The 55,762-nt window shown below is 44.8% G+C and carries 53 protein-coding genes and 2 other annotated features; of the genes, 8 read left to right on the top strand and 45 right to left on the bottom strand.

Going from position 1 to position 55,762, the window contains the following annotated elements; translation table 11 throughout:
* The 4 genes from safA to nadB all read right to left on the bottom strand — a co-directional run.
* Window positions 1-1,379, bottom strand: a 1,379-nt coding sequence (safA, locus tag FS736_RS24325) for a SafA/ExsA family spore coat assembly protein (protein WP_186326770.1), incomplete at its 3' end; no start/stop codon positions are given.
* Between the two features lie 166 nt (window positions 1,380-1,545).
* On the bottom strand, window positions 1,546-2,652 hold the full coding sequence (nadA, locus tag FS736_RS12610; RefSeq protein WP_144477751.1) for a quinolinate synthase NadA: 1,107 nt from the start codon (window positions 2,650-2,652) through the stop codon (window positions 1,546-1,548).
* The gene (nadC, locus tag FS736_RS12605; RefSeq protein WP_144477749.1) at window positions 2,624-3,505 is read right to left on the bottom strand and encodes a carboxylating nicotinate-nucleotide diphosphorylase; all 882 of its coding nucleotides are present in this window, start codon (window positions 3,503-3,505) and stop codon (window positions 2,624-2,626) included. The genes nadA and nadC overlap by 29 nt, the downstream gene beginning before the upstream one ends.
* On the bottom strand, window positions 3,474-5,057 hold the full coding sequence (gene nadB / locus FS736_RS12600) for an L-aspartate oxidase (RefSeq protein ID WP_144477747.1): 1,584 nt from the start codon (window positions 5,055-5,057) through the stop codon (window positions 3,474-3,476). Before nadB ends, nadC begins: the two co-directional genes overlap by 32 nt.
* Window positions 5,058-5,607: 550 nt before the next feature.
* Here nadB and FS736_RS12595 point away from each other — a divergent pair.
* Together FS736_RS12595 and FS736_RS12590 are read left to right on the top strand one after the other, a co-directional pair.
* Window positions 5,608-6,747, top strand: coding sequence for an IscS subfamily cysteine desulfurase (locus FS736_RS12595; protein ID WP_144477745.1), 1,140 nt, complete (start codon window positions 5,608-5,610; stop codon window positions 6,745-6,747).
* 57 nt (window positions 6,748-6,804) lie between these two features.
* On the top strand, window positions 6,805-7,347 hold the full coding sequence (locus FS736_RS12590; protein WP_144477743.1) for a transcription repressor NadR: 543 nt from the start codon (window positions 6,805-6,807) through the stop codon (window positions 7,345-7,347).
* A 36-nt stretch (window positions 7,348-7,383) separates the two neighbouring features.
* Here FS736_RS12590 and pheA read toward each other — a convergent pair whose 3' ends face one another.
* From pheA to FS736_RS12455, 27 genes are all read right to left on the bottom strand, one after another.
* Complete coding sequence (pheA, locus tag FS736_RS12585) at window positions 7,384-8,229, bottom strand: prephenate dehydratase (protein ID WP_144477812.1); 846 nt, start codon at window positions 8,227-8,229, stop codon at window positions 7,384-7,386.
* A 26-nt stretch (window positions 8,230-8,255) separates the two neighbouring features.
* On the bottom strand, window positions 8,256-8,708 hold the full coding sequence (locus tag FS736_RS12580; protein ID WP_144477741.1) for an ACT domain-containing protein: 453 nt from the start codon (window positions 8,706-8,708) through the stop codon (window positions 8,256-8,258).
* Window positions 8,709-8,797: 89 nt separating this feature from the next.
* Window positions 8,798-10,090 carry a GTPase ObgE gene (gene obgE / locus FS736_RS12575; RefSeq protein ID WP_144477739.1) on the bottom strand — a complete coding sequence of 431 codons (1,293 nt, stop codon included), beginning with the start codon at window positions 10,088-10,090 and terminating at the stop codon, window positions 8,798-8,800.
* Window positions 10,091-10,139: 49 nt separating this feature from the next.
* Window positions 10,140-10,679, bottom strand: coding sequence for a Spo0B C-terminal domain-containing protein (locus FS736_RS12570; RefSeq protein WP_144477737.1), 540 nt, complete (start codon window positions 10,677-10,679; stop codon window positions 10,140-10,142).
* 168 nt (window positions 10,680-10,847) lie between these two features.
* Window positions 10,848-11,138: a 50S ribosomal protein L27 gene (rpmA, locus tag FS736_RS12565; protein WP_079509900.1), complete on the bottom strand. Its 291-nt coding sequence runs from the start codon at window positions 11,136-11,138 to the stop codon at window positions 10,848-10,850.
* A 12-nt stretch (window positions 11,139-11,150) separates the two neighbouring features.
* Window positions 11,151-11,483, bottom strand: a complete 333-nt coding sequence (locus tag FS736_RS12560) for a ribosomal-processing cysteine protease Prp (RefSeq protein WP_144477735.1) — start codon at window positions 11,481-11,483, stop codon at window positions 11,151-11,153.
* A 16-nt stretch (window positions 11,484-11,499) separates the two neighbouring features.
* Complete coding sequence (gene rplU / locus FS736_RS12555; protein WP_144477733.1) at window positions 11,500-11,808, bottom strand: 50S ribosomal protein L21; 309 nt, start codon at window positions 11,806-11,808, stop codon at window positions 11,500-11,502.
* Window positions 11,809-11,823: 15 nt separating this feature from the next.
* Window positions 11,824-11,903, bottom strand: a sequence feature (ribosomal protein L21 leader region).
* 70 nt (window positions 11,904-11,973) lie between these two features.
* Window positions 11,974-13,446: an Rne/Rng family ribonuclease gene (locus tag FS736_RS12550; protein ID WP_144477731.1), complete on the bottom strand. Its 1,473-nt coding sequence runs from the start codon at window positions 13,444-13,446 to the stop codon at window positions 11,974-11,976.
* 64 nt (window positions 13,447-13,510) lie between these two features.
* Window positions 13,511-14,377 carry a M50 family metallopeptidase gene (locus FS736_RS12545; RefSeq protein WP_144477729.1) on the bottom strand — a complete coding sequence of 289 codons (867 nt, stop codon included), beginning with the start codon at window positions 14,375-14,377 and terminating at the stop codon, window positions 13,511-13,513.
* Entirely contained in the window at window positions 14,370-15,146 is a 777-nt protein-coding gene (locus tag FS736_RS12540; RefSeq protein ID WP_144477727.1) for a M23 family metallopeptidase, read from the bottom strand. The genes FS736_RS12545 and FS736_RS12540 overlap by 8 nt, the downstream gene beginning before the upstream one ends.
* 637 nt (window positions 15,147-15,783) lie before the next feature.
* The gene (minD, locus tag FS736_RS12535) at window positions 15,784-16,587 is read right to left on the bottom strand and encodes a septum site-determining protein MinD (RefSeq protein WP_144477725.1); all 804 of its coding nucleotides are present in this window, start codon (window positions 16,585-16,587) and stop codon (window positions 15,784-15,786) included.
* A 2-nt stretch (window positions 16,588-16,589) separates the two neighbouring features.
* On the bottom strand, window positions 16,590-17,270 hold the full coding sequence (gene minC / locus FS736_RS12530; RefSeq protein WP_144477723.1) for a septum site-determining protein MinC: 681 nt from the start codon (window positions 17,268-17,270) through the stop codon (window positions 16,590-16,592).
* Between the two features lie 330 nt (window positions 17,271-17,600).
* Window positions 17,601-18,119: a rod shape-determining protein MreD gene (gene mreD / locus FS736_RS12525; RefSeq protein WP_144477721.1), complete on the bottom strand. Its 519-nt coding sequence runs from the start codon at window positions 18,117-18,119 to the stop codon at window positions 17,601-17,603.
* Window positions 18,116-19,006, bottom strand: a complete 891-nt coding sequence (mreC, locus tag FS736_RS12520) for a rod shape-determining protein MreC (protein WP_144477719.1) — start codon at window positions 19,004-19,006, stop codon at window positions 18,116-18,118. The genes mreD and mreC overlap by 4 nt, the downstream gene beginning before the upstream one ends.
* A gap of 76 nt (window positions 19,007-19,082) precedes the next feature.
* Complete coding sequence (locus FS736_RS12515; protein ID WP_144477717.1) at window positions 19,083-20,105, bottom strand: rod shape-determining protein; 1,023 nt, start codon at window positions 20,103-20,105, stop codon at window positions 19,083-19,085.
* Window positions 20,106-20,266: 161 nt separating this feature from the next.
* The gene (radC, locus tag FS736_RS12510; protein WP_186326775.1) at window positions 20,267-20,938 is read right to left on the bottom strand and encodes a RadC family protein; all 672 of its coding nucleotides are present in this window, start codon (window positions 20,936-20,938) and stop codon (window positions 20,267-20,269) included.
* Window positions 20,939-21,020: 82 nt separating this feature from the next.
* Window positions 21,021-21,593: a Maf family protein gene (locus FS736_RS12505; protein ID WP_144477713.1), complete on the bottom strand. Its 573-nt coding sequence runs from the start codon at window positions 21,591-21,593 to the stop codon at window positions 21,021-21,023.
* Between the two features lie 191 nt (window positions 21,594-21,784).
* On the bottom strand, window positions 21,785-22,906 hold the full coding sequence (locus tag FS736_RS12500; RefSeq protein WP_186326769.1) for an SPOR domain-containing protein: 1,122 nt from the start codon (window positions 22,904-22,906) through the stop codon (window positions 21,785-21,787).
* Window positions 22,907-23,023: 117 nt separating this feature from the next.
* Entirely contained in the window at window positions 23,024-23,845 is an 822-nt protein-coding gene (locus FS736_RS12495) for a hypothetical protein (RefSeq protein ID WP_144477709.1), read from the bottom strand.
* Window positions 23,842-24,483: a PilN domain-containing protein gene (locus FS736_RS12490; RefSeq protein ID WP_144477707.1), complete on the bottom strand. Its 642-nt coding sequence runs from the start codon at window positions 24,481-24,483 to the stop codon at window positions 23,842-23,844. The genes FS736_RS12495 and FS736_RS12490 overlap by 4 nt, the downstream gene beginning before the upstream one ends.
* Window positions 24,480-25,475, bottom strand: a complete 996-nt coding sequence (gene pilM, locus FS736_RS12485) for a type IV pilus biogenesis protein PilM (RefSeq protein ID WP_144477705.1) — start codon at window positions 25,473-25,475, stop codon at window positions 24,480-24,482. Before pilM ends, FS736_RS12490 begins: the two co-directional genes overlap by 4 nt.
* A 16-nt stretch (window positions 25,476-25,491) precedes the next feature.
* Complete coding sequence (locus FS736_RS12480; protein ID WP_144477810.1) at window positions 25,492-26,244, bottom strand: prepilin peptidase; 753 nt, start codon at window positions 26,242-26,244, stop codon at window positions 25,492-25,494.
* Window positions 26,245-26,248: 4 nt separating this feature from the next.
* Entirely contained in the window at window positions 26,249-26,713 is a 465-nt protein-coding gene (locus FS736_RS12475) for a type II secretion system protein (RefSeq protein WP_144477703.1), read from the bottom strand.
* A gap of 126 nt (window positions 26,714-26,839) precedes the next feature.
* A complete protein-coding gene (locus FS736_RS12470) occupies window positions 26,840-28,045 on the bottom strand; it encodes a type II secretion system F family protein (protein WP_144477701.1) in 1,206 nt (401 codons plus the stop codon).
* Between the two features lie 2 nt (window positions 28,046-28,047).
* Window positions 28,048-29,088, bottom strand: a complete 1,041-nt coding sequence (locus FS736_RS12465) for a type IV pilus twitching motility protein PilT (RefSeq protein ID WP_144477699.1) — start codon at window positions 29,086-29,088, stop codon at window positions 28,048-28,050.
* Window positions 29,089-29,101: 13 nt separating this feature from the next.
* Window positions 29,102-30,763, bottom strand: a complete 1,662-nt coding sequence (locus FS736_RS12460) for a GspE/PulE family protein (RefSeq protein WP_144477697.1) — start codon at window positions 30,761-30,763, stop codon at window positions 29,102-29,104.
* 25 nt (window positions 30,764-30,788) lie between these two features.
* Window positions 30,789-32,141 carry a VanW family protein gene (locus tag FS736_RS12455; protein ID WP_144477695.1) on the bottom strand — a complete coding sequence of 451 codons (1,353 nt, stop codon included), beginning with the start codon at window positions 32,139-32,141 and terminating at the stop codon, window positions 30,789-30,791.
* 329 nt (window positions 32,142-32,470) lie between these two features.
* Here FS736_RS12455 and FS736_RS12450 point away from each other — a divergent pair, with 329 nt between their 5' ends.
* The 3 genes from FS736_RS12450 to FS736_RS12440 are packed head-to-tail and all read left to right on the top strand — an operon-like array spanning window position 32,471 to window position 34,307.
* Window positions 32,471-32,887, top strand: a complete 417-nt coding sequence (locus tag FS736_RS12450) for a PulJ/GspJ family protein (RefSeq protein WP_186326767.1) — start codon at window positions 32,471-32,473, stop codon at window positions 32,885-32,887.
* Between the two features lie 4 nt (window positions 32,888-32,891).
* Window positions 32,892-33,320 (top strand): PilW family protein, encoded by a 429-nt coding sequence (locus FS736_RS12445; protein ID WP_144477691.1) that lies wholly within the window; start codon window positions 32,892-32,894, stop codon window positions 33,318-33,320.
* Window positions 33,321-33,332: 12 nt separating this feature from the next.
* On the top strand, window positions 33,333-34,307 hold the full coding sequence (locus FS736_RS12440; RefSeq protein WP_144477689.1) for a hypothetical protein: 975 nt from the start codon (window positions 33,333-33,335) through the stop codon (window positions 34,305-34,307).
* A gap of 29 nt (window positions 34,308-34,336) precedes the next feature.
* Here the strand turns inward: FS736_RS12440 and FS736_RS12435 are convergent, their stop codons facing one another.
* The 3 genes from FS736_RS12435 to FS736_RS12425 form a co-directional block, all read right to left on the bottom strand.
* Window positions 34,337-36,055: a sensor domain-containing diguanylate cyclase gene (locus FS736_RS12435; RefSeq protein ID WP_144477687.1), complete on the bottom strand. Its 1,719-nt coding sequence runs from the start codon at window positions 36,053-36,055 to the stop codon at window positions 34,337-34,339.
* An 82-nt stretch (window positions 36,056-36,137) separates the two neighbouring features.
* Window positions 36,138-37,448 carry a bifunctional folylpolyglutamate synthase/dihydrofolate synthase gene (locus FS736_RS12430; protein ID WP_144477685.1) on the bottom strand — a complete coding sequence of 437 codons (1,311 nt, stop codon included), beginning with the start codon at window positions 37,446-37,448 and terminating at the stop codon, window positions 36,138-36,140.
* Window positions 37,449-37,511: 63 nt separating this feature from the next.
* Complete coding sequence (locus FS736_RS12425) at window positions 37,512-40,154, bottom strand: valine--tRNA ligase (protein WP_144477683.1); 2,643 nt, start codon at window positions 40,152-40,154, stop codon at window positions 37,512-37,514.
* Between the two features lie 54 nt (window positions 40,155-40,208).
* Window positions 40,209-40,454: a binding site (T-box leader), on the bottom strand.
* A 180-nt stretch (window positions 40,455-40,634) separates the two neighbouring features.
* Here FS736_RS12425 and FS736_RS12420 point away from each other — a divergent pair.
* A complete protein-coding gene (locus FS736_RS12420) occupies window positions 40,635-40,829 on the top strand; it encodes a hypothetical protein (protein WP_144477681.1) in 195 nt (64 codons plus the stop codon).
* Window positions 40,830-40,847: 18 nt separating this feature from the next.
* On the opposite strand, the gene ysxE is transcribed toward FS736_RS12420, so the two are convergent.
* Complete coding sequence (gene ysxE / locus FS736_RS12415; RefSeq protein WP_144477679.1) at window positions 40,848-41,885, bottom strand: spore coat protein YsxE; 1,038 nt, start codon at window positions 41,883-41,885, stop codon at window positions 40,848-40,850.
* A gap of 34 nt (window positions 41,886-41,919) precedes the next feature.
* Here ysxE and FS736_RS24320 point away from each other — a divergent pair, with 34 nt between their 5' ends.
* Window positions 41,920-42,060, top strand: a complete 141-nt coding sequence (locus tag FS736_RS24320) for a hypothetical protein (RefSeq protein ID WP_186326766.1) — start codon at window positions 41,920-41,922, stop codon at window positions 42,058-42,060.
* Here FS736_RS24320 and spoVID read toward each other — a convergent pair.
* The 7 genes from spoVID to hemA all read right to left on the bottom strand — a co-directional run bounded on the left by spoVID (window position 42,048) and on the right by hemA (window position 49,826).
* Window positions 42,048-43,217, bottom strand: coding sequence for a stage VI sporulation protein D (gene spoVID / locus FS736_RS12410; RefSeq protein ID WP_144477677.1), 1,170 nt, complete (start codon window positions 43,215-43,217; stop codon window positions 42,048-42,050). The two genes, FS736_RS24320 and spoVID, sit on opposite strands and share 13 nt — an antisense overlap.
* Before the next feature lie 337 nt (window positions 43,218-43,554).
* On the bottom strand, window positions 43,555-44,847 hold the full coding sequence (gene hemL / locus FS736_RS12405; RefSeq protein ID WP_144477675.1) for a glutamate-1-semialdehyde 2,1-aminomutase: 1,293 nt from the start codon (window positions 44,845-44,847) through the stop codon (window positions 43,555-43,557).
* A gap of 78 nt (window positions 44,848-44,925) precedes the next feature.
* Window positions 44,926-45,906 (bottom strand): porphobilinogen synthase, encoded by a 981-nt coding sequence (hemB, locus tag FS736_RS12400; protein ID WP_144477807.1) that lies wholly within the window; start codon window positions 45,904-45,906, stop codon window positions 44,926-44,928.
* A gap of 3 nt (window positions 45,907-45,909) precedes the next feature.
* Entirely contained in the window at window positions 45,910-46,650 is a 741-nt protein-coding gene (locus FS736_RS12395; protein ID WP_313959721.1) for a uroporphyrinogen-III synthase, read from the bottom strand.
* Between the two features lie 32 nt (window positions 46,651-46,682).
* Window positions 46,683-47,618 carry a hydroxymethylbilane synthase gene (gene hemC / locus FS736_RS12390; RefSeq protein WP_144477671.1) on the bottom strand — a complete coding sequence of 312 codons (936 nt, stop codon included), beginning with the start codon at window positions 47,616-47,618 and terminating at the stop codon, window positions 46,683-46,685.
* A 13-nt stretch (window positions 47,619-47,631) separates the two neighbouring features.
* Window positions 47,632-48,465 (bottom strand): cytochrome C assembly family protein, encoded by an 834-nt coding sequence (locus tag FS736_RS12385; RefSeq protein ID WP_144477669.1) that lies wholly within the window; start codon window positions 48,463-48,465, stop codon window positions 47,632-47,634.
* A 14-nt stretch (window positions 48,466-48,479) separates the two neighbouring features.
* Window positions 48,480-49,826 (bottom strand): glutamyl-tRNA reductase, encoded by a 1,347-nt coding sequence (hemA, locus tag FS736_RS12380; protein WP_144477667.1) that lies wholly within the window; start codon window positions 49,824-49,826, stop codon window positions 48,480-48,482.
* A 258-nt stretch (window positions 49,827-50,084) separates the two neighbouring features.
* Between hemA and FS736_RS12375 the strand changes: the two genes are divergently transcribed.
* Window positions 50,085-50,570: a LiaI-LiaF-like domain-containing protein gene (locus tag FS736_RS12375; RefSeq protein WP_144477665.1), complete on the top strand. Its 486-nt coding sequence runs from the start codon at window positions 50,085-50,087 to the stop codon at window positions 50,568-50,570.
* A gap of 57 nt (window positions 50,571-50,627) precedes the next feature.
* Here the strand turns inward: FS736_RS12375 and yihA are convergent, their stop codons facing one another.
* From yihA to lonB, 3 genes are all read right to left on the bottom strand, one after another.
* Window positions 50,628-51,212: a ribosome biogenesis GTP-binding protein YihA/YsxC gene (yihA, locus tag FS736_RS12370; RefSeq protein WP_144477663.1), complete on the bottom strand. Its 585-nt coding sequence runs from the start codon at window positions 51,210-51,212 to the stop codon at window positions 50,628-50,630.
* Window positions 51,209-53,536: an endopeptidase La gene (gene lon, locus FS736_RS12365; RefSeq protein WP_144477661.1), complete on the bottom strand. Its 2,328-nt coding sequence runs from the start codon at window positions 53,534-53,536 to the stop codon at window positions 51,209-51,211. Before lon ends, yihA begins: the two co-directional genes overlap by 4 nt.
* Window positions 53,537-53,859: 323 nt before the next feature.
* A complete protein-coding gene (gene lonB, locus FS736_RS12360; protein ID WP_144477659.1) occupies window positions 53,860-55,527 on the bottom strand; it encodes an ATP-dependent protease LonB in 1,668 nt (555 codons plus the stop codon).
* Window positions 55,528-55,762: the final 235 nt, after the last annotated feature.

Raw genomic sequence — 55,762 nt, 5'->3', positions numbered from 1 at the left:
ATTTGGTTTTCCATCATTCCACCGACCTGCGGCATCATCGGCATCTGACCCTGCATCATCCCGCCGACTTGCGGCATTTGGTTTTCCATCATTCCACCGACCTGCGGCATCATCGGCATCTGACCCTGCATCATCCCGCCGACCTGCGGCATTTGGTTTTCCATCATTCCACCGACCTGCGGCATCATCGGCATCTGACCCTGCATCATCCCGCCGACTTGCGGCATCTGAGGCATCATTGGCATTTCAGATGATTCATCCTCCATCATGCCGCCTACTTGTGGCATTGGCTGATTATCCATCATTCCGCCGACCTGCGGCATATATGGCATTTGTTGCGGCTGAGGGATGTAGCCTGGGCCAGGCATAACAGGTGAAATAGGCACCCCATAAAAAGTCGGTCCAGTCATCTGCGGTGGAGCATAATGTGGCATGTTTTCACCCATTACCGGGCTCTGCATATTTGCGAAAGATGAGGATTCCATGTCCTCTGCCGGCAATGCCATGTTAGGCATCATATCTGGATACTGGGAAATTCCCTGCACCTGAGGGTATGGCATTTGTTGGGTTCCTGGATAACCATAAGCAGGACCTGACATTGAAGGTGCACCTGGATAACAATTATATGGGTATGGGATCATAGGCTGCTGGTAACCTCCTTGAACGAATGGCATCATTGATGGTGATTCATCCATGTAAGCATTCTTTTCAATTTTTATATCTGGTTTAATTTCTGATTTTACATTTGGCTTTACCTCTGCTTTTGGAGGCAGGGGCTTAAGTTCCGATTTTACCTGTGGTTTGATTTGCTTAGCCTCTGGTTTAACTTCCGGGAAAATGTTAGTTGGTTTTGGCGGGAGCTGCGGCTCCGCTTTTGGCTGGGCTTTTGGCAGTGGCTTTGGCTGTGGTTTTGGCTGTGGTTTTGGCTGTGGCGGGAGCTGCATATTAGCCATATTCATCATATAGTAATTGTTAATATCAATTTCCGGCTTGATTTGTACAGGCATTTTAGGTTTATATGGTTTAACTGGCTCTTCCTTTGGAGCAGGTTTAGGCATTTCCACCTTCGGCTGTTCCTTAACAGGAGCCTCTTTTGGTGCTTCTTTCTTTACTTCTGGAATTGGCATTGGTTTCTCTTTGGCAATCGGCATTTCCTTTTTGCCACCCATATTGATTTTTGCTTGAGGCGTTCCACCTGCGATGGGAGCTTCTTTCTTTATTGTGCCTCCACCAGTTGGAACTTTTATTTTCATACCGGGCATAATCATATCAGGGTTGCTGAGCTGGGCGTTCATCTGTTTCAGCTCTTCAAAGTTCACGCCGTACTTTTTGGCGATCTTCCAAAGAGTATCCCCTTTCTGTACGATATGGATTTTCACTCTGATTCCCTCCTATGGCATAAGTCCATATATTCTATGTTGGTGTGGGCAAATTGCTAACAATCTTCAAAAAAACTTATGCTTCTATGTAAATAAATATGTTTTTCGCCGTAAGATTAAGCTTTTCCCATAAAAAAAATCCTTCCCGATATGGGAAGGACTTCAATTATGATTGCACAAGCATGCGATTCAGGGCAAGCTTTGCGTTGAATGCTGTTTCTTCATCGACTTTTATGAGGTTGATTTCCTGACCCTGGATAGCCGATTCCAGACTCCAGGCAAGGTGCTGGAGGTCAATCCTGTTCATCGTCAAGCACGGACACATATGAGGATTCAATGAAATGATTTTTTTATCTGGATGCTGGGAAATCAGCCGGTTTACCAGATTCATTTCGGTACCAATCGCCCACGATGAGCCTGCAAGCGACGCTTCAATTGCCTCAATAATATAATTCGTTGATCCTGCCATGTCTGACAATGCCACTACCTCATGACGGCATTCTGGATGGACAATGACTTTCATATCAGGATATGTTGCCCGAACATCCGCGATATTTTCCACCGTGAAATTTTCATGTACCGAACAATGTCCTTTCCAAAGAATCACTTTTACCTTTTCAAGAGGGCCATCATACTCAAGAATATTTTCAATCGGATTGTAAACGGCCATTTCATCAAGCCCAATTCCAATGTTAAAAGCCGTATTCCGGCCCAAGTGCTGATCTGGAAGGAAAAGCAGACGCTCTTTTTTTGAAAAAGCCCAGCGAACCATCTTCTCGGCGTTTGAGGATGTAACGGTAGCTCCGCCATTAGCGCCGACAAATGATTTAATTGCTGCAGTAGAATTGACATAGGTCAATGGCAAAATCGTATCTCCAAACAGCACCTGCAGGTAATCCCAGGCGCGTTCTGTCTGGTAAATATCAGCCATATCTGCCATTGAACATCCGGCTCTCATATCCGGCAGGTAGACCTTCTGATTTTCAGTGGTTAAAATGTCAGCCGTCTCGGCCATGAAATGAACTCCGCAAAAAACAATATGCTCCGCTTCCCTGTTATCGGCAGACAGCTGGGCAAGTTTCAGTGAATCGCCTGTCGCATCGGCAAATTTGATGACTTCATCTTTTTGATAATGATGACCAGGTATGAACAGCTTTTTGCCCATTTTCCCCTTAATGTCCTTAATCATGCCCTCAAGCTCCTGAACCGACATGTTCCGGTATTTCTCAGGGAGCATTTTTGATTTAGCTTCGAGCGCCTCCAATATATTCATATTGTACATCCCCTTTCGTTTCAGCCATGACCTTTGCGCTAATATCCAATGATTTTACAGAGTGCGTGAGGAATCCCAGTGATATATAATCAACTCCGCAACTCCTGTAGCTATGCAGTGTATCGAGCGTGATGCCGCCGGAGGCCTCGGTTGCTATTCCTTCCGGTACATAGCCAATCCATTCTTCAATTTGTTCCGGCGTGCGGTTATCGAACATGATGCAATCTGCTTTCGCTTCAATCGCTTCAAGCAGCTGCTCCTTTGTTTCGATTTCCACCTCTACTTTCACCATATGTCCAAGGTTTGACCTGACTGCTTCCACTGCCTTGCTGATCGAGCCCGCAAAAGAGATATGGTTGTCCTTGATCATAACCGCGTCATACAAGCCGTAACGATGATTGAACCCGCCACCGCATCGAACTGCATATTTTTCAAGCATCCGCAGGCCGGGGGTTGTTTTTCGTGTATCACAAATCCTTGTCTTCGTGCTGTCCAATGCTTTTACAGCTTCGTTTGTTTTTGTGGCTATTCCGCTCATTCGCTGCACGAGGTTCAAAACGACTCTTTCCGCTTTTAATAGTGCGGAAACCTTGCCGGTAATCAACGCCAGTTCCTGACCTTTGCCAACCTTTTCGCCATCCTTTACCTTCATGGTAACCTGGCTGTTCTCATCCATCAGCCTGAAACCAAGATCGATAATCTGCTCTCCGCAGAAAACCCCTTCATCCTTCGCAATGAACACCAGGATTCCCTTACTTTCATTTCCGAAAATCAATTCACTGGTGACGTCACGCTCGCCGATATCTTCAATGAAAAATTGTTCAAGTAGCAAGCGCAGTTTGATTGAATTCATGCTTACCATCCTTTCGGTTTTTTCGCTGATGGATGATTTGTTTTTTCATCCAATTGGCATTATCTTCATATGGAAAATCTTCACGATAATGACCGCCCCTGCTCTCTGTCCGCTCCAATGCAGACTGGGTGACCAAGGTGGCGGTAATATACATAAACAGGCTGGTTAATTGTGCTGGCGATAAGTGGTCCAGGTCAGCGTCCAGCCACTTATCGTGATTAAATTGAGCAAGCCATTCAGCCTGAAGGGTGAGCTGTTCCTTAGTCCTTACAATCCCGGCTCTGTCCATCATGGTTTGTTTTAGCATGTCAGGAACCGGCAGTTTACCAACGAAAAAGGTTTTTACATGAACAGGCAGATTGTTGCCAGTCTCCTTGTCAGCCCGTTGGCTGTTGATCCAATCAGCGAGATTGCCGCCGACAAACATTCCTTCCAATAGAGAATTGCTTGCCAGTCTATTCGCCCCGTGGATGCCGGTACACGCTGCCTCACCGATTGCATACAATCCTGGGATGCTTGTTCGTCCCTGCAAATCTGTCTTAATTCCTCCCATGATAAAATGACTGCCGGGAACGACAGGAATCAGACCTTTTTCCATGTCTATCCCATGCTGAGTGCATAGCTTGCTGATCGTTGGAAACCTCGAGCTGAAATCCTCAATGTAGGATATATCCAAATAAATTTGAATTCCTCTTCGAGAATAATCATAGATTGTTTGCGAAACAATATGCCTCGGTGCCAGGTCCTTTAAAGGATGAATGCCTGCCATGATTTGTTTGCCATCTTCAGTGACCAGCAGCGCACCTTCGCCCCTGACTGCTTCCGAAATAAGCCCCCTCGTCTTTCCATCCACATATAACAGTGTCGGGTGGAACTGGACAAACTCCATATCCGCCAATTCAACCCCTGCTCTATAGGCAAGGGCAATTCCATCACCGCTTGCCGTTTCTGCATTGGAAGTAAAAGAGAAAATCTGGCCACAACCGCCCGTTGCCAGCACCACATGTGGAGCAAGGTAAATCTCATTTGATCCATCTGGCAGCTTCGCCTTCACCCCGATACATCTTGATTTTTCCTGATTTAAAATAAGGTCATAAACAAAAGTCGATTGTTCAACGGTTATATTGGAGGCCAGATCAGAAATCAGAAACTCGACCATATGCCTGCCTGTCTCGTCACCCCCGCTGTGGACAATCCTCTTTTCACTGTGTGCTCCTTCCATTCCCAAAAGCAGATTACCATTTTCATCTTCATCAAAACGGCAACCTGACTGCCATAAACCATTGATCAGCTCAGGAGCCTTTTTCGTCATTTCCAATACAGCTTTGGCATTATTGTGGTGCGCTCCCGCTTCCATTGTGTCGAGATAATGTAAGTAAGGATCGTCCCCCGGAGCAACGGCTGCGGCCACCCCGCCTTGTGCAAGATAGGAATTTCCTTTTGTCAGATTTTCTTTTGTGAGAATCATCACATTTAAATCCTTCGTTAACTTATTGGCCAATTGCAGTGCGGCAATGCCGCTGCCAATAATAATCACATCATATTGTTTCATAGATTGATAGCCTCCTGGATTAACAGGTGTCTTGACATCTATATTTACACAGTTTTACACTATTGACAAGAACTTTTATTCTTTGAAACTAATACAGGAAAGCAAAAGGGGCAAAGCAGTTCACGTGTTATCAGCTTGTGACCGTATAGCTGAGGATACCGCTTTTTCGGGCACATGTTCCAGCTTCTTGTGACCGTAATGCCGAGGATTTTTCTTTTTCGGGCACATGTTCCAGCTTCTTGTGACCATAATGCCGGGGATTTCTCTTTTTCGGGCACATGTTCCGGCTTCTTGTGACCGAAATGCCTGGTATTTTTCTTTTTCGGGCACATGTTCCAGCTTCTTGTGACCATAATGCCGGGGATTTCTCTTTTTCGGGCACATGTTCCGGCTTCTTGTTACCGAAATGCCGGGGATTTTTCCTTTTCGGGCACATGTTCCGGCTTTTTGTGACCGAAATGCCGGGGATTTTTTTTTGGGGGCACATGTTTCACTTTCCTGGAAACAGACCCTGGGAATGATCATTAAAACAAATCGGAGGAGCGAACCTATGAAATATTTCGATTATGCTGCTACATGCCCGCTTGACCGGGATGCTGCAGATATTTTTATCAAAGCATCGGCAGAGTACTTTGGAAACAGCCAGAGTCTTCACGAAGCGGGCTCTGCAGCGGCTAATCTCCTTGAGAGCTGCAGACAGGAATTTGCCAGGTTGCTTGATGTCGAAGAAGCAGGGATTTATTTTACAAGCGGAGGGTCTGAAGGGAATTTTCTTGGGATTATGGCGCTTCTCTCTGCAAAAAGAAAAAACGGCCGCCACATTATTACCGGTGCTGCTGAACATTCCTCGGTTTATAATTTGATGAAAAAGCTGGAGGGAGAAGGCTGGGAAATCACATTCCTGCCATTGGACGAGGACGGAAGAATTAAGATTGACACCTTTATCAAAGCTGTTCGGCCTGAAACAGTGCTCGTTTCCATTCAGCATGGCAACCCGGAAATCGGAACCCTCCAGCCGGTCAAAAACATCGCTGAATACTGCAGGACCAATGGAATCCTGATCCACACAGATTGCGTGCAAACCTTTGGAAAGATACCAATGGACTCTCTTGCACGTTCGGTGGATGCCCTGTCTATTTCGGGCCACAAGTTTTACGGACCAAAAGGAACTGGAGTCGCCTATGTCAATCCGAAGCTTGCCTGGAAGCCATATATTGATGGTACCGTGCATGAAAAAGGCTTCAGGCCCGGCACTGTCAATGTCCCGGGAATAGCCGCCATGACCGCTGCTGCCCATAAAGCGCACTCACTGATCAAAACAGAGAATGATCGACTTAAAGAGTTAAGGACTATTCTTGTTGATCTTCTTACAGGATCAAAAAGCCCATATAAGTTATTTGGCGTAGAAGGGGACGATCAGCTGCCAGGAATCGTGGGAATGGCCATAAAAGGCGTGGAGGGGCAATTTGTCCTGCTGGAATGTGACCGTAGGGGATTCGCGATTTCAACCGGGACAGCCTGTCACACAGGACTATTAAGCCCTGCCAGAACCATGACGGCAATGGGCATCAATGGCAAAGAAGCAAAGGAATTTTTCAGGATTTCATTCGGGCGGACTACTGCAGCCGATGATGTGGTCGAACTTGGGAAACTCCTGGCGGTCATCTCTGGAAAGGTCGCAGCCGTTTAACTTCAGGCTGATTTATGGTAAAATTCACGAATGAAGAAGTCGAAGGAGAGATCGGTTATGAAGGAACCTACGAAAATCCTTGGGGATGAACGCCGGGAATTCATCCTGAAGCGCCTGCAGGAAAGCCGTGAGCCGATTACCGGCGGCGAGCTGGCAGCCATTACGAACGTAAGCAGACAAGTCATTGTCGGTGATATCACCCTGCTAAAAGCCAAAAATGAACCTATCATCGCTACAAGCCAGGGTTATTTATACATGCACGCCTCCCGGCCAACAGAGGCGGAACGGATCATTGCCTGCTCACACGGCCCTGAAAGGACTGAAGAAGAACTTTTGCTCCTTGTCGATCATGGTGTAACGGTAAAAGACGTGAAAATCGAGCATCCTGTGTATGGCGACCTGACCGCTTCCATCATGGTCTCGAACCGTTACGAAGTGAAGCAGTTCATGGAAAAAATAAAATCCACCAATGCTTCCTATTTATCAGAATTGACCGACGGCATCCACTTGCACAGCATTTCAGCCCCGACGGAAAAAGCACTGGATGAAGCGGAAGAAACGCTTAGAAAAGCAAATTTCCTTATTGATTTAGAACAGTAGAAATGCAAAAGATCCATCAGTGGCTGATGGATCTTTTTATATTTTATGGCTGGAATAGCTTCCGAGCATTTTAACGGTGCAGCCCAGTGCCTCCAGTTCGGCTATGGCCCCTGGAATCAAGACGTCATCCATTTTAAAATTGATATCAATAATGAAAAAATATTTTCCGAGACCGGTTTTCATCGGGCGGGATTCAATTTTGGAAAGATTGAGCTTCCTCCATGAAAATGCCGACAGGACCTGATGCAATGCTCCTGCCTGATCTGAAGGCAGGGTGATCATCAAGCTGGTCTTGAAATCTTCGCCCTTGTCGAGTTGAAGCTTGTTTTCCGGCTTTGTGAGAACTGCGAAGACAGTATGGTTATAACTATAATCATGGATATTTTGCTGAGCCATGGCCAGTCCTTCATATTCTTGTGCAGCAAGACTGTTTGCGATCGCCGCGATATTCCGTTCCGGATGATCTTTGACAAATTTGGCCGCTGCGGCTGTTGAAGCCATATGTTCGTGCGGTACTTTTTTAAATTCTTTATGTAAAAACTTATGGCACTGTGCAAGTGCGTGCGGATGGCTGCAAATTAGCTCCGCATTTCTCCAGTTTTCCAAATTGTCCTGGTGTACCAGCAAATGCTGCCTGATTGGCACCACCGCTTCACCAACAATCTGGAGATCTGTTTCATGGACAAGGTAATCGACTGTTAAGTTAACAGAACCTTCGATTGAATTTTCCAATGGGACAATCGCTGCGTCAATCTCCCCTTCTGTGGCCGCATCCATGCATTCTGGTATGCTGACGAACGGAATCCGCTCCGCTTCATGAAACAACTGCCTGGCTGCATAATCTGTAAACGTCGCTTCTGGTCCAAGATATCCTACTTTCAAATCCATACCTCCCCCTGCTGTTATCTTTAAGCGCCTGTTCCCAGCACTTCAACTTTTTCTACAAATTCCATTTTTCTCAGCCTTGTCAGCATCTCGTCCATTTCGACTCTCATTTCGGTGATATTCAAGCTTAGCGTCACATTCGCCCTTCCCTGCAGAGGAATGGTCTGATGGATGGTCAAAACATTGCAGCCAGTAGCCGCAACAGTGCTCAGCAATTCCGATAGTGTGCCAGATCGGTCTTCAAGCTGAAAAAACAGTGAAATGATCCGCTCTTTCACAACCGTATGGAACGGAAAAACAGTATCACGGTATTTGTAAAAGGCACTCCGGCTCAAGTCGACCCTCTGGACTGCATCCCAGACCGACTCCGCTTTGCCCCGTTCAATCATTTCCTTTGCCTCAAGCGTTTTTTTCATTGCTTCCGGCAGGACATCTTCCCGAACGAGATAGAATTTTTTATCTTGATTTTCCTTCATCTCAAATCACCCCATCAGAATGCTTCCTACTTTAAAGAGGAAAGCCGATTAACCTTTTGGCTAATCGACTCCCTGTCACCACCTGAGGCCTACTCTACGAATTCAAATTCATATTCCAGAAGCTTGACCGTATCTCCATCTTTTGCTCCTCTTTCACGGAGAGCATCATCAATACCCATGCCGCGCATCTGGCGGGCAAACCTTTGTACAGATTCATCCCTTGAAAAATCAGTCATCTTGAACAGCCTTTCTATACTGTCACCCGAGATAACAAATGTTCCATCCGGTTCGCGGGTAATCTGGAATTCCTGTTCTGCTTTTTCATGCTTGTACATAACGCGGTTTTCGTCTTTTTCCAATACCTCTTCATCAATGAGAGGGAACTCCGGCGTCTTTTCAATCAGGTCAGCTACTGCGAATAACAATTCACGCAGGCCTTCCCTCGTCACAGCTGAAATTGGGAAAACAGGATGTTCATCCCCGACTTTTTCCTTGAACACTTTAAGGTTCTCTTCCGCATCTGGCATGTCCATTTTATTGGCGACGATGACTTGCGGTCTTTCCGTCAGCCTTAAATTATATTCCTTCAACTCATTATTGATTGTCAGATAATCCTCGTAAGGATCACGGCCTTCAGTCGCTGCCATATCAATTACGTGGATGATTACCCTTGTACGTTCGATATGACGCAGAAATTGATGTCCAAGGCCCACACCGGAGTGTGCTCCCTCTATAAGACCTGGCAAATCAGCTAAAACAAAGCTTCTTCCGTCTTCTGTTTCAACCATGCCCAGGTTTGGAGCGATCGTCGTGAAATGATATTCAGCGATCTTCGGCCTGGCTGCTGACACAACGGATAATAATGTCGACTTCCCTACACTTGGAAAACCTACAAGCCCTACGTCAGCAAGCAGCTTTAATTCCATGATGATTTCGCGTTCCTGGCCTGGCTCCCCTTTTTCGGAAAGTTCAGGAGCCGGATTGGCAGGTGTAGCGAAACGTGAGTTGCCACGTCCGCCGCGTCCGCCTTTAGCGATGACAGCCTGCTGGCCATGCTCCACCAGGTCAGCAATGATCGCGCCAGTTTCAGCATCAGATACGATTGTCCCTGGAGGAACCTTGACAATCATATCCTTGGAGTTTTTGCCATGCTGGTTCTTGGACATTCCGTGCTCGCCGCGCGGTGCCTTGAAATGGCGCTGGTACCTGAAGTCCATCAGCGTGCGCAGCCCTTCTTCCACCTGGAAGACTACATTTGCGCCGTTACCGCCGTCGCCGCCAGCCGGGCCGCCCTTCGGCACATATTTTTCGCGTCGGAACGCGACCATGCCATCGCCGCCGTCGCCGCCTTTTACATAAATCTTAACCTGATCGACAAACATTATGTCATTACCACCTGTCTGAAATTTGTTATTCGCTTTTTATGTTTCCCTAGAGTGTTTCCACGAAAACTTCGATTGTCAGTTCTCCTTCAACCACGCCATCGGAAATGATTTTTATCTTGTTTCCCGGCTTCTGGTCAAGGAAGCTTTCTAAGCGATTTTTATCCTTTATTATTCCGCTAAAATCAAAAAAGAACCCGATTCCTTTCTCCTGCGGTTCAATTGTAACGGAGAGATGATTTTCCTGATATGGTTCAATTGAAGAATTCAATGTTTCAAAAAGCTGCTTAGTCCAGTCTGTCAAAAGCTGGTCATCTAATCTGTGGAAGTTTTGGGAGTCCATAACCTCGTATTCCAGCTGGAAATGATTACTCTCCCAATTGCAGGTTAACAATGTAGAGGCAAACTGGGGAAGACGTAAATTTGATAGCTTTGCATCCTGCCTGGCTTCCATGATGATTTCTTCAATGATCTCTTTAGCCCGGTCCACTTTATTCAGCGATAAATTCCCTTTAATTAATTGAAGCTTGTTCATCCAATCATGGCGCTCATGGCGCAAAACCTCGATTGTATCCCACTCTTTTTTCATACACATACTCCCTACTCATAAGACTTGCTTGGTGTAAGTATAACAAAAAAGCCATTCTGCGTAAGCTAATTATGTATTTAAGTTAGTTGGATCCTTTTTTATTTATAGAGCACTAAGCCATAAAACGAAAGAAAACCCTAACCGAAGTGGTTAGGGCTTCTCTTTAGCTTACGCTTCTTGAGCTGCTGGATAAACACTTACTTGCTTGCGGTCGCGGCCAAGACGTTCGAATTTAACGACGCCGTCAACCTTAGCGAATAGAGTGTCATCTCCACCTTTACCCACGTTTACACCTGGGTAGATTTTAGTTCCGCGCTGACGGTAAAGGATAGAACCACCAGTTACGAATTGACCGTCTGCACGCTTAGCGCCTAGACGCTTTGCGATAGAGTCACGTCCGTTCTTAGTTGAACCTACACCCTTCTTAGAAGCGAAGAATTGAAGATCTAATCTTAACATTTGTTCCACCTCCTACTTTTTGAAGGTTAATTTTATGTGCTTTCCGTACTCTTGTTCCATCGATTGCAATGTAATGACCATGCTTTCAAGGAGTAATTGGATTTTCTCCTGTGTCTCCTCCGGCAAATTGTCGGGAATTTCACAGCGGAGAAAACCATCGGCACCTTGTTCAATGTCTGGGGTGACACCTGTCAATCCAATGATGGAATTGACTGTCCCAATCGAGATGGTGGAAACACCTGCACAGACAATGTCGCTGCCATGGGCAGCATATCCAGCGTGGCCGCTGATTGTAAACGACTGGATGCGTCCGGATTTTGTACGATTAATCGTTGCACGAATCATAGAAATCCGCCTTTAATTAAGCGTTGATCTTTTCGATAACTACTTTAGTGTAAGGCTGACGATGACCTTGCTTCTTACGATTGTTCTTTTTCGCTTTGTACTTGAAAACGATGATTTTCTTTTGACGGCCATTCTTTTCAACTTTAGCAGTTACAGTTGCGCCTTCAACTACAGGGCTTCCAACTTTAACGTTCTCGCCACCAACAAAAAGAACCTTGTCAAAAGTTACAGTTTCGCCTTCAGCAGCGTTTAGCTTTTCAATGTAGATTGCTTGTCCTTCTTCTACCTTTACTTGCTTGCCGCCAGTTTCGATAATTGCGTACATTCCAGTGCACCTCCTCATTAGACTCAGACTCGCCATCAGCAGGCGTTTGCAGATTGCAAAGCTTAATTACCTGTTGTGAGCGGTTGTAGCACGGGTGCTACAAACAATAACATTAAAATACTATCATATGCCGAGCAAAAGTGTCAACATATAATCCATGTTCTTTTAATGGCCAGCTTTGGTTCGATCCTGTTCTGTCGAAGCACCAGCCTGAAGAATTTCAAAAAAAGGTCTCGCCGCGTCTGACACCGAGAATTTTATCTTATAACCAAGCGCTTTTTCAAGCCTCAATTTATGGATATCAGCTTCACCGGAAAAATGGCGAATCACTTCATCAGTAGCGGAAATAAGCATTTCTTCGTAATCGGAATTTTTATATTCCCACAGCTCACGCTCAAGCTTGTAAGCCACTGTTTCCGAGCTGAGCACCTGCCCCGTTCCTCCGCATGTCCCGCATTTTTCCGTCAGTGTCTCGGCCACTGACTGCTTTGTCTTCTTCCTTGTCAGCTGAAGGATGCCAAGTTCAGTAAAACCGACAATCCGGCTGCGGCGATCATCATGGATCAGTTCTTTCTGAATGGCTTTCAACACCTTGTCACGCTCTCCGCTATTCTTCATATCGATGAAATCAATCAGAATGATGCCAGCCAGATCCCGGAGCCTGATCTGTCGTGCTGCTTCCACTGCCGCCTTTATATTCGTTTTTATGACCGTGTCACGCAAATCCGTTTTTCCTGAAAACTTCCCCGTGTTCACATCAATCATCGTCAGCGCCTCACCCTGGTCGATAACCATGTAGGCGCCTTTATCCAGCCAGACGACTCGCTTCAGCAGCCGCTCAATCTCCGGCTCGATTTTATAAAAAGAAAAAACAGGTTCTTTTCCATTATAAAATTCAAGCTCAACCCCTTCTGGAACATGGAGGTCAATTTTCTTCTTGAATTCAAGACAGTCCACGATGACAGTTCCATTTTTAACAGCTGCCAGTGCGGACAATGCCTGTTCAAAAAAATAATCCCGGCTAAAAACAAGACCTGGCTTTTTCATTCCTGAAGCAGACTTTTCTAATTCAGCATACAGGCTTCGCTGCTGATCGAGCTCCCTGATTATCACTTCTTCTTGCTGGTTCAGGCTTTCAGTCCGGAAAATGAGTCCTTCTTCATCCGTTTTTACCTGGTTCGCAAATTCTTTCCATCTGGCTCTCGTTTCACTGGAATCTGCCTTTTTGGAAACAGCTATGTATTTGCCCCTCGGCATATAGACAATATTCTCTCCCGGCAGTTCGATGACCCCTGTCAGTCTTGCTCCTTTGGTCCCGGCCGCATCCTTTTCCACCTGCACTAGCAGCTTTTCGCCCTGATGGACATAAGATCCAAGCGGGATATTCGCTTTGTTTTCCTTGTCTGACAGAACATAGGAAGATAGCTTGTCTTTTTGTAAAAATCCGCTTGTTCCTTCGCCAAAGTTGACGAACGCCGCATTCATTCCCGGAATCACTTTTTCGACAATACCAAGATAAATATTTCCGACCAGCGATTGCTGGCCCGGCTGCTCGATATATATTTTTTCAATTTCACCATTTTTAACCAAAGCGAAGCGCTTCTCTCTTAAATTTGCATTGATGATTAACTGGTCCATCGTTTCTCCCTACTCACAAAAAATACAGCGCAAAAGGTGTCTGCGCTGCATTCATTATCCTATTTTAATAGGTGTAAAGCAAATCTCCTATTTTGGCGGTCAGTAATTTTTCACTGAAGAAAGCATGGAGCAATTCATTCTCGTCAATCACCATTTCCTTTCCATTCTGCTGCTTGACGATGATCGGATGCTTGCAGCCGCGCTGGAACCTTTCGAGCACATGGCCGACCATTTCATTCTCACTGGTATTGATGGGTTTCAGCTCGCGCAAATCCACTTGCTTGCCATAGTGTCTTTCGATCAAGAAGCGCATGAATGTAAAGCGCCGCTGCTTCCATTCAAAATACAGCGAAAATGCCAGGAAGCCTATGATGACCCAGACATTCAACGTCTGCGGTGCGATGAACAGCAGGGAAGCAGAAAAGATCAGCAGCGCTGCAACTGAACCATATAAGGTACGCAGATGGGCTTCCTGGAAAGAGGTGTTCATCGATAGCAGAATGAACATCAGCTTCCCGCCGTCCAAAGGCCAAATCGGTATGAGGTTGAAGACCAGGATCATCAGATTATACTCCATGAACAACGTATGCCATTTTTCGGGGAAAACCCCTGCGATGAAGAACAAATAGGAAAGCCCCAACATCCAGACATGCTGTAATGGTCCTGCGAGCACGACAACCAGTTCTTCTTTTAGCGGCCTGTTCCCATGCTCATCCACCTCAGCGACACCGCCAAATGGCAGCAAGGCGATTTTCTTGATTCTCCACGAAAAAAAAGAGGCTGCAGCACCATGTCCCATTTCATGAACAAAAATTATCAGCAGCACCATCATCAGCTCTATAAAATGCGCAGTCGCAACAGCAAGGGCGATGACCACCCAGAGTAAAGGATGAATCTGTACTTTCCGCAATAATTCAAAGTTTTTATTCAAACTTGATCACCTGGACGGGATCGACGAAATCATCCCCTTTTTTAATAGCGAAATAAAATGAACCTTTAAGACCGTCTTCGCTGTCCATCGCTGTTCCCACCTTCGCACCTTTGGAAATGTACTCATAAAGATTCACATCAATTTTGTCCAGGTTCCCATACCAGGTTTCACTCTTGTCCCCATGTTGGACAATCACCGTTTTACCAAATCCCTCTTTCATGCCGACAAAATGGACAAGGCCTTCATTCATCGCCTCAACACCCGCACCCTTGCCAATTTCAATCATGATCCTCTGTCCATTGTCGCCAAAATCCTCAAGAATCTTCCCAGAGGCAGGAAGCGCATATTGGCTGCCAGATGCAACCTCATTCTCGCTACCTTCGTCAGTATTTTTTGCCGGAAGAAGTGCCAATGGCTTGCCAAATTGATCCTCATACCAATCTGAAACAGCAGCAAACTGGAACTCCTGCTCCATCGTATGATTCACGTATTGCTGGACCGACACAGCTTTTTCAGAAGGGCTCCGGTAAATAATCGCCACAATCAAAACAAGGCAAGCAGATGCAAGCACCTTGAACAAAAACACTTCCTTCTTGAATAACGGATGGCCCCCTTCCCCTGGCCCCATATCATAGGATGGGAGCCTGTCAAAACCATGCCGTTCTTCCTCCGTAGAGAAAAAACGGTTATGGTTCGTTTTCTCCATCCTCTCCCGCTCCCGTTTCCGCTTCATCATCCTTCTTCGTATATCGTCAGCTCTCGAGTTCATCCAATCCCCACCAATCCCCTTGTACTCAATGTTAGTACAAGTTTATGACCTGTCCCACAAGAGTATGACATTTTTGGGGGAGTGGAAGGCTTAGAAAATTCAATAACCAATATCAATTCACAGTTTTTCTGCTGGAGACCCTTTGGGTAAGAAAAGTGGGTTGACTCTGACACTTTTCACAATAGAAACCATTATGGTTGCTACCGTAATCCAGCCACTTGCTCTCTTTTGGGCGGAGTACTGGTTGTGCTGCGACCGTATTCCGGCCACTTGCCTTTTTTCGGGCGGAGAACTCGTTGAGCTGCGACCGTATTCCTCCCACTTTCCTTTTTTCGGGCGGAGAACTCGTTGAGCTGCGACCGTATTCCTCCCACTTTCCTTTTTTCAGGCGGAGAACTGGTTGTGCTGCTACCATATTTCCACCACTTGTCTTTTTTCGGGCGGAGAATTGGTTGTGCTTCTACCATATTTCCACCACTTGTCTTTTTTCGGGCGGAGAATTGGTTGTGCTGCGACCGTATTCCGGCCACTTGTCCTTTTTCGGGGGGAGAACTGGTTCTAGCTGAGGACTACTCCCCACAAAAGTAAAAAGCACCTACTGTCCCGTGATAGCCGGGAGGAAGCAGGTGCTTTATATTTAGCGTACACCAAAGAATTTCTTGATCTTCGAAAATACGCCTTTGCTTTCAGTATCAAGCTGTTGCAATGGTACGGATTCGCCGAGGATCCTTCGGGCAATGTTCCTGTAAGCGATGGAAGCTTTGCTGTTTGGATTCAGTGCGATTGGTTCGCCGTGATTGGATGCTTTGATGACTTCATCATCATCCGCTACGATCCCTATGAGATCGATGGATAAATGTGTGGTGATTTCATCGACATCAAGCATGTCGCCATTTTTCATCATATGGCTGCGGATCCTGTTGATGACCAGTTTCGGCGATTCAACATTCTCTTCTTTTTCTAGCAGGCCGATGATCCTGTCAGCGTCCCTTACAGCCGAAACTTCAGGTGTAGTGACAACGATTGCCTTGTCTGCACCGGCAACAGCATTCTTATAGCCTTGCTCGATTCCAGCCGGGCAGTCGATGACGATATAATCATAATCTTGCTTAAGTTCATTGACCAATTTCCTCATTTGCTCAGGCTGGACCGCTGTTTTGTCACTTGTCTGTGCAGCTGGAAGCAAATAAAGGTGATCATCGAAGCGCTTGTCTTTTACAAGTGCCTGATGGATTTTACATCTGCCCTCAATGACATCGACAAGATCATAAATGATGCGGTTTTCAAGTCCCATGACAACGTCCAGGTTGCGCAACCCAATATCTGTGTCAATCAGACAGACTCTTTTGCCTTGAAGGGCCAAAGCTGTACCTATATTGGCAGAGGTTGTCGTTTTGCCGACCCCGCCTTTTCCGGATGTAATTACAATCGCTTCTCCCACTTTTAAAGGCCTCCTTCGAATCTAGTTAAATTAGGTCTTTTTTTCATTAAAACTTGCAATCTATCAACAACGATTTGCTTTGTATCTGATATGTACGCACATTCCATTGCACGATTTTCGTCCTCAGGCACCTCGTCCGGAGCGCGATTTATGCAGTCACTGATCCTAAGCTGCGAAGGCTTCATGACAGAAGCAGCAATCACTGCTTCATCATTGCCGGCCGAACCTGCATGTGCAATCCCTTTTAACGCACCCATGACAAATATATTTCCGGTAGCCTTGACTGTTCCCCCGGGATTAACATCACCAATGAGCAGCAAGTCACCCGTTATTTCAAGGACCTGGCCTGAGCGGATTACCTTGGCAACCGGAACGATTTCCGTTTCCTGGCGAAGTTTTTCGGCTTCATCCCTGGAAATGACATTCGTCTCAAGGTCATCAACGATCAAATTCCTCTTTTGCCGGATCAAGTCTTTCAGCTCTTCTTCCTGGGTCTTCGTAAGGTATCTGTTCCCTACCTTCACCTTAACAGAAAGCAGCTGCTGCTCCTCCTGGACACGAGTGGAATTCGATAACTTCCTCTCCAACTCTTTTTTCAAGTCGTCATAAGAACAAGTATCATCCAAATGGAGCGTAAGACCGTCTTTTGTCCCTTTAATTGTCACATTTTGTGTTTTCTTCATACTGGATGTTCACCTCAAACGAAAAGCGCAAGCACCTTGGTACCTCGATGAGTGTTAGAAGGCCTACCACTGAAGTCGTTCTTTGACTTCAATGATTGGATTGAAACGTCTCGAAGGGCTAGGCGCTGGAGCTAGACACTAATCTAAGTGTAAAAGTAAAACTTAAAGCGCAAGACAATTGTCTGCTAAAAAAATAAATTTCATATAGTACCTAAAAGGAATTCGACAATCGCCTGCCAAATTCCTTTATTTCCATATCCATGATTGCTTTTTTCTTCATAATGCTTCTATTCCATGGTAAAGTCCCTTTGAAATCTCCGTATGGATCCCTTAATCATGCCTGAGTCTGTCTGCGGCGTTCTCGAATTGCTTTTTGAACGGATAGGCAGCCAAAATGATAAAGGCCAGATTCAAAATCAAGGTAGGGACTAGTCTTATTTTAACATAGGTCGAAAAGTCCAGGTCAGTAATTTTTATTAACAGCATCATCTCATAGACCCCGAGTTCCAATAACGCAATCCCCAGAAGAGACAGGATGGAAACAACCAGCACATTGGTTTGAAGAATCCTGATCATGTATGTGAACAAATAGGCAATGACCGGAAACATGAAAAGATAAATCCCGATAATTTCTGTGTATACTAGATCAAAAAGCAGTCCAAAAATGATTCCGTACAGAATTCCATGTTTCGGACTCAGATATGCGGTAAGAAACAAAATCCCAGCCATCAGGAAATGCGGCACGAGGATACGGTCACTATTAAATAATTCAGCTGGCAGCAGTTCAACAAACAAACTTTCCAGAATGAATAAGAAAACGAAAAGCGCGGGGAGCAGGAAACGGATCAATTGCCTTCCTCCTCACCTTCGCTATCTTCCAAGCTTTCTTCAAGGTCTACAGAGACCATGGATTTCTTGACAACCATGACATGTTCCAAATCATAGAGATTTGCTTCCGGTTTTATATAGGCTGTTTGATTCAAGCCAAATTGATCAGGGACGACATCGACGACCTTGCCAATCGGCAAGTCTTTTGGAAAGATACCACCCATTCCTGTCGTAACGACGTTTTGCCCTTTTTCGATTTTGGCATTGTACGGAAGGCCTTTCAGTAAAAGCAGTTCTTTTTTCTTGTCATATCCTTCAATTGTGCCGTAAAGCGGCTTATCTGCCTGAAGGATGGCGGATATCCTGTTGGTAGGATCGATCGAGCTGACCAATTGGACTGTGGCTGAAAACGGCGTTGTGCTCTTTACTTTGCCAATCAGCCCCTTAGACGTGATGACAGCCATGTTTTTTTCCACACCGTTGGACGCACCTTTATTGATGATGATTAATTCATTCCAGCGTTCAGGGCTTCTGGCAATCCTGACGGCCTGGATTGGTTCATAGTCTGCAAGCGATTCTTTTTTATCTAAAATTTCCTGAAGCTCCTCGTTTTCTTTTTCAAGGGAGTATACTTTGGCTTCAAGGCGGGCCATATCATCAACGCGTTTCTTCAACTCTTTGTTTTCCTGATATGTATTTTGCAAGTCTTGAAGGTTTTCAATAAAGCCTGCAACATAATTAACTGGTCTGGATACAATGGATTGCACCCAGCTGGTCGAGTCTTTGACAAATTGCTCCGGCCATGTTAATTCTTCTCTTTCCCTCAAAGAAAAACCAATCAATGCCACGAGGACTATAATGCTCACAAGAAGCATTATCAGGCGTTTATTAAAAAAGAACTGTGGCATGATTCACACCTCTAATCTAAAAATATGGATGACAGAAGATGAGGGAAGTGGATGATTTCCGCTTCCCTTCTTCAAATTATCTTGATTCTTTTGCTTTGCTCTTGAATAGATCGATATGATCCAACGCCTTGCCTGTTCCGGCAGCGACACAATCCAGAGGATCCTCAGCAATCAATACTGGCATTTTTGTTTCTTCACTGATGACTTTATCCAGGTTACGGAGCAATGCGCCTCCGCCTGTCAGGACAATTCCGCGGTCCATGATATCGGAAGCAAGTTCCGGCGGTGTTTTTTCAAGTGTCAGCTTAACAGCATCGACAATCGCGTATACTGTATCGTGAAGTGCTTTAGCAATTTCTTCTGCAGTGATTTCAATTGTTTTCGGCAAACCGGTCAACAAATCACGGCCGCGGATTTCCATGTTTTCGATTCCTTCGGCGTCACCTGCTGAACCTACTTCCATCTTAATCGTTTCTGCCGTTCTCTCACCAATCATAAGGTTATACGTTTTACGGATATAGTTGATGATTGCGTCGTCCATCTCATCACCGGCAATGCGGACAGACTGGGATGTAACAATTCCGCCGAGGGAAATAATCGCGACTTCTGTTGTTCCACCCCCGATATCAACCACCATGCTTCCTGTCGGTTCCCAAACTGGAAGGTTGGCACCGATGGCCGCTGCAAACGGTTCCTCAATCGTGAACGCATCCCTTGCGCCAGCCTGTCGAGTTGCGTCGATTACCGCGCGCTCTTCAACCGCAGTGATTCCTGATGGAACACAGACCATTACATAAGGCTTGCCGGCAAACCAACCTTTGTTTTTCGTAGCCTGCTTGATATAATACTTCATCATTGTCGCTGTTGTTTCATAATCCGCGATGACGCCGTCCTTCATCGGCCTTAATGCTACGACGTTACCAGGCGTACGTCCGATCATGTTCTTAGCGTCATTTCCCACTGCGACGATGTTTTTTGTATCTGTCTGCAGGGCCACAACGGATGGCTCTCTTAAAACAATCCCTTTTCCTTTAACAAAAACAAGCGTATTCGCAGTACCGAGATCGATTCCCAGGTCTCTTGTTCCAATCCCAAACATATTTGTATCTCCCTTTCTTAACAAAAAAATGCAATAAAAGAACAGGCAATCTATAACAAAATTAGTTGAATGTTCATAGGCGGATTTTCCGACGAGTTTTTAAGCTCGTCCGCAAAAATCATAAATTATATTATATCGTAACGTCAATCAAAATCCTAGTATCATACATACCCTTTTTCCTTCAAACTAACATATTTATTTTCCCCAATTATCAAATGGTCTAGCAATTCAATTCCGACTATTTTCCCCGACTCACTAAGCCGCTTGGTGACTTCGATATCCTCCCTGCTCGGGGTCGGGTCGCCGGATGGATGATTGTGGACGCAAATGACTGAAGCCGCCGACCTGCGGACTGCCTCCTTGAACACTTCTCTCGGATGGACAATCGAAGCGTTAAGACTGCCGATGAATATTGTCTGTCTGTGTATCACCTGATTTTTCGTATTCAAATACAGGCAGACGAAATGCTCTTGGGTCAAAAAGCGCATATCATTCATGAGGTATTTTGCACCGTCCTCCGGGGAGCGGATGACATAGCGTTCATCAAGGGTATGATTGGCGATACGCCTGCCGATTTCAACGGCAGCGAGAACATGGATCGCTTTTGCCTGGCCGATCCCTTTAATCTGGGTCAGTTCTTCGAGGGTCGCGTCCTTTAACAGGCGCAGCCCCTCAAACTGGGAAAGCATCCGGTTCGCAAGCTGGAGGACCGATTCATCCCGCGATCCCGTGCCTAATAACAGGGCAAGTAATTCATGGTTGGAAAGGCTCTGGGGGCCATTCTGGACAAAGCGCTCCCTCGGCCGCTCATTTTGCGGATAATCTCTGATCATTAATGAATGTGTAGACAATACATTTTCCTCCCGGTCATGATTATGACGAGGGAAGTGTAGAAGAAGTTTCTGTGGTTTTCTTTTAATAAGGAAGGTTGTAACCGATTTTTCTTAACTCCCTGATCAATCTTGATACAGGCAGTCCAACAACTGTGTAGTAATCTCCACTGATTTCCCTGACAAGCATGCTGCCGAATCCCTGGATTCCATAGCCGCCCGCCTTATCGAATGGTTCACCGCTCTTTATATAGGTGTCGATTTCTTCATCTGACAGATCCCAGAATGTCACATCTGTTTTTTCATAAAAACGCGTTTCCTTCTCAGGGGAGATGATTGATACTCCGGTGTAGACTGAATGAGTATTCCCAGACAGCGTTTTGAGCATCTTTGAAGCTTCTTGTCCGCTTTCAGGTTTTCCAAGAATCATTCCATCATGGACCACAACAGTGTCTGAGCCAATCACAAAACAATCCGGAAAATGTTGAGCTACTGTCCCTGACTTCCTTGAAGCAAGCTCCATCACTGCTTCAGATGGGCTTAGGGTCTCACTGAAACTTTCATCTGCATCACTGCTCGAGATTTCGAATTCCAAGCGGAGGTTTTCAAGAAGTTCTTTTCGCCGTGGAGAAGAAGAGGCTAAAATGAGGCGTTGCATAAAATCACCTTTCTTTTCTTATTGCGTCAAAGGGAGACACAAGCTAATACTATCAGAGTTCACCATTTGCGACAATAATTAGCCAAGTAATTGGCAAAAAAAATCAGAGCCTGCCGCAAAATGGCGAAGGCTCTGTTAATTTGTACAATTTCCCGGAAAATATTCTTTTGGGGCTTCGTTACTACTATGGCTTATTTTCCAATGGCCTGATAGGCAGATAGGAATGAGAGTAGGCTTTTCTCCATTTCCTCAAGCTGGTTGGCGTCCTTCGACTTCTGGTAGCTGGCGAAAGAAGCACTTGCCTTCTCCATACTGGCCTTCGCTTTTAAGATATTTTGATCCTTTATATTTTTGTCCGCAATTTTTCCGAGGAGTGCGTTAAAATCTTCTGCCTTTTTCACTTCCTCTGGTGAAGCTTGTGATCCGCTCACCATGATTGAATACAGTTCCGGAGCTTGTTGGAGGAACTTTGCCTCATTTGCGTTCAAACCGGCGGCTGTTCCTCCCGGAATTTCGAATGGCTTCGCAAAAACCTCCACACCTTTGGCTTTGAGGGCCTCAGCCTGTTGTTTCGCCGCCTCGATGCTGCCGGCTGTTCCTAAATAGACAGCGAATTGGCCATTTACAGAAAACTGCTCAGCCGTGACTCCTTTATCTGCAAGCAGCTTCACTCGTTCCTTCGCACCATCCTCGGTCGTGAAAATTCCGTTCTGGACGATGAACACTGGAATTGGTTTTAGTTTTAGCTCTTCCCCGCCGCTCGCCGGATTTTTCGCTGGAGAGCCTTCTTTCGGGGCACTCACAGTCGGTAGTGCAGTCGTGTCTTGTTCAGATGCGACAAACTTAAGGAAAGTAATCCCAAACGCCGTTCCCAGCAACACCGCCAAAAAGACCGTCACAAAAATTGTCGTGTAAAACCGGTTGCTACGTTTTGTTTTTGTGTTCCAAACCGATATCCCCAGACTTTTCTTTTTCTTCTTCTGCTGCTTTGGCGCGATTTTATATTCTTTGACAATCTCCTGTTCGACGGGATCAGGTAAAATCCAGTCAAAGTCTTCCTCAGTCTTTTCCTGGGCAGCCGCAGTTTCATTTAACGCTGCTTCATTATCCAGTGGATATACCTTGCCCCGATCATCACGAAGATCATTAATCGGGAACTTGCCGCTATTTTCTTTTTCAATTTTACTATTTTCAACCTTATCTTCTTTCTGCTTCTTTTTTTCGATGCCGTTTTGGTGATCCTGCCTGTCTTCCTGAACCGGACGGTTCTTGCCATTAATCTTGATTGTAATCGTTTTGCCATGCTTGTCCAAAGCTTGTACCTCCCCCTGCCCGTTCCTGTTTTGCTTCATCCTATCACACAGACAAAAAAAAATAACAAGACTTTTGTCGTCTTGTTATAGAATGCTTTCGTCAATTTTTTTACTAGATTAGTTGCCATCCATTTCACTAGTTTCATCAATAGACTTTTCTGACTCTATAAGATTATCTTCTGAATAATCTCCGAAAGTCGGGAACGGATTGCGCTTGTTGGCCGGGGCTGGGGTTTCGATCTTAGTGCTTTCAGCCTTTAAGTCATCAACACCTGACAGATAGAACGTGTTTATTGTAACGGTCATCGTAATTTTACTATTTTTATCCGAAAGAGAAGTAATTTCCTCAGGACCGCTGAATGACATGGCTTCAATCATAACAATTCGCTGTAAGTCCTCCATAGTGGCCAGGAATTTTTCGAGGGAAAAATAGCCGTGGGACTCAACTGTAACCGTCACAGAGGATTTAGAAACCCCTTTAGGAAGATTTACCTGCGGCGCATTGTTTGCAGAAATGGTTTCCACCCCCTGGTTTTGGCCATTGGCAGTTTCCTCCTCTGAACTTTGCTTCCCGCTGTTACTAGCCTGTTCGTGACTGGCGATTTCTCCGTCATGATTGAATTCCATCGAAGTGATATAACTATCAGATATGACCTCCGCCTTCTCAAGGTCTAACACGAGCTGTTCGGTCATCGGGTCGACGGGGAGCTTTTTCTGAAGTTCAACAGTACTATTAAAATCACTCCCACTAGCTGTGGATATACGGCTCTCCAATGTCTTGCTCAGCTTTTGCTCTGTTTTAAGCTGGCTTTCTTTTAATGCGATGCTGCCTTTCAAAGGAGATATGTAAAGAACAAAACCACCTAAATAGATCAATATTGCCAACAATCCTATAGCAAGCATTGTCATGATATGTTTCTTTTCAAGTTGGAGGTTCATGTGCCACTTCCTTCTTTAGAAGCAATTCCCTTGTGCCCTTTGAATTGTTCAGGCTTGAAAAAGATTTCGTATTCCGCACTATAGCGCGGAAGGGTTTCCTCTTCTCTCGCTTGAGAAGAAGAAAGTGTTGCTCCTGCGGTACTTGTTACTTGGTCATCAGTTTCTGCCACAATATTCAAAAGTATCACTTTCTCAACCCACTCCGAGTCTTTTAATGAACTCAAATAAAATGCCGCATCTCTTGAGGCATCAAACTGAATCTTAATCACTACAGAGTTTGCATTACCGTATTCAAGTTCCTGGATAAATCCTCGCTCCGGCAAAAGTCCGATGACCCTCTGCAGAAGCGGAACCGTTTCAACTGGGTATTGTTCTGCCCACTCCACCGCTTGCTGAAGCATCGCAGCAGAACTGCCTGTATCTCCATCAGCTAATTTTGCCTGTTGGACTTCATTCAGCTTTTGAACATTCACAATCTGTTGATCAAGAGAAGCCATCCTGTCCTCGTAGCTGCTTCCCTGAAAAAAAATAACCGAGGCACTTACCGATACTAAAAGAATTCCTGCCAGTGCCATAAAGAGTACGGAGGATTTCTTATGTTCTTTTTTAGGTAAAAGATTAATCTCTACAAGCATCATTGCACCTCTTTTAATCCAAGGCCCAGCGCCAGATGAAAAGAATCAGGGAAGATACCCTGCTCACTTCCAGGTAAATTGATACTCAAGGTATCCACATGGACTTCAAATTGTTCCTTCATGTCTGCAATTACACGTTCAAGCATTGGATGGTCCCCAGTTACCAGGATTTTTGTTACTTCTTTTTTACCCTGGGTAAGTGAATAACGGTAAAAATCCATCAACTTTATGATATCGCGGTAAATATCCTCAAGCTGAAAGGATAGCTCGGAAATTTCTCCTTCATACACCATTGTCTGTTCAGAAACTTCACCTTTACTCAACTTGACCTTCCAGTTATCTTTCAAGTCACCAGGGATATGACGCATAAAAACAGGGATATGTTCCTCAAATACACACATGCTGATAACATCAAGGTCAAACCGGACCGACAGCAGGACATCATGTTTGCGGAATAAATCAGATTGGTGATATAGCCTGTATATCGCCAGCGGGGAGATATCGGCAGCAATCGGTTTAAGTCTGGCAGCTTTGAACAAATCTGCGTATTCAGTCACATATTTTTCAGGAGAAGCAAAAACTAGAACTTCTTGTTGTTTGCCCTCAGAGCCAAGGGTTACAATATCGAACACCGGATCCTCAAAAGGCAGGTGGATTGAAGTCCCTAACTCCAAATATAAGTAACCATGGATTTCATCCTCTTTCACATCAGAGGGAATAGAAACCTTTCTGATCATCACCAGGGAATCGGGTACTATGAACCGAACTTCCCTTTTAGCAATCTTCCAATCTTCAATGCATTCGTCAAGGATATTCTCCAATGTATCAAAATCTTGAATCTTTCCGTCCGAAATGACACCCGGAGGCAAAAAGCGCTGTCCATAATGAAGCGGAATGGCTGGATTCTTCTGTTTTAATTCAACATAACGAATAGCATGGTCATTGATGACAATATTGACAACTTTGCTTCTGCCAGAAAAAAAAGGAAATGCCATTTCAAAAAACTCCTTATTAAAAAACTGTAAGCAATAGATTCAGATACCAATCTATTATTTTCTCTCCGAAAAAATATGCAGTCAGCGTGCCAATGCCGATGAATGGCCCGAATGGAATGGGCTGCTTCTTCTTTACCAGACCAAATAGCAGGCCGATGATTCCGAAAAAAGCCCCAAAGAAGGTGGAAAAAAAGAAGGAGAGCAGCATCGATTTAAAACCAACAGCGAAACCAATCAACGCAAAAAGCTTGATATCACCGCCGCCCATGCCACCCTTACTTGCGAAAGCGATTAATAGGAGGAGAATGAATCCAGCAGCTGCACCGATAAGAGAAGCCCACCAAGGCATAAGAGGCTGATAGATTCGCTCGAGAGCAAAAATCCCTGCGAACACCAGCAGCACCCTATCAGGGATGATCATATAAGCCAGATCAGAGACCGTAATAATAATAAACAAAGAGATGAGCGTAAGAGCGATCAAAAGCTCATAGTTCCAGCCCTTTAACAGAAATGCTCCGGCAAAAAGCAAGCCCGTCAAAAGCTCGAAGAAAGGATAAACGGGAGAAATGCCGACCTTGCACTGGCGGCACTTCCCCCTTTGGAATAGATATGATAGAACAGGAATTAACTCAAGTGCCATCAACTGGTGCCCGCATTTCGGACAGGAAGAGCGCGGTGCTACGATGGATTTGCCTTCCGGCACTCGCAGTCCTACAACGTTGTAGAAGGAGCCTAGAAGGAGGCCGTAACTAAATAAGAAAATATACATATTATTATAAAGAAACGTTTGTTCTTTCAAGTTCGCTTGCGTCTACATCATCAGTAATGTGGTTTATTAAACTAGCATCAGAACCACTTTTTAAAGTTACTCTATATTTATATCCTCCAGTAACCTTGGTAATGGTTACAAGACTCGCATCGTCATTGTAATTTACACTTTTATTACTAGGGTTTTTAATATTCTCAATGTAGCCACCGGTTTTCAAGTCTCCTAAATCAATATTCACTGATCCACTACTTGGGACAGTAATAGTGCCATTAGTTACTGCCAACCTAGCAGCATTTGCCATTTGTTTAGCATTAGCGATGTGAGCATCTTTTTTAGAATTTTCTATAATACTACCTACACTCGGCACAGCAATCGCAGCAATAATCCCCAAAATAACAATAACCGCCAAAAGTTCGACAAGTGTCAAACCTCTTTGATCTTTCATTTTTTTCTTAATCGCTTTTAACATTCGAACCTCTCCTTTTTAGTTTTATTTTCCCGGTACAAAAGAACTATGTATCTACCAGTATTATAATTGATTGACTTTTAAATTAATATATAAATTAGGTTGTTTTTTGTCTTTATTTGCCAATTCCTAGTTCACATGATTGAATATGTCGAACATTGGGACCATGATGGAGGTGACAATCGTTCCGACGAGTCCAGCGAGTAAGACAATCATGATCGGCTCGATTAGTGACTTTAGCTGGTCGGTGCTTGTCTCTACTTCCTTTTCATAGAAATCTGCGACTTTTCCGAGCATGCCGTCAAGTGAACCGGTTTCTTCTCCGATTGCAATCATCTGGGTGACGAGTGGCGGAAAAGCCCAGTGCCTGCGCATTGGTCCAGTCATGGATTCTCCGACTTCCATAGCGTCACGGGAATCGCGTACGACACGGGCAATCACTTCATTCTCGACGACATTTTCTACAATGGACAACGCTTGCAGGATCGGTACTGAGCTTGTGAACAATGAACTTAGTGTACGGGTCATCCTTGCAAGCACTGCTTTTTGCATCAGCTTCCCAAAAATCGGCATTCTTAACATGGCGTAATCAAGGTAATATTTACTTTTCTTATTTTTCTTCGCTAAAACTAGTGAAACAGTACACCCAATAAAAAACAGAAGGAGCAACCACCAAAAACTTTGCATGAACTCACTTGCCTTAAGTACGAACATTGTGATAGCTGGAAGTTCCCCACCAAAATCTTCAAACATCCCTACAAATGTTGGGACTACTGAAACAAGCAGGAAGATTACGACGCCAACAGCGATCAGGCCGATCACTGCAGGATATGTCAATGCGGCTACAATCTTCTGCCTGGTGCTATGCTGTTTTTCATAATGATCGGCAAGACGTTCAAGTGTCTCATCCATATTGCCGCCGGCCTCACCAGCTTTGATCATATTTATATACATAGGAGAGAAAATTTTGCTATGTCTGCTAGAAGCCTGGGATAACTGGTTTCCTTCTCTTAACTCTGCTTCAATATCTAACAGTGCTTTCCTTAATGCTTTGCTGTCTGTCTGGTGGGCAAGAATCTTCGTCGATTCGACAACCGATACTCCTGCTTTAAGCAAAGTGGCGAACTGGCGCAAAAAAATGACTAGATGCTGGAGTTTGACAGGATTACCAAATGAAATTTCCTTAGTCAGCAGTGTCTCGGGAACCTCGATGATATCTGTAGTGCGGATTCCTTCTGCCCGCAACTTCTCGAGCGCTTCTCTTTTGGAGCCAGCAGTAATGGTCCCTGAGCGTTTTTTTGTCCGGTCACGTCCGGAATATTTAAATCTCGCCATTCTTACACCAACTTCTCCAGTAAGTATGGTTCAGCTGATTCCCTCGAGATAATCCCCTGCATGACCAGTTCCTTAATGCTCATCTCAAGCGTGTGCATGCCAAATGCTTTTGATGTTTGCATAATGCTGATGATTTGGTGGATTTTTTCATTCCGGATCAAATTGGCCACTGCCGCATTATTGATCAGGATTTCAGTTGCTCCGCGGCGGCTTCTTTTATCAACCGTCGGAAACAATCGCTGTGAAACAACAGCAACCAGGACTGAAGCCAGCTGGATCCGGATTTGCGCTTGCTGGGCGGATGGAAACACATCGATAATCCGGTTGATGGTTGCCGGCGCACTTGATGTATGCAATGTACCCAGCACGAGATGGCCTGTTTCAGCAGCAGTAATAGCCGTCTGGATTGTATCAAGGTCACGCATTTCCCCTACCAGGATTACGTCAGGATCCTGTCTGAGCGCGGCACGCAATCCGTTGGCAAAGTTGTTAGTATCGAAGCCCACTTCACGCTGGTCTATGATGCTGTTCCCATGCTTATGCAAATACTCAATTGGGTCCTCTAGTGTGACTATGTGCTTCGACATATTTTTATTTATGTACTGTATCATTGCTGCCAGTGTTGTTGACTTCCCGCTTCCTGTTGGCCCGGTAACGAGTACAAGTCCCTGTGGCTTCTCGGCAATCTTCTTCAAGACCGAGGGGAGTTCCAGTTCCTCAAGAGTAGGAATTGTGGTTGGGACAACACGTGCTGCGAGGGAGACACATCCCCTCTGGTGATAAGCATTGACCCTGAATCTCGATATGCCAGGTATGCCGTAGGAGAAATCCAGTTCCCCCTTGGACTTGAAGTCGTCCCATAGTTTTGCAGGAATGATTGCTTTTGCCATTCCCTCTGTATCTTCAGGCAAAATCGCCTCTGTGCCAAATCTTTGTAATTCACCGTTGATTCTCAATATGGGTGGCACACCGACTGTAATGTGGATGTCAGAGGCCTTACGTTCAAATCCGGTACTCAGCAAATGTTCGATTTTTTCTTTCATTTTCGATCCCCGCTTACTCTGTAATTGCCACCCTTAATACTTCCTCAGTAGTCGTAAGACCTTGCTTTACCTTCAGCAAGCCATCGTCAATAAGAAAGATGGTCTCGTTTTTAACGGCAATTTCACGAAGAACGGTGACAGGCTCCTCATTCATGATAGCTTTACGAAGTTCTTCATTAATGTCCAATACCTCATGGATGGCAATCCGGCCGCGATATCCTGTCATATTACAGGAAGAGCAGCCACTGCCTTTCCAGACGGTATCGATTTGAATTCCTCTTTTTGCGAAAATATCGATTTCCCGCTTTGTTGGCTCTTGTGCTTTGGCGCAATCCCGACAGACCTTTCTGACAAGTCTCTGGGCGACTACTCCACTTAAAGATGATGCAACCAGGAAAGGCTCTACACCCATATCAAGCATTCGTGTCACTGAACTTAGTGCATCATTCGTATGGAGCGTACTTAAAACAAGATGCCCTGTCAGGGATGCTCTAACAGATACCTCAACGGTTTCCTTGTCCCGTATTTCCCCAACCATGATGATGTCAGGATCCTGCCGGAGAATGGATCTTAACCCTGCTGCAAATGTCATTCCAACATTCTGGTTCACCTGGATCTGGTTTATGCCTTCAAGCTGGTATTCTACCGGGTCTTCAATCGTGATGATATTGACTTCCTCGCTGTTTAGCTTGTTAAGAGCTGCATATAATGTCGATGATTTTCCTGATCCTGTTGGACCCGTAATTAATACGATTCCATTTGGCTTAGTAATCATCTTCAAGAACCGATCAACGTTCTGCTTGTTGAATCCAAGCTTTTCTATATCATTCAATGTGCTTCCCATATCAAGGATCCGCATGACAACCTTTTCACCAAATACAGTCGGCATTGTCGAAACCCTCAAATCAACAGGATGGAAGTCAATATTCACCTTGATGCGCCCGTCCTGCGGAATGCGATTCTCTGTAATGTCCAGGTTCGCCATGATTTTAATCCTGGCAATCAGCACATTTTGCATATGCTTAGGCAATACTCTTTGAACTCTGAGTATTCCATCAACTCGATAACGGACGACTATTCTTGTTTCCTGAGGATCTATATGAATATCACTCGCTTTTAGAGTGGAAGCACCAGAAAGCAGCTGGTTGACCAGCCGGATGATCGGCGAATCTGCTTCAGTCAGCACTTCTTCCTTTATCATTTCAACCGGAGCATTGAGCTCCATGAACTCTTCAAACCCTTCATTGCTATCGTAGTACTTATTGATTGCCCTGAGGATATCGTCCTTTGTTGCAATAGCAGTTTCGACTTGAAAGCCTGTCGAAAGCCGGAGATCGTCTACTGTAAAAAAGTCCATTGGATCTGCCATCGCGACAAATAATTTATCGCCTTCTTTTTTCAGCGGAATGACCAATTTCCTTGTCGCCAATTCTTTTGGCACGAGGGTAAACAATTTGGTATCAAACGGATAGCGATATAAGCTGATATGCGGGATGCCTAGCTGGAATTCCAGTACTTCAATCAGCTGCTGTTCGGTGATAAGGCCCTGTTGGAGCAATGCATCACCAAGCTTCTGGCCATCAGCTTTTTCAGCAAGGGCTGCCTGCAGCTGTTCAGCTGTAAGCATCCCTGTTTCGACTAATAAATCACCAAGCCGCTTACGTGTTTGTCTCATCTTCTTTCGCTCCCGGTCCTACTGATTATTTTGGCTCCTCATTCGGCTTTCCCCAGAGACTGCTATCGTCTTCCACTTCGGCGCTTGTATCCTGTCCTGGAGAGTCATTGCTGTGATCTTGAGTTGGTGCGGTGCTGTCCGCTCCTGCTGGAACACCGGGCAGAACAGTTGTAGTTGTTTTGTTTTCAGCCGGTCCTGCTACAGTGCCAATGCTGTTATTGTCTGGGCTAGCAGGCTGAACTGCAGGGGCCACCGGCAGTATTTCCACTCTGTGTTCAGGCCGGTAAAAATCTTCTGAAAGGAATTGGGACTCAAGGAGCTCTCCTTTTTGCCCGTACTTTTCACGGTTGACTGTAATCAGGTATCCTGCTTTACCTTTTTTCTCTACCGACTTTTGACCCGGCTGTAAAAGTGGGGAGTACTGTTTTATTGTTCTTGGTTTGAACTCCTGCTTCCCAGATGCTGTAACCTTATATTCATATAGTAGAGGAGCTCCTTTAATCATTACCTGCAATTCTTCATTAACAATAGTAAGCTCTATCCTGTAGGGTGTTTTGTTGGGGTTATAAAATTTCAAATCAAGGCTTTTCGCAAAATCAACCTTTGACTCGAAACCAAGCTCAATATTATCTGCCAATACAGAACTGATATGTCTCTCTGTAATTGTAAAATTTGTTGGCAATACCGCTTTATAGATCACAGATGCAATTTGACTGTAAGCAAAAGAAGACTTTTCGATCAGCCCTTTTTCATACGCAGTTTTAACTAAAGAGACTGGAGATTCGGAAGCTATTTCTATTTTTTGAATCACTTCCACGAGTTCTTTAATTTCATTGCTCTCATCAGGAAGATCAATGGAAGTTTTTGATATCGTTACTGGCTCCTCTTCCGGAAGAAAGTTTTCCAGGCTGATCTCCAATGATGGTAAAAACCGTTGACCGGCTGCACGCAATTCATTCATAAGCATTTCTTTTTCTATATGCCTGACTATAGTTTCAGGCAGGGTCAACCTGCTTAGAATACCTTCGTTCATTTCTACATAAAGCTCATTTTGAGTTCCGCTTTTAGCGTCAGCAACCGATTCATCAACTAAGTAAATGAATTGTGATGGATCAACAGCAAAGGTATCACTTTTAAATACCAGACTGATTCTGGTCGCTGCTGCCCACTCGTTCACTTTCGCTTCAACCGCTGCCTTTGCCTGCTCATGTGTTTTATTAGATACGTCCACGGTGCCTATGTATGTTTTTTCAGAGAATGCCTGGTTACTGGATGCGCGGAATCCGAATGCGGGTATTCCATAATAGGCGAAACTAAATATAAACACAGAAAAAACAGAGAGGATTAGCGAAAATTTAATGATTTGCTGCTTTCTCATGTATTTTTTCTCCCCGCAGATTAATTTAATAGATTTAAAGAGTGTAATCTTATGTATTTCCGATTTTTGATTGAAGCAGGAGATCTCATACCTAAAGGGTTTATTGCCTTCAAACCAGGTAGCTATCTCGGAAGCTTAATCATCCCTGGAATGACTATGAACCAAAATACCTATAAAAAAACATGCTATTATTTTCTTTTTTTCTATAAATCGCTGATTACAACAAATTTCATATGAATATTCTGCTTGGATTCTCAAAATTAGACAATTTTCACATAGTAATATTGTATAATAAAATTACTAGATTTAGAAGATGGAGGAAGAAAGTCTTGGTAAAAAAGTTGGATGACCAGCGTGGTTTGACGTTGCTAGAGGTCTTATTGTCAATCGTAATTCTTACAATAGTTCTTACTTCTTTTGCTGGCTTCTTCAGCCAATCAGCATTATTCGTCAAAAAAAATGAAGAGAAACTATCAACATCTCAGACTGCCCAGCAAATTGTAAATTTAATCGAAGTATATATATCTAAGAGTAGGTTGCAAACGGTAACTGATTGTGTTGATTTTGATTGTGTCTTAAATAAAGAAAGCTTGGAAGCACTTTCCGGCCAAGCTATCAATAGTGCATATACTATATCGGCAATTTTTAAGCCTGGTGAAGAAAATTTGATTAAAACCAAAGTAACAATCTTTGACAACGATGATCCTGAAAGTTCCTCTGAAACATATACGTATATAAGAAGGTGAGTACATGAATAACCAAAAGGGATTGTCATTGGTAGAACTTCTCGCTGCAATTACTGTGCTTTTCATCATATCAGGAGTAATATACGGAGTGTTTTTCAGTTTTAATAATAATTACGATCAAATCTCCGATAAAAATAGCATGGGTCAGACAGCCAATCTGATCCTGGCAACTATTAAGGAGTATCACCAGAAAAATGATTCCTATTGGATAAATTATGATGATTCAGACAAGAGAGCCTACATTGGCAAAGATTCTGCAGATACCCTGCTTGGCGAAACCAATTATGATCTTGAATTAAAGGCAGGCTATCCTGCACCAGCTTCCATAGATAATATAAAAGTAGACGCTCATCAACCACTTACAGTTCATCTAAACTTAACCGATAAAAAAGGGCAGACATATGAAGTTGAAACGACCGTAAAAAGATATTAGGGAGGTCTCGTTTTGAAAGTGGAAAATCAAAAAGGGTATGCACTTGTCCTTGTCCTGGTGATTATCACCATCACCTTTACCCTGGCTCTTTCATTGAGTGGAATGGCACTGTCTGCCCGCAAACAATTTAATAAGACAGACGAGACCAATAAGGCCACCGACATTGCAGAAATGGGTGTTGCCCACTATGAAGCATGGCTTGCAAATGCTGTTAGCCGGGCAAACATCTACGCGGAATCCCAGGCTGATACAGCAATTAAGAACAACAACGGGAACAAAAAACCTCACCCTCTGGGCAAAGTAAAAACGTGTAAGAAAAACACAATTCGATGTACTGTCGAATATGATGAATACTTCCTGAAAGATCTGAAACTCAGAATTGATGCACTCAACAATTCTCTTTTAAGAACCGTTGAAGGAGATAATGTATACGAGGTCAAGGATATTACTATTTCAGACATTAAGGCGGATGATACTATCGCAGTTAACTTTAAAAGTTATGGCAAAACTAAGACAGAAACTAAAGTTTTGGAAAGTATGATTACTATTGAAAAGAACGGCGAAAGTCTGGTTGGGGAAACTAAACCATTGCCAACCGATTATAAAATCGTGAATTCAACGGAAATCAACTTAAAAGGACAGGATAAGCATCTGACCTTTGACCAATCCACTTACTTTGAAAAGAAAATTGAAATACAAGGTAACCGTGCTATCAAAGTGAATGGTAATGCCTACTTTAAAGAAAAAGTTCTCTTCTCTGGTACAGCAGACATTTTAGTATTCGGAGATGCAATTTTCGCTGTCCCACCTGAATTTAATGGTAATGCTTATTTATTTTGCATTTACGGCAACATCTATAAAATTGACGAAAATAATAAACTCATTGAATACACAGATTTCCCTTCAGGCCAAAACAAATCCTGCCCAAGACCAAATGACGATCAATGGTACATCAACCCTGACGAAGGTATAGATGTAAAATACTAAAAGGCTGATCCCACGGGGATCAGCCTTCTTCATTTCACATATTCCGCAACCCGATTCCGTCCGGACCGCTTGGCTCCAACATATAAGGCCCTGTCTGCATGCCTGATCAATGCCAGTGAATCATCGGCGTCCTGTGGTGCTGTTGCCACGCCGATTGAGGCGGTGATATTGACATGCAGCTGCTTTCCTTCTTCATCCATTGATTGCAGGAGGATAAAAGCCTCATCGGCAATCAGCAGCCTGATTTGTTCTGCGAGTTTAAGTGCATCACCTTTCATCATGTCGGGCAGCAGGATGACGAACTCTTCCCCGCCGTAACGTGCAAGGGTTCCGATTTTGCCGATTTTTTTCCTGAGTCGTTCCCCTAGTTGTATTAAGATTTCGTTTCCGCTTTGATGACCGTATGTATCATTTACGGATTTGAAATGGTCGATGTCTAGGAGAATGAGGGATAAGAGTTCCCTTTGGCCTAATTGCAATTTTTCGAATTCGGTTGTAAGCCTATTTTCGAAGTAACGGTAATTATACAATCCAGTGAGCGCGCATCGCTCGCTGTTTTCCTTCGTTTTTTCGTGATGCCTTGCATTTTCCACGGCAATCGCGAAGTGGGAGCAGAGGATGTCGACAATCATCAATTGTGATTTTTCAAATGCTCTTTTTTTGTTTGCGGCGAGGACGAGTACACCGACAACCTGGTTGTTCCGGACAATGGGAACGCCAAGTATGCTTTCAGCTCCCGCTGGGACGTAGCCGGAATTTATGTGGCTCCATTCTTTTCTGGAATGGAAGAGCATAGGTTTTTTCCCTGCCCAGACGAGTCCGCTGATTCCTTTGCCTTTTTCAAGCGGTTCCGCAATCGGTTCCAGTACTTCCCCGAATTCAACCTTATGGATCAGTTTCAATTCCTTATCTTCCACTACATCCAATATGTAAGCATAGTCTACCGGCAGCATTTCAATCAGCTTTTTGACGAAAAGATCAAGCACTTCATCCGCCTTTAATCTTTCTGCCAGCTGATGTCCGATTTCCGCCGCATTCTGTAAAAATTGGTTCACCTTGCCGCTGGAGTAATAGAGACTGAGAATGATAGACAGGCTTGCGAACGGAATCCCTACGAACAATAACGAATAATGTCCCATTTCACTTAAATACAGCTCATATAGCACGAAGCCAATCGGGAATGTAATAAATGTTGTGACTGTTTCCCATATGAAGTCTTTCCCGAAATATTGACCCTTCTGTTTAAAGATTACCGCTTGCAAAAATAACAGGAATAGGGTGTTTACCCCGTAATTACTAATGCCATAAACAGTTCCGAGGACATAAGTGTATGGGTTCTTTGCCAGATCAACACCTTCACGACCACCAAGCGCATAAAACAGCAGGCCGCTCACCAATGATACAATAAAGAACATTAACGAGTTTAGTGGAAACCTGTATATATCTGATTTTTGTACACGCAGCCTCATTAGAAGGATCAAGACCGAAATTTGCATTAGCACCATTTCGATGAAAATTCCATAGTTCAGGAATACCGCGAGTGAAACCCATTGGATCAGGAAGATTGGCGTATTGTTGACGACCATCGGCATGGAAGCCACCACGGCCATCAGAACAAGAAAGGGAATGACTTCCCAGATGCTCACATTGGGAGGTGGATAGACTTGATAAATCACCCAGATTCCGACTGGAACGGCCATCAGCCATGCAAACCATATTGAGTTTTTGAACATAGGGGTTATTTTCATCTATCCACCTCCTTTCTCCCTGGGTAAAAAGTCTCACTTTTTAAATATTTTAGCAAACTTTTTGTCGAATGTCATAATTTTCTTATTTATTTTTCAGCAGGTTGATAATCCTGGGCTTTGCGTCTGAAAGAAAATACAGAGAGCCTGTCACGATTAAGATTTCATCGGTTTTTATCTCATTTATTTTCTCATGAAGGAAGTCAGGATAATCTGGAGCAATGCTAAGGTTCTTGCTGTTTCCAACCTCTATTAGCTCTTCAGCAGACGCTGCCCGCGGAAAATCGAATGTTGTGAATACCAGCGAGTCCGCTGCATCTTCCAGTGTTGCAATCATCTTGTCGAACTTCTTGTCTTTGAGAGCCGCGAATAAGATGGTAATCTTTTTATCGGCATAGCGAGATTTTATTTCACTGGCAAGGGCATTTATTCCTTCCTCATTATGCGCACCATCAATCAAGACATATGGTGCCTCACTAAGGATTTCGAGACGTCCCGGCCAGTAAGCTTTGGTGAGTCCCTCCCGGACATCATTTCCCTCAATAATGAAGGAGTAGTAGTTTGCAAGAACCTGGGCCGCCATGACAGCACATGCCGCATTGTCGACCTGATGAGAACCAATCATGGAAGTTTCCAGATTTTTAAACTGGCCGAACATGCTTGAGAAGGAAAATCGCTCGCCTTGCTGCAGAGATTCCCTGGAACTTGTTGAAAAATCTTTTTCCAGCACATACAGCGGTGATTTTCCTTCTTGCGCTTTTTTCTTGATCACTTCGAGCGCTTCCGGCTGTTTCACTCCCGTAATGACACTCACACCGTTCTTGATGATGCCCGCCTTTTCAAAAGCGATTTGTTCATATGTATCACCCAGTATCGCTGTATGGTCCAACCCGATGCTTGTGATAATCGACAACAGCGGATGGATGACATTCGTCGAATCAAAACGTCCGCCAAGCCCCACTTCATAAATGACAACGTCAACGGGAGACATTTTTGCAAAATAATAGATCGACATGGCGGTGATTACTTCAAATTCAGTCGGTCCGCCCAATTCCGTCTGGTCCAGTTCGTCTGCGAGCGGCTTGATCACATTCGTCAATTCAACCAGTTCATCATCACTGATAGGCTGCCCGTTGATGCTGATCCGCTCATTGAATTGTTCGAAATAGGGCGAGGTAAAGGTGCCGACACGGTAGCCTGCTATCTGCAGAATCGAACGAAGGAAGGTGACAGTAGAGCCTTTTCCGTTCGTACCGCCGACATGGATTGTCTTGATCCTTCTTTCAGGATGCTCCAGTCTCTCAAGCATCCATTCCATCCTTGATAGTCCTGGCTTCATGCCCAGACGCAGTCTTGCATGGATCCAATTTATCGCTTGCTCATATGTTTCAAACATGGAAAACACCTCAATTCATGATGAAGACGAACCAAAAATGGTTCGTCTTCAGTATTTCATTTATTAGCTTCTCAATTCATTGATGCGAGCTTCCACTGCCGCACGCTTTTCAACGTAGTCTTTTTCCTTCGCGCGCTCTTCTTCAATGACTTTCTCAGGAGCCTTTTTAACGAAGCCTTCGTTGGAAAGCTTCTTCTGGACACGTTCTACTTCTTTATCCAGCTTTTCTTTTTCCTTCTGAAGACGGGCGATTTCTTCATCGATATTGATCAGGCCTTCAAGCGGCATGATGATTTCGAGTCCTGTAGCGACCGCTGTCATCGCTTTTTCAGGAGCGTTGACTTCAAGCCCGATTTCCAGGTTCTCTGGATTACAGAAACGGACAATGTAACCACGGTTGTTTTCTAGCATGCTTAATGTTTTTTCATCCTTCACCTTCAGGAACATATCAACCTTTTTGCTGAGCGGCGTGTTCACCTCAGAGCGGATATTCCTTACAGAACGGATGACTTCAACGAGCAGCTTCATATCTTCTGCAGCCTGTTGGTCTGTAAGAGCTGCATCAACCTGTGGCCAGCTTGCAACCGTGATGGATTCACCTTCATGAGGCAGGTTCTGCCAGATTTCTTCTGTAATGAATGGCATGAATGGGTGAAGCAGGCGCATCGTGTTATCAAGTACATATGCAAGTATGGATCTTGTCGTCTTCTTGGCTGCTTCATCTTCGCCGTAAAGCGGCAGTTTCGCCATTTCAATATACCAGTCACAAAAATCATCCCAGATGAAGTTGTAAAGGGCACGGCCAACCTCGCCAAACTCATATCGGTCTGAAAGTCTTGTAACCGTCTCGATTGTTTCATTCAGCCTTGTCAAAATCCATTTGTCGGCAACAGATTTTTCACCGCTCAAATCGATTTCCTCATATTTCAGGCCGTTCATGTTCATCAACGCAAAACGAGATGCATTCCAGATTTTATTCGCGAAGTTCCATGTTGCCTCAACCTTTTCAGTGCTGTAACGAAGGTCCTGACCTGGAGAGCTTCCTGTTGTCAGGAAGTAGCGGAGTGAGTCGGCACCATACTGGTCGATGACATCCATTGGATCCACACCGTTTCCAAGTGACTTACTCATCTTCCGGCCATCTTCGGCACGAACGAGTCCGTGAATCAATACATCCTCGAATGGCCTCTGTTCCGTGAACTCTAGTCCCTGGAAAATCATCCTTGAAACCCAGAAGAAGATAATATCATAGCCTGTTACTAATGCAGCTGTCGGATAATAGCGCTTATAGTCAGCTGCTTCCTCGTTCGGCCAGCCCATAGTTGAGAAAGGCCATAGCGCAGAGCTGAACCATGTATCAAGAACATCGTTGTCCTGTTCCCAATTTTCAGGGTCTGCTGGCGGCTCGTGGTCAACGTATACTTCGCCTGTTTCTTTATGGTACCAGGCTGGAATGCGGTGGCCCCACCAGAGCTGACGGGAAATACACCAGTCGCGGATATTTTCCATCCAGCGCATATAGGTGTTTTCAAAGCGCTCAGGAACGAAGTTTACTTTGTCTTCCTTGCCTTGAAGTGCGATAGCTTCATCAGCAAGCGGCTGCATTTTAACGAACCATTGAGTCGATAGATATGGCTCGACTACAGCCCCGCTGCGCTCAGAATGTCCTACTGAATGCATATGTTCTTCAATTTTGAACAAAACGCCAGCATCCTGAAGGTCCTTGACGATTTGCTTGCGGCACTCGAAGCGGTCCATGCCCTGATACTTGCCCGCTTTTGCGTTCATTGAGCCATCTTCGTTCATGACAAGGACTCTTTCAAGATTGTGGCGGTTGCCGATTTCAAAGTCATTAGGGTCATGTGCAGGCGTGATTTTTACAGCACCAGAACCGAATTCCATATCAACATAATCATCACCGACGATCGGAATCTCGCGTCCCACGATTGGCAGGATTACCGTCTTGCCGATCAGATGCTTGTAACGGTCATCTTCCGGATGGACAGCAACTGCCGTATCACCAAGCATTGTTTCCGGTCTTGTCGTAGCGATTTCAATATGGCCGCTGCCATCAGCCAGAGGGTATCTCATATGATAGAAAGCACCCTGGACGTCTTTGTGGATAACCTCAATATCCGATAAAGCTGTTTTAGCAGCCGGGTCCCAGTTGATGATGTATTCGCCGCGATAAATCAATCCTTTGCGGTATAAAGAAACGAATACTTCTTTAACAGCCTTTGATAGTCCTTCGTCCAATGTGAAGCGCTCGCGGCTGTAATCAAGTCCAAGTCCAAGCTTTGACCATTGCTTGCGGATATGCTGAGCATATTCCTCTTTCCATTTCCATGCTTCTTCTAAAAACTTTTCGCGGCCAAGCTCGTAGCGGTTGATGCCCTGGCTGCGCAGCTTCTCGTCAACCTTTGCCTGGGTGGCAATCCCGGCATGGTCCATTCCTGGAAGCCAAAGAACATCATAGCCCTGCATACGCTTCATTCGCGTAAGGATATCCTGGAGAGCTGTGTCCCACGCATGGCCAAGGTGCAGCTTCCCGGTTACGTTTGGCGGCGGAATCACGATTGTATAAGGTTTCTTTGTTTCATCATCTTTTGCTTCAAAAAACTTCCCCTTGACCCACCATTCATAGCGTCCCTGCTCAATCGAAGAAGGATCATATTTGGTCGGCATCGACAAATTCTCTTCCATCATTTTTTCCTCCATTCAAATGCTTTTCTTTGGAAAAATAAAAAACTCCATTCGCCATAAAAGGACGAATGGAGTATGTTCGCGGTACCACCTTTTTTCCCAGCAACGGTAAAAAACAGAGATCAGCTGCTGGCTCAAATATGGATAACGGCTCTTCACCGTCGCCTGTTACTGAGAGTATCCCGTTCCCAGGCGATGCTCAAGGGCGACCTTCCATGGTTCCCGCTTAGAAGTCCTCCCAGCAATTGGACTTCCTCTCTTCAAGCTGGCTGCTCATGTACTCTTCCCTGTCAATGCTTTGCTTTATTTTTGGTTTTTGTATATTAGTTATACTACCTAAAAAAGATGATTGACGTCAATCATCATTTCCTATTTTTCATTATTTTATACTTCATGCCACATCCTGTGACAATAATCAGCACATTTTAGGCCCATGTCTCATAGAATAAAAAAGGGATATCTTACTTGCTTGGAGGGATGGTAATGAAAAGAAAGAGGTATAATCCGTATTCACTCCCCAGATGGGCGAGGACGGCGAGGGCGGTGTGCGCACAGCTGATCATTCCTTTTTGTGTATTTCAAGGAATACGAACCCTTTTCTTCCCGTCGACCTTCGATGTCTTTCTGTTAACGATTTTCATCCTGATCGCTTTGGCAATAAAATTCGAAATATTTTAGGGAGCCTTAGAGCCGCTTTCAGCTCTGGGCTCCCTCTTGTTTGGCCTGCTCCTTCTGCCTTTCGAGTTCGTCCATCTTGGTAACTACATAACCTGTATTGCTCAAAAGCCAATACTGGCGCTGAAGCTTTTGCACAAATTTCCTTTCATCCACTTCTTTCTTGCGTTGATGATAGGTTTCTGCGACACGGATAATGCCTGACGGAAAGGCAAGATAACTCATGAATAACTGCATTTCATCATCACGGAAGGGGAAATGCTTCAGGTATACATAAATCCAGTCTATGATTTCATCACCATACTTCGGCTGTGTTTTTAATGACCTGGCCAGAAACGGCAGCAAATCCTGAATTGGAGAACCTTTCCTTGCCTTTTCAAAGTTGATGAAATAACCGTATCCCCTTTCATCGAACAGAAAATGCTCAGGCGAGACTTTGCCATGAAGCGTCACAGTCCTCGTTTTCTTCTGATCTTTCGTTTTTTCACTCCACGCCTCAAGCTTTTGTCTGGCAAACTGCATCGCCTGCCGAATCTGGATGTAATACAGACAGAAAGTCAGTTCAAATGGGGACATATATACCCTGTTCTCACAGCTTTCAAGGAAACCATTGACAAACTCTTCTTCTTTTTCCCATTCCTTCAAAGTCTGTTCATAATGCTCCTGTTTAACTTCCTGGCTGATTTCCAGCTCCTTGGCTGACAGGGTATGCATTCTTGCCAGCTCCCTGAACAGCTGCTTATGCCTTTCAGATTGGTCCTCCCTTATGGCATTTGGCATCCAGGGCATTAAATAATACAGTGAATTATTATGCAAAATTCCATAGCGGCCGTCGTTTGCCGGATAGACGGGAACAATCCTGTTATAGCCTTTTTGATAAAGAGTCTGGATATGTTTGATAAAATCCGTCCCTTCATATGGATGGATTTTCTTCAATGCAAAGGGTCCTGATTTGGTATAGACCTTTTTTATTTTTCCAAAGTCTTCCGCAAAATACGGCTCGATTGGATAATGCTTCAACACTGCCGATTCTTCTTTTAAAAAATTGCGATCATCCATCGGAACACTCGCCTACTTTCTGGAACTCGTATGCATGAATAGAGTTGGGCAGGTGCTTGTAAACACCTGCCCATACTTAGTGCTGTCACAATCCCAGCCAGCAGCCAAGCCAGCCCTGACAACCAGCTTCCTTTTGGACAAGGCATTGCTCCATTTTAAAGATTATGATTGGTGAATAGCCACACCGGGAACATATAATACCTGGCCTTCATGTACTTCATGGTCGATGCTCAGATGGTTTACTCTCAAAAGCTGCTGTACCGGCACATCATAGCGTTCCGAAATCGATTGAAGCGAATCTCCCTGCTGGACGATGCACACTCTTATTTTGGCAACCTCCGAAACCTCTTCCTTCCGCGCTAAAAATTCGGCAATGGAAATCCCTTTTTTCATGTTCGGCTTTTTCTTTTTCAGTAAAGGAGAAGATGAGCTTTCAGGAGATTCTTCCACTTCAGCAGGCATACTTTCTGGTACGGCCTTTTCTTCAGCCTCCAGCTCGACCTCCACTTCTGCTTCCTCTTGCTCAACCTCGACCTCCGCAACCGGCTCTTGCTCGCCTCTAAAATCACTGAAAGCATACTCTGGCTCGGGCTCCCTTTGGGCCTGCAGTTCCGGTTGTGATGCCTCTTCCGCTGCAGCTGTTTTCTTCGCTTCAGCCCTGAACGGTGCATACAATTCTTCTTCATAGGAATCTTCTTCTTGATGATTCAAGGTTTCATTCTGCTGAACGAAGGAATACGCCGGAGGATCCGGGAAATCCTGTTCAACTGCTTCTCCTGAATAATCATTGTCTGTCTCTGCGGCTGTTCCCGCCAACTCTGCTGTAGCTTCTTCCCGGTAACTGATTTCCAGTTCCCGGGCTTCTTCGTTAACACCGTCCTGTTCTGCTTCAAGCTGCTGATCCCCGTACAGACCGGTAATCGCCAGATCGGCATTCAGCTTCAGACGCTCCTTTTCCGGAAAAACATAGTCGAAAGCCTCTACCTGGATATCGATGTCATAGATGCTTTCAATCCGGTTTTTCGGAATGGTGATATCCACCGGAAACCGGTGAAGGAATTCATAAACTCCTTCATCCCTCTCCATGACAGAATGGACGTACTTTAGAGTCGATAGCTGATCCTCCCCATCTTCCTCATGCTGCTGTTCATAGCAAGTATATTCCCCTGTCAATTCCAGAGATCCGCGAATGGATACATATTGCTCATTTTCCTGGATCGTTATATTGGGATCGAGTGAAATCGAGACAAGCTCCGCGACTTCCTGTCCTCTTTGAAACCACACTGACTCCTCTAGTGAAAATCGCAGGCACGATTGATTCCCCTGAGACAAAGCGACTCCTCCTTTCATTCCTTAAACGTAAAATCACTATGTCATTAACACTTTATGAGTCTGTATTTGCTTTTATGATAATTTAGAACATAAAAATGAGATGTAGTGGCCGTAGCCACACTGCTATCTCGAAAGAATATGGTCCAATTTATAACGCAGAATGCTATATTCCTAAAAAGTAATGATATATTCCTTAAAACCGATAATTTATTCCTTAAAAAATAAATATATTCCTTAGAAACCGATTATATTCCTTAAAAATAAAATATATTCCTAACCCCTCAATTTTACTGCAAAATGAAAAAGACACCCTTCAATTGAAAGGTGTCTAATGAGCTTATTTATTCTGCAGCTTGGCAAATGCTTTTTCGGCTGCTTCGATTGTTTTTTGCAGGTCTTCGTCTGTGTGTGCTGTTGACAGGAACAGGCCTTCAAATTGTGATGGCGGCAGGAATACTCCTTCGTTTGCCATTTCACGGTAGTAGGCCGCGAAGAATTCCAGATTCGATGTCCTGGCAATTTCGTAGTTGATGACATTTTCGTTGGTGAAGAAAATGCCGATCATCGAGCCTGCGCGATTTATGGTATGCGGAATTCCGTATTTTTCTGCCGCTGCTTTTAGTCCTGTTTCAAGAATATCGGCTTTGCGCTCAAATTCCTTGTAAGATTCTGGAGTCAACTGCTTTAAAGTCTCGAGTCCGGCTGTCATGGCCAGCGGGTTACCAGATAGTGTACCCGCCTGGTAAATCGGTCCGCTCGGGGCGATTTGCTCCATGATTTCCCGCTTTCCGCCGTAAGCTCCTACTGGAAGCCCTCCGCCGATTACCTTTCCAAGGCAGGTCAGGTCAGGCGTTACATTGAAGTATCCCTGAGCACAGTTATAGCCTACACGGAAGCCTGTCATGACCTCATCAAAGATCAATACTGTTCCGTACTGGCTAGTGATTTCGCGCAAGCCTTCAAGGAAGCCTCCCACTGGCGGCACGACACCCATATTTCCCGCTACTGGTTCTACGATGACGCCGGCGATGTCATCTCCGTACTGTTCGAATGCGTAACGAACGCTCTCAAGATCGTTATAAGGCACTGTAATCGTGTTTTTAGCAACACCCTCAGGAACACCTGGGCTGTCAGGCAAACCAAGTGTAGCAACCCCTGAGCCAGCTTTGATGAGCAGCGAGTCGCCATGGCCGTGGTAGCATCCTTCAAATTTCAGGATTTTGTTACGGCCTGTATATCCACGCGCAAGGCGCAATGCACTCATCGTTGCCTCAGTTCCCGATGATACCATCCGGACCATTTCGATCGATGGCACACGGTCAATGACAAGCTGTGCAAGCTCATTCTCGACAACAGTTGGTGCACCGAAGCTTGTACCAAGCTCAGCTACCTTCTTGATTCCTTCCACGACCCTATCATTTGTGTGGCCAAGGATCAGTGGTCCCCATGATAATACATAGTCAATATATTCATTGCCGTCAATATCATAGATTTTTGAACCCTTGCCTTTTTCCATGAAAATTGGATCCATATCGACAGATTTAAACGCGCGGACCGGGCTGTTCACCCCGCCTGGCAAAAGTTCCTTTGCTTCTTTGAAAGCTTCAATCGATTTATTATATGAGCGCATAATATCCCTCATTTCTTTTGATTGTGCCTCTTTTTTTACAGCATCAGCTAATCTGATGTCCTGCAGCAAGAAGCTTGATTACTGTTCTTTCAGCCAGCGCGCTGCATCCTTCGCATGGTAAGTAATGATCAGGTCAGACCCGGCACGCTTCATTCCTGTCAGCATTTCCATGACGATGCTCTTCTCATCAATCCAGCCGTTTTGTGCTGCTGCTTTGACCATGGAATATTCCCCGCTGACATTATAGATGACAACTGGAAGGTTGAAGTTGTTTTTCACGTCACGGACGATATCAAGGTATGGCATGCCCGGCTTCACGATCAGGAAGTCAGCGCCTTCCACTACATCGGATTCAGCTTCGCGCATTGCTTCGATGCGATTTGCTGGATCCATCTGGTAGGATTTGCGGTCACCAAACTGCGGTGTGCTTTCTGCTGCTTCGCGGAATGGACCATAGAATGCAGAAGAATATTTTACTGCATAGGACATGATGGGCACATCCTGGAATCCTGCCTCATCAAGAGCAAAGCGAATCGCGGCAACGAATCCGTCCATCATGTTTGATGGTGCGATGATATCTGCTCCGGCCTTCGCCTGGCTGACAGCTGTCTTTCCAAGCAGCTCCAAAGATGGATCGTTCAAAACCTTGCCATCCTCGATGACGCCGCAGTGGCCATGGCTTGTGTATTCACAAAGGCATGTATCCGCAATGACAATCATCTCAGGAAAATCTTTTTTGATGACCCGGATTGCTTCCTGCAAAATACCGTGGTCATGATACGCCTGACAGCCTACTTCATCTTTTTCGTCAGGAACGCCGAAAAGCAGCACTGACTTAATGCCCAAAGAATCCACTTCAGTCATTTCTTCTTTTAAATTATCAAGAGATAATTGATAGACTCCCGGCATTGAAGATACTTCGTTTTTCACATTCTCTCCTTCAACGACGAAAAGCGGGTAGATCAGGTCTTCAGTTCGAAGATAGTTTTCACGTACTAGTGCGCGCATATTCGCTGACTGGCGAAGACGGCGATGGCGGCTGAATTCAAGGTGTTTCATCATTTACCCTCCAATTTGTATATACTCGGCAACGCTTTTCAGCATCTCTTCTACAGTGTATTTCTCAGGCATAGCATGGACCGTCAATCCCCATTGCTCTGCTTTCCTTTTAGACACAGGGCCGATGCAGGCAATGAGGCAACGTTCCAGCTTGCCTCTTAAATTATGTTCTTCTACGATTCCCATAAAATGATTAATGGTAGAAGGGCTTGTAAATGTAAGTATATCAAGTCTTTCATCACTTAGCATCTGAACGAGCTTGTCCCGGCTTTCTCCTGGAAGATAGGTTTCATAGATAATGAGTTCTTCGACAATGGCTCCCTTTTCTTTCAAGGACTTAGAGATATAGTCCCTGGCAAGGTTCCCTTTTGGGATGAGGATTTTGTCGCCAGCTTTCACATAAGGCAAAAACTCTTCCACGAATCCTTCTGCGACATACTCTTCAGGCGTAAACTCCACCTGTTCTCCCCTTTCTTCAAGGGAAGCTTTCGTTTGGTCACCAATTACCGCTATTTTAGGAAGGGACGGCCTATTTTTTTCAAAAAAGGAAAAAAAGGTTTCAACCGTTACATTGCTGGTGAAGATGATCCAATCATAATTATGTAATCCTGCAAGTGCATGAACCAATTTTTCCGAAGCTGCAACCGGCTGAAAGGCAATAAGAGGGATTTCCACAGGAATCCCTCCATTTCTAGCAACCAATTCGGAGAAAGGCTTAGAATGTGCCTTTCCCCTTGGAATCATTACTGTTCTATTTTGCAGCGAAAAAGGTGCTATCATTCACTATCAAGCTCCTGTTTTACCTTGTCGATCAGCTCTTTCGCACCCTGGCTGATCAATTTTTCTGCAGCAAGTTCTCCAAGCTCCTCTGGATTCGTTCCAGTTACCTGCTCTTTGAAGATTGTCTTTCCATCAGGAGATCCAACTAGGGCTGTCAGGACGATTTCTTCCTTGTCATTGATGTGCGCATATCCTGCAATCGGAACCTGGCAGCCGCCCTCCATCTTGTGAAGGAATGACCTTTCTGCTCTCACTGTCGCATTTGTTTCTGCGGAAGTGAATTTTTCAAGAAGCTCAAGAAGTTCTGTATCATCGCCGCGGCACTCAATCGAAAGCGCTCCCTGGCCGACTGCCGGCACACAGATTTCCGGATCGATGAATTCAGTGACGACATCACTTGCCCATCCCATCCGTTTTAATCCAGCAGCTGCGAGGATGATGCCATCATAGTCATCTGTTTCCAGCTTTGAAATTCTTGTGTCGATATTTCCGCGAATCCATTTCATTTCAAGATCAGGACGCTGAGCTAAAAGCTGGGCACTCCTGCGAAGGCTGCTTGTTCCGATGACCGAACCTGGTTTTAATTCTTTGAAAGGAACATGGCCGTTTGAAATCAAGACATCACGGTGATCCTCTCTCTCGGGGATAGAACCGATGACAAGTCCTTCTGGCAATACTGCAGGCATGTCTTTCATGCTATGTACAGCCATATCAATCTCTTTATCAAGCATGGCCTGCTCGATCTCTTTTACGAAAAGCCCTTTTCCTCCGACTTTAGAAAGAGTGACATCAAGGATTTTATCTCCTTTGGTCACGATTTCCTTCACTTCAAATTCAAAAGGAGCACCCAAATTTTTCAACTGCTGTATTACCCAGTTTGTTTGTGTCAATGCCAGCTTACTCCGTCTGGAGCCAACGATAATTTTTCTCATGACAGCCTCCTATTTATTGATACCAAAAATGGAAAGATGATAATTTCCCAGAAAGAAAGAAGTTAATCAGTACGATCAGGAAAGACGCAATATTTAATAGTGCCAGCGCTTTCCCATACATCTCCTTGCCAACCCTCAAATACAGGTAGATGCTATAAACTGCAAGGACGATGAAGGAGCCTAATAGCTTGGCATCATACCAGGCAAGATCAGGAACCTTGATCCATGCCCATTGCAGCCCAAGGATCAGGCTAAGGAGCAGCATCGGCACCCCAATGACGTTCAATATGTAAGACCAGTAGTCAAGCCGTGATAAATCAGATATCCTCCATAACAGCTTACCCCACTTTTTCCTCTTTAAAAGGTCATATTGGATGAGATATAACAGCGAAAAGACGAATGAGATCGAAAAAGCCCCATAAGACAGGATCGCCATCGTGATATGGATGAGCAGAAGCTCTGATACCAACTGTTCAGACATGACATTGGAGTCGTATTGCACCGGTGCGAAGGTATGGATCGCCATGATGATGAACCCCAGGATATTCGTAAAAAAAACAATAAAATCCACTTTCAGCAGTTTATTGATTGCCAGCGACAGTGTGACCAGCACCCATGCATAAAAGTAGAGCCCCTCAAAAAGGGTCAGTACCGGGAATCGGCCTGTGTCGACCATGTAAAACACCAGGAAAACCGTCTGGAATACCCATACAAATGCAAGTAACCAGAAGGCAACTTTATTCGCCCTCCGGTTACGGTTAAGAAAATCGATGAAATATAAGAGCACGCTGGCCGCATAAATCACAATGGTTATTTCATGGAGACGCGTTATATAAAGATCACCCATGGGCAACACCTCTCTTATGGCTGAAAAGAAGCCTGAGGCGAAGGAACTTTTACCTGCTTAGTCTCAGCCGTTTTCATTCCTTCTTGTTCTGCGACGAGCTGTTCAATATTAAAAATCTTGACGAAAAGGTCCAGCGCATCTTCCGCATCCGGCCCTGCCGCTAGCTCCTTAGCCTGCAGGATTGGGTCTTTCAGAAGCTGGTTGATGATACTCTTCGTATGCTTGTTAAGCACCTTTTTATCCCGTTCAGATAGGTGCGGCAATTTCCGTTCAATGCTATTCATTGTCTCTTCCTGGATTGAGAGGGCTTTAACTCTTAATGCGGAAATGACCGGTACAACACCAAGAGTGTTCAGCCATTGCTTGAATTGGACAATTTCCCCTTCAATCATGATCAGGATCTTCTCGGCTGCTTTCTGGCGTTCCTGAAGGTTCGCTTCGACAATTCCTTCAAGGTCATCTATATCATATAGGAAGACATTTTCCAATGTTGCGATTTCCGGATCCAGGTCACGCGGAACAGCAATATCCACCATGAATAACGGCTTCCCTTTCCGCTTTTGCTCCACCATCGCCACCATTTCCTTTGTGACAACAAAATCCTTGGCTCCTGTGGAACTGATCAGGATATCCGCATCCGCCAGCGCAGTCTGGAGTTCATCCAAGCTTTTGGCAACCCCAGAAAAACGGTTTGCCAGGTCTTCCGCTTTCTGGTAAGTACGGTTGATGACCGTCACTTTCCTCGCTCCATTTGCATGAAGGTTTTGGATGGCAAGTTCACCCATTTTGCCGGCACCGAGAATCAGCACATGCTTCTCGTCAAGAGTTCCGAAAATCTTTTTGGCTAATTCAACAGCCGCATAGCTGACCGACACAGCGTTCGCACCAATATCCGTTTCGGAATGGCCGCGCTTTGCGAGCGTGACAGCCTGTTTGAACAACTGGTTGAAAACAGTTCCAGTCGTGTTTCCTTCGAGTCCAAGCATGAAGCTTGAACGTACCTGTCCAAGGATCTGGGTCTCACCTAGTACCATTGAGTTCAGGCCGCATGATACCTTGAATAAGTGTTCAATTGCTCCATCTTGTTCGTAGATGAACAGGAATGGCGTGAATTCTGCCTGAGGGATCCCGAACCATTCAGATAAAAACTCTTTGATATAATATCTGCCAGTGTGAAGCTGATCCACGACGGCGTATATTTCTGTACGGTTGCATGTTGATACGATAACATTTTCAAGGATGCTTTTCTTTTGCTGGAGTGCGCTCATTGCTTCTCCAAGATTCGCTTCATTGAATGTCAACCTTTCGCGGATTTCGACAGGGGCAGTTTTATAGTTAAGACCGACAACGATAATATGCATTATGAATTGACACCCCCACAGAGAAATTGCATAATTGGCTAAGGCAATTATACATGAGTTTTTCCACTTTTAACGTTGTAAATGTGAACAACTCTTGAAATTACATTTATATAATGGCATTGATTAAATTGAACTATTTTTTCCTGTATGTTTGTTATACTTTTATACTATCTACTAAGCAAATAAACATACTCCCTAATGTACCTTATCAAAGTTTGTCCTTTAATTCAAGTGAGCCTTATTGGAAGTGGTGGAAGAATGAAAAATCAGAAAATCATACCCGGAATAATCCTCATAGGTTTTGGGGTCTATTTCTATCTCCAGCAGGAAAATATTTCACTGTTCAACGAGTTTTATACGTGGCAGACACTGTTGATCATCGTCGGAGCCGCCTTTTTAGTCCAGGGATATTGGGGCAGGGATTATGAATCGATTTTCCCAGGCGTGATCCTGGTTGGCTTTGGTGTTCATTTTCACGTGGTCAATAAGTTCGAGCTGTGGCCCGATCATCTTGGAGCCTTTATCTTGATCATCGCCCTTGGGTTCTTGCTGCGTTATCAGAAAACCGGCAATGGGTTGTTCCATGGAGTCCTCTTTCTCATTTTAGCAGGTTTGCTGCTGTTTTATGACAGAGTCACTGCATGGCTCGGTTTATTGGAAAATGGGGTTGCGACGGCATGGAAATTCTGGCCTGCGGCATTAATAGTGATTGGACTGTACTTGTTATTCATTAAGAAAAAATAAGAAAACCCGCACTGTGGTCCATCACGGTGCGGGTTTTTCTTTTTGTTCAGATTCACTTTATCTCATGAAGCTTCCCATGACTGACCATGCTTTGTCTTTCCCTTCACCTGTTTCAGACGAGAAAAGAATGATTGAATCCTCCGGGTCTAAATCAAGTGTTTCTTTCGTGATCTTCAAGTGCTTTTGCCACTTGGACTTTGGGATTTTATCGGCTTTGGTCGCAATGATAATGACAGGGATTTGATAATGCTTTAGGAAATCATACATCATGACATCGTCCTTTGAAGGCGGATGCCTGAGGTCTACGATTAGCAGCACAGCCTTAAGCTGCTCACGCGATGTGATGTAGGTTTCGATCATCTTCCCCCATGCTTCACGTTCAGATTTAGATACTTTCGCGTACCCATACCCTGGAACATCAACAAAATGCAGCATTTCATTGATCAAATAAAAATTCAAGGTCTGGGTCTTGCCCGGCTTCGAGGAAGTCCTGGCAAGAGCCTTTCTGTTCAGCATTTTATTGATAAAAGAAGATTTACCAACATTAGAGCGTCCTGCAAGAGCGAACTCCGGAAGATTACCTTCCGGATACTGGTTCGGCCTTACAGCACTGATTACGATTTCTGCACTGTTTACCTTCATTGATAATCACCGCTGGCAAGAGCGTGCTTCAATACTTCATCTACATGTGAAACTAACACAAATTCAAGCTCCTTACGTACACTTTCAGGAATATCATCAATATCTTTTTCATTATCTTTTGGACAAATAACTTTTGTAAGACCCGCCCTGTGTGCGCTCAAAGATTTTTCCTTGAGGCCGCCAATCGGCAGAACCCGTCCTCTTAATGTTATTTCTCCTGTCATTCCTACTTCCCTGCGGATCGGCTTTCCTGATAAAGCCGAAACGAGTGCAGTAGCAATCGTAATCCCCGCAGAAGGTCCATCTTTAGGGACTGCTCCTTCAGGGACGTGGATGTGAATATCATTTTTCTCATGGAAATCCGGATCGATGTCCAGATCCTTCGCTTTAGAACGGACATAGCTGAATGCTGCCTGCGCAGATTCCTTCATGACATCCCCAAGCTTTCCTGTCAGCACTAGTTTTCCTTTGCCCGGAGATAAAGAAACCTCGATCTGCAGCGTATCTCCGCCGACCGTTGTATAGGCGAGGCCGGTTGCCACGCCAACCTGATCTTCCAATTCTGCCTGACCATACCTGAACTTTGATTTCCCAAGGAATTCCTCTATATTCTTCTCGCTCACAATTACACGTTTTTTCGTGCCGGAAACTACAATTTTAGCTGTTTTCCTGCAGATTGAAGCGAGCTGTCTTTCAAGAGAGCGGACACCGGATTCACGGGTATAATAACGAATCACTTTTGTGATCGCTTCATCTTTTATTTGAAGCTGGGATTTTGACAGTCCATGGTCTTTGATCTGTCTAGGCAGCAAATGGTCTTTGGCAATATGCAGCTTTTCCAGCTCGGTATAGCCAGCAATATTGATGATCTCCATCCTGTCGAGCAATGGCCCTGGAACGGTGGAGAGGTTATTGGCTGTAGCAATGAACATGACCTTTGAAAGATCATACGTCTCTTCAATATAGTGGTCGCTGAAGTTATGGTTCTGCTCCGGATCCAGCACCTCTAGCATCGCTGAAGATGGATCACCGCGGAAATCGCTGGACATTTTATCGATTTCATCCAGAAGAAAAACAGGGTTGATGGTTCCTGCTTTTTTCATGCCCTGGATGATCCGTCCCGGCATCGCACCTACATAGGTCCTTCTATGGCCGCGGATTTCAGACTCATCACGCACTCCGCCCAGCGAGATGCGGACAAAATTCCTATTCAGGGATTTGGCAATCGACTTCGCCAAACTCGTTTTTCCTACCCCTGGAGGTCCAGCGAGGCAAAGGATCGGCCCTTTCAAGGAATTCGTCAATTTTTGGACAGCCAAATATTCAAGGACTCTTTCTTTTACTTTTTCAAGTCCGTAATGGTCCTGATCAAGGATTTTCTCAGCCTTGCTGATATCAAGGTCGTCTTCTGTGGATTTAGACCACGGCAAAGCAACCAGCCATTCAATGTAATTCCGGATCACTGCGCTTTCAGCAGAGGTTGTTGGAACCTTTTCATAACGGTCGAGCTCCTTCAACGCTGTTTCCTTCACATGATCAGGCATTCCGGCAAGCTCGATTTTTTCGGTAAGTTCGGATATTTCACCCGTTTTCCCTTCCTTATCACCAAGCTCCTTCTGGATGGCTTTCATTTGCTCACGAAGGTAATATTCCTTCTGGGTCCGCTCCATTGAACGTTTTACGCGCTGGCCGATTTTTTTCTCAAGGCCAAGCACTTCTTTTTCATTGTGGATGATTTCGATGACTCGGTTCATCCGGTCCTTTATGTCGATCGTCTCAAGGATTTCCTGCTTTTCCTTCAACTTCAGCGGAAGATGCGAAGCAATGATATCCGCCATCCTTCCAGGCTCCTCTATATCTGAAACGGATGCATACGTTTCCGCAGAAATCTTCTTGGACATTTTTATGTATTGTTCGAAATACTCAAGCATCGTTCTCATCAATGCTTCATCTTCGACATCCTTGCTGTCATCGTCTTCAAACGTTCTGACTTTACAGGAGAAGTGATCATTTTCGTCGAAAAGCTCAATAATTTCAGCTCTGGATAAACCCTCAACCAGTACGCGGATTGTTCCGTTAGGCAGCTTCAGCATTTGTTTGACGCGGGTTAGCGTGCCCATCTGGTAAAGGTCCTCCTCTCCCGGCTCATCTATGGATATATCTTTTTGGGTAGTTAGATAGATCAAATGGTCATCCACCATCGCCTTCTCCAGTGCCTGTACCGATTTTTCCCGCCCTACATCCAAATGCAGGACCATCGTCGGATACACAAGCAGACCGCGCAACGGCAGGAGTGGGACTGTGTACTCGTTCTTGTTCGCCATGACATTGCACCTCCAACATGCATTGTATCAAACCATAATACTTTGTTGTTCAATTCTATCGTATTTGTTTTCAAGTGTCTAATATCTAGAGCGGATTGCCCTGTTTTAGTTCTAATGATTAGTATCCTGATATTCCTGTTAAAATATGTCCGAATCATGATTGACTTTATGGTTCAAATTGAAGTTTCTTTCACTATAAATACTGGTACAAAACCTTTTCCTTTTTAAGGCAAAAATAAACACATTTAGCTGCTAGACTTAAATGATGAGACAAAAGCTCCATAAAAAAAGAACGCAGACACGCGTTCTTTTTCATTATCCAATTAGCTAGTCTCTTTTTGGGCTAGATCACTCGCAGCCTTGATGATCTGCTCTCGCGGATGATCTTTTAAAAGAGCGATTTCAAAAACCTCATCCAGATGGGTAACAGGAATGATTTCAATTCCCGTGATCTCATTCAGGATGGTCTGGACATTTTCCTTTGGAATGATGACCTTCGTGGCGCCTGCTTTTTTCGCTGCCTTCACTTTTGGATAGACACCGCCAATCGGCTTCACATTTCCATGGATGCTGATTTCTCCAGTCATCGCAACGGTATTGTCCATTGGGATTTTATAGATGGCTGAATAAATTCCAGTCGCCATGGCAATTCCGGCAGATGGCCCATCAATCGGTGTACCGCCAGGGAAGTTCACATGGATGTCAAACTCATCTGCCGGTACGCCCATCGACCTCAGGACAGTTATGACATTTTCAATCGAACCCCGCGCCATACTTTTTCTGCGGATTGATTTTCCCTGTCCGCCGATGCTTTCTTCATCTACGATGCCGGTGATATTTATGGACCCTTTTTCCTTCGCCTTGATGACCGTTACCTCGATTTCAAGAAGAGCGCCGGTGTTTGGTCCATATACAGCCAGGCCATTTACCAGACCAACCGCTGACTTTTCATTAATTTTTCTTTCCATCCTCGGTGTCAGCTGGCTTGAATGGACGACCCATTCAATTTCCTCTTCCTTGATGTATGTCCGGTCATCTGTTATGGCAAGCCCTGCGGCGATTTGCACCATATTGACTGCTTCACGGCCATTCCGTGCATAGTTTGACAAAATCTCAATCGCTTTTTCACTCATCGACAGCTGTACTTTTTCAGCTGCATTCCTCGCTACTTCAGAAATTTCCTCTTGAGTTAGCTCACGGAAAAATACTTCCATGCATCTTGACCTAATTGCCGGAGGGATTTCGCTTGGAGTTCTCGTCGTCGCGCCTACAAGGCGGAAGTCTGCCGGGAGCCCATTTTTGAAGATGTCGTGGATATGACTCGGGATTTGCGTGTTTTCTTCATTATAATACGCACTCTCTAAAAATACCTTCCTGTCTTCCAGTACTTTTAAAAGCTTGTTCATCTGGATTGGATGCAGTTCACCGATCTCATCGATGAATAAAACTCCACCGTGTGCATTGGTGACCGCCCCTTGCTTAGGCTGAGGGATACCGGCCTGTCCCATTGCTCCAGCTCCTTGATAGATCGGGTCATGCACCGAACCGATTAAAGGATCTGCAATCCCTCTTTCATCGAACCTGGCAGTAGTAGCATCCAGTTCAACGAATACCGATGATTTTTTGAAGGGGGATTTTTGGTTTTGCTTAGCCTCTTCCAAAACCAGTCTCGCTGCCGCTGTTTTCCCTACTCCAGGAGGTCCGTAAATGATGACATGCTGCGGATTAGGACCACACAAGGCTGCTTTCAAAGCCTTGATTCCATCTTCCTGTCCGACAATATCATTGAAGCTTGAAGGCCTGACCTTTTCAGCAAGCGGCTCACTCAGTGACACCGACCTCATCTTTCTTAACTGTTCCATTTCCTTTCGGGATTCCCGATCAATTGATACCTTTTGCGTCCTCTGATTCCTTAATAGATTCCAGAAATACAGCCCGATGATGATACCGAAAAACAGCTGTATAAATAAGGCGATTCCGGTCCAACTCAATATACATTCCCTCCCGTAAGTTGATACTATTCGCTTTCACCTAGTATCCCCCTGAGCGTGTTGGAATAAACAATATTTTCAAGTGAATTTTTCCGCCTGAAGTGACCGGGTTTTATAGCGGATTGTAGACATTTTGCCGGGAGGGTTTGAGGTAGTTCGGACAGCTTTTCCTCTTCCACCACCCAAGCTGTCCGAAGGTGGCCCGAGTTCGGACATCTTTTCCTCTTTCACCGCT

The organism is Cytobacillus oceanisediminis 2691, assembly GCF_007678455.1.
Classification (GTDB): domain Bacteria; phylum Bacillota; class Bacilli; order Bacillales; family Cytobacillaceae; genus Mesobacillus; species Mesobacillus oceanisediminis_A.
Note: the sequence above shows the minus strand (reverse complement) of the source record. Positions and strands in the feature narration are given on the sequence as shown.

Coding starts and splice junctions, on each gene's coding strand:
- nadA (WP_144477751.1), bottom strand. CDS start 2,652: ATGAATATATTGGAGGCGCTCGAAGCTAAATCAAAAATGCTCCCTGAG.
- nadC (WP_144477749.1), bottom strand. CDS start 3,505: ATGAATTCAATCAAACTGCGCTTGCTACTTGAACAATTTTTCATTGAA.
- nadB (WP_144477747.1), bottom strand. CDS start 5,057: ATGAAACAATATGATGTGATTATTATTGGCAGCGGCATTGCCGCACTG.
- FS736_RS12595 (WP_144477745.1), top strand. CDS start 5,608: ATGAAATATTTCGATTATGCTGCTACATGCCCGCTTGACCGGGATGCT.
- FS736_RS12590 (WP_144477743.1), top strand. CDS start 6,805: ATGAAGGAACCTACGAAAATCCTTGGGGATGAACGCCGGGAATTCATC.
- FS736_RS12580 (WP_144477741.1), bottom strand. CDS start 8,708: ATGAAGGAAAATCAAGATAAAAAATTCTATCTCGTTCGGGAAGATGTC.
- obgE (WP_144477739.1), bottom strand. CDS start 10,090: ATGTTTGTCGATCAGGTTAAGATTTATGTAAAAGGCGGCGACGGCGGC.
- FS736_RS12570 (WP_144477737.1), bottom strand. CDS start 10,679: ATGAAAAAAGAGTGGGATACAATCGAGGTTTTGCGCCATGAGCGCCAT.
- rpmA (WP_079509900.1), bottom strand. CDS start 11,138: ATGTTAAGATTAGATCTTCAATTCTTCGCTTCTAAGAAGGGTGTAGGT.
- FS736_RS12560 (WP_144477735.1), bottom strand. CDS start 11,483: ATGATTCGTGCAACGATTAATCGTACAAAATCCGGACGCATCCAGTCG.
- rplU (WP_144477733.1), bottom strand. CDS start 11,808: ATGTACGCAATTATCGAAACTGGCGGCAAGCAAGTAAAGGTAGAAGAA.
- FS736_RS12550 (WP_144477731.1), bottom strand. CDS start 13,446: ATGGACCAGTTAATCATCAATGCAAATTTAAGAGAGAAGCGCTTCGCT.
- FS736_RS12540 (WP_144477727.1), bottom strand. CDS start 15,146: ATGAACTCGAGAGCTGACGATATACGAAGAAGGATGATGAAGCGGAAA.
- minC (WP_144477723.1), bottom strand. CDS start 17,270: ATGAAGAAAACACAAAATGTGACAATTAAAGGGACAAAAGACGGTCTT.
- mreC (WP_144477719.1), bottom strand. CDS start 19,006: ATGCCACAGTTCTTTTTTAATAAACGCCTGATAATGCTTCTTGTGAGC.
- FS736_RS12515 (WP_144477717.1), bottom strand. CDS start 20,105: ATGTTTGGGATTGGAACAAGAGACCTGGGAATCGATCTCGGTACTGCG.
- radC (WP_186326775.1), bottom strand. CDS start 20,938: ATGATCAGAGATTATCCGCAAAATGAGCGGCCGAGGGAGCGCTTTGTC.
- FS736_RS12505 (WP_144477713.1), bottom strand. CDS start 21,593: ATGCAACGCCTCATTTTAGCCTCTTCTTCTCCACGGCGAAAAGAACTT.
- FS736_RS12495 (WP_144477709.1), bottom strand. CDS start 23,845: ATGAACCTCCAACTTGAAAAGAAACATATCATGACAATGCTTGCTATA.
- FS736_RS12490 (WP_144477707.1), bottom strand. CDS start 24,483: ATGATGCTTGTAGAGATTAATCTTTTACCTAAAAAAGAACATAAGAAA.
- pilM (WP_144477705.1), bottom strand. CDS start 25,475: ATGGCATTTCCTTTTTTTTCTGGCAGAAGCAAAGTTGTCAATATTGTC.
- FS736_RS12480 (WP_144477810.1), bottom strand. CDS start 26,244: ATGTATATTTTCTTATTTAGTTACGGCCTCCTTCTAGGCTCCTTCTAC.
- FS736_RS12475 (WP_144477703.1), bottom strand. CDS start 26,713: ATGTTAAAAGCGATTAAGAAAAAAATGAAAGATCAAAGAGGTTTGACA.
- FS736_RS12470 (WP_144477701.1), bottom strand. CDS start 28,045: ATGGCGAGATTTAAATATTCCGGACGTGACCGGACAAAAAAACGCTCA.
- FS736_RS12465 (WP_144477699.1), bottom strand. CDS start 29,088: ATGAAAGAAAAAATCGAACATTTGCTGAGTACCGGATTTGAACGTAAG.
- FS736_RS12460 (WP_144477697.1), bottom strand. CDS start 30,763: ATGAGACAAACACGTAAGCGGCTTGGTGATTTATTAGTCGAAACAGGG.
- FS736_RS12455 (WP_144477695.1), bottom strand. CDS start 32,141: ATGAGAAAGCAGCAAATCATTAAATTTTCGCTAATCCTCTCTGTTTTT.
- FS736_RS12445 (WP_144477691.1), top strand. CDS start 32,892: ATGAATAACCAAAAGGGATTGTCATTGGTAGAACTTCTCGCTGCAATT.
- FS736_RS12435 (WP_144477687.1), bottom strand. CDS start 36,055: ATGAAAATAACCCCTATGTTCAAAAACTCAATATGGTTTGCATGGCTG.
- FS736_RS12430 (WP_144477685.1), bottom strand. CDS start 37,448: ATGTTTGAAACATATGAGCAAGCGATAAATTGGATCCATGCAAGACTG.
- FS736_RS12425 (WP_144477683.1), bottom strand. CDS start 40,154: ATGATGGAAGAGAATTTGTCGATGCCGACCAAATATGATCCTTCTTCG.
- FS736_RS12420 (WP_144477681.1), top strand. CDS start 40,635: ATGAAAAGAAAGAGGTATAATCCGTATTCACTCCCCAGATGGGCGAGG.
- ysxE (WP_144477679.1), bottom strand. CDS start 41,885: ATGGATGATCGCAATTTTTTAAAAGAAGAATCGGCAGTGTTGAAGCAT.
- FS736_RS24320 (WP_186326766.1), top strand. CDS start 41,920: ATGAATAGAGTTGGGCAGGTGCTTGTAAACACCTGCCCATACTTAGTG.
- hemL (WP_144477675.1), bottom strand. CDS start 44,847: ATGCGCTCATATAATAAATCGATTGAAGCTTTCAAAGAAGCAAAGGAA.
- hemB (WP_144477807.1), bottom strand. CDS start 45,906: ATGAAACACCTTGAATTCAGCCGCCATCGCCGTCTTCGCCAGTCAGCG.
- FS736_RS12395 (WP_313959721.1), bottom strand. CDS start 46,650: ATGATTCCAAGGGGAAAGGCACATTCTAAGCCTTTCTCCGAATTGGTT.
- hemC (WP_144477671.1), bottom strand. CDS start 47,618: ATGAGAAAAATTATCGTTGGCTCCAGACGGAGTAAGCTGGCATTGACA.
- FS736_RS12385 (WP_144477669.1), bottom strand. CDS start 48,465: ATGGGTGATCTTTATATAACGCGTCTCCATGAAATAACCATTGTGATT.
- hemA (WP_144477667.1), bottom strand. CDS start 49,826: ATGCATATTATCGTTGTCGGTCTTAACTATAAAACTGCCCCTGTCGAA.
- FS736_RS12375 (WP_144477665.1), top strand. CDS start 50,085: ATGAAAAATCAGAAAATCATACCCGGAATAATCCTCATAGGTTTTGGG.
- yihA (WP_144477663.1), bottom strand. CDS start 51,212: ATGAAGGTAAACAGTGCAGAAATCGTAATCAGTGCTGTAAGGCCGAAC.
- lon (WP_144477661.1), bottom strand. CDS start 53,536: ATGGCGAACAAGAACGAGTACACAGTCCCACTCCTGCCGTTGCGCGGT.